51 protein-coding genes, 4 tRNA genes and 1 riboswitch (2 of these 56 only partly in view) are annotated in these 57472 nt (G+C 67.5%); of the genes, 36 read left to right on the top strand and 19 right to left on the bottom strand.

What is annotated here, in order from left to right:
• The 10 genes from ACFFIO_RS00515 to ACFFIO_RS00470 form a co-directional block, all read right to left on the bottom strand.
• A protein-coding gene (locus ACFFIO_RS00515) for a flavin reductase family protein (RefSeq protein ID WP_378039774.1) crosses the window boundary here: on the bottom strand, positions 1 to 512 show its 5' portion. It extends 160 nt beyond the left edge of the window; only the first 512 of its 672 coding nucleotides appear in the window; it begins with the start codon at positions 510 to 512; the stop codon falls past the left edge of the window.
• Between the two features lie 9 nt (positions 513 to 521).
• Positions 522 to 1697, bottom strand: coding sequence for an acyl-CoA dehydrogenase family protein (locus tag ACFFIO_RS00510; RefSeq protein WP_378039772.1), 1176 nt, complete (start codon positions 1695 to 1697; stop codon positions 522 to 524).
• Positions 1698 to 1893: 196 nt separating this feature from the next.
• Positions 1894 to 3021, bottom strand: coding sequence for an LLM class flavin-dependent oxidoreductase (locus tag ACFFIO_RS00505; RefSeq protein WP_378039771.1), 1128 nt, complete (start codon positions 3019 to 3021; stop codon positions 1894 to 1896).
• A 124-nt stretch (positions 3022 to 3145) separates the two neighbouring features.
• Positions 3146 to 4978, bottom strand: a complete 1833-nt coding sequence (locus ACFFIO_RS00500) for an FAD-dependent oxidoreductase (protein ID WP_378039770.1) — start codon at positions 4976 to 4978, stop codon at positions 3146 to 3148.
• Positions 4979 to 4981: 3 nt separating this feature from the next.
• Positions 4982 to 5830 (bottom strand): fumarylacetoacetate hydrolase family protein, encoded by an 849-nt coding sequence (locus ACFFIO_RS00495; RefSeq protein ID WP_378039769.1) that lies wholly within the window; start codon positions 5828 to 5830, stop codon positions 4982 to 4984.
• A gap of 2 nt (positions 5831 to 5832) precedes the next feature.
• Positions 5833 to 6720 carry a VOC family protein gene (locus ACFFIO_RS00490; RefSeq protein ID WP_378039768.1) on the bottom strand — a complete coding sequence of 296 codons (888 nt, stop codon included), beginning with the start codon at positions 6718 to 6720 and terminating at the stop codon, positions 5833 to 5835.
• A gap of 20 nt (positions 6721 to 6740) precedes the next feature.
• On the bottom strand, positions 6741 to 8411 hold the full coding sequence (locus ACFFIO_RS00485; protein WP_378039767.1) for an FAD-dependent monooxygenase: 1671 nt from the start codon (positions 8409 to 8411) through the stop codon (positions 6741 to 6743).
• A 14-nt stretch (positions 8412 to 8425) separates the two neighbouring features.
• The gene (locus ACFFIO_RS00480; RefSeq protein ID WP_378039766.1) at positions 8426 to 9307 is read right to left on the bottom strand and encodes an alpha/beta fold hydrolase; all 882 of its coding nucleotides are present in this window, start codon (positions 9305 to 9307) and stop codon (positions 8426 to 8428) included.
• Positions 9304 to 11250 (bottom strand): flavin-containing monooxygenase, encoded by a 1947-nt coding sequence (locus ACFFIO_RS00475; RefSeq protein ID WP_378039765.1) that lies wholly within the window; start codon positions 11248 to 11250, stop codon positions 9304 to 9306. Before ACFFIO_RS00475 ends, ACFFIO_RS00480 begins: the two co-directional genes overlap by 4 nt.
• Before the next feature lie 44 nt (positions 11251 to 11294).
• Positions 11295 to 12293 carry an ABC transporter substrate-binding protein gene (locus ACFFIO_RS00470; protein WP_378039764.1) on the bottom strand — a complete coding sequence of 333 codons (999 nt, stop codon included), beginning with the start codon at positions 12291 to 12293 and terminating at the stop codon, positions 11295 to 11297.
• Between the two features lie 144 nt (positions 12294 to 12437).
• Here ACFFIO_RS00470 and ACFFIO_RS00465 point away from each other — a divergent pair, with 144 nt between their 5' ends.
• The 6 genes from ACFFIO_RS00465 (at position 12438) to ACFFIO_RS00440 (ending at position 19407) form a co-directional block, all read left to right on the top strand.
• On the top strand, positions 12438 to 13133 hold the full coding sequence (locus ACFFIO_RS00465; protein WP_378039763.1) for a GntR family transcriptional regulator: 696 nt from the start codon (positions 12438 to 12440) through the stop codon (positions 13131 to 13133).
• A 201-nt stretch (positions 13134 to 13334) separates the two neighbouring features.
• Positions 13335 to 13505, top strand: a complete 171-nt coding sequence (locus ACFFIO_RS00460; RefSeq protein WP_378039762.1) for a hypothetical protein — start codon at positions 13335 to 13337, stop codon at positions 13503 to 13505.
• Positions 13506 to 13566: 61 nt separating this feature from the next.
• A complete protein-coding gene (locus tag ACFFIO_RS00455; RefSeq protein ID WP_378039761.1) occupies positions 13567 to 14394 on the top strand; it encodes an SOS response-associated peptidase in 828 nt (275 codons plus the stop codon).
• A gap of 362 nt (positions 14395 to 14756) precedes the next feature.
• On the top strand, positions 14757 to 15086 hold the full coding sequence (locus tag ACFFIO_RS00450) for a DUF6504 family protein (RefSeq protein WP_159550812.1): 330 nt from the start codon (positions 14757 to 14759) through the stop codon (positions 15084 to 15086).
• Positions 15086 to 18889, top strand: coding sequence for a DNA polymerase III subunit alpha (locus tag ACFFIO_RS00445; RefSeq protein ID WP_378039760.1), 3804 nt, complete (start codon positions 15086 to 15088; stop codon positions 18887 to 18889). Before ACFFIO_RS00450 ends, ACFFIO_RS00445 begins: the two co-directional genes overlap by 1 nt.
• Complete coding sequence (locus ACFFIO_RS00440) at positions 18886 to 19407, top strand: SRPBCC family protein (protein ID WP_378039759.1); 522 nt, start codon at positions 18886 to 18888, stop codon at positions 19405 to 19407. The genes ACFFIO_RS00445 and ACFFIO_RS00440 overlap by 4 nt, the downstream gene beginning before the upstream one ends.
• Here the strand turns inward: ACFFIO_RS00440 and ACFFIO_RS00435 are convergent.
• Positions 19389 to 20078 (bottom strand): dihydrofolate reductase family protein, encoded by a 690-nt coding sequence (locus tag ACFFIO_RS00435; RefSeq protein ID WP_378039758.1) that lies wholly within the window; start codon positions 20076 to 20078, stop codon positions 19389 to 19391. The two genes, ACFFIO_RS00440 and ACFFIO_RS00435, sit on opposite strands and share 19 nt — an antisense overlap.
• 244 nt (positions 20079 to 20322) lie before the next feature.
• Between ACFFIO_RS00435 and ACFFIO_RS00430 the strand changes: the two genes are divergently transcribed.
• The 5 genes from ACFFIO_RS00430 (at position 20323) to ACFFIO_RS00410 (ending at position 26382) form a co-directional block, all read left to right on the top strand.
• Positions 20323 to 22104, top strand: a complete 1782-nt coding sequence (locus ACFFIO_RS00430) for an HNH endonuclease signature motif containing protein (protein ID WP_378039757.1) — start codon at positions 20323 to 20325, stop codon at positions 22102 to 22104.
• Between the two features lie 207 nt (positions 22105 to 22311).
• Positions 22312 to 24336 (top strand): threonine--tRNA ligase, encoded by a 2025-nt coding sequence (gene thrS / locus ACFFIO_RS00425; protein WP_378039756.1) that lies wholly within the window; start codon positions 22312 to 22314, stop codon positions 24334 to 24336.
• Entirely contained in the window at positions 24333 to 24953 is a 621-nt protein-coding gene (locus ACFFIO_RS00420) for an HIT family protein (protein ID WP_378039755.1), read from the top strand. The genes thrS and ACFFIO_RS00420 overlap by 4 nt, the downstream gene beginning before the upstream one ends.
• Positions 24953 to 25582: a phosphatidylinositol phosphate synthase gene (gene pgsA, locus ACFFIO_RS00415; RefSeq protein WP_378039754.1), complete on the top strand. Its 630-nt coding sequence runs from the start codon at positions 24953 to 24955 to the stop codon at positions 25580 to 25582. The genes ACFFIO_RS00420 and pgsA overlap by 1 nt, the downstream gene beginning before the upstream one ends.
• Positions 25583 to 25626: 44 nt before the next feature.
• On the top strand, positions 25627 to 26382 hold the full coding sequence (locus ACFFIO_RS00410) for a GOLPH3/VPS74 family protein (RefSeq protein WP_378039753.1): 756 nt from the start codon (positions 25627 to 25629) through the stop codon (positions 26380 to 26382).
• A gap of 36 nt (positions 26383 to 26418) precedes the next feature.
• Here ACFFIO_RS00410 and ybaK read toward each other — a convergent pair whose 3' ends face one another.
• The 3 genes from ybaK to ACFFIO_RS00395 all read right to left on the bottom strand — a co-directional run bounded on the left by ybaK (position 26419) and on the right by ACFFIO_RS00395 (position 28579).
• The gene (gene ybaK, locus ACFFIO_RS00405) at positions 26419 to 26922 is read right to left on the bottom strand and encodes a Cys-tRNA(Pro) deacylase (RefSeq protein ID WP_378039752.1); all 504 of its coding nucleotides are present in this window, start codon (positions 26920 to 26922) and stop codon (positions 26419 to 26421) included.
• Between the two features lie 52 nt (positions 26923 to 26974).
• Positions 26975 to 27442 carry a SufE family protein gene (locus tag ACFFIO_RS00400; RefSeq protein WP_378039751.1) on the bottom strand — a complete coding sequence of 156 codons (468 nt, stop codon included), beginning with the start codon at positions 27440 to 27442 and terminating at the stop codon, positions 26975 to 26977.
• 189 nt (positions 27443 to 27631) lie between these two features.
• Positions 27632 to 28579, bottom strand: coding sequence for a sulfurtransferase (locus ACFFIO_RS00395; protein ID WP_378039750.1), 948 nt, complete (start codon positions 28577 to 28579; stop codon positions 27632 to 27634).
• A gap of 163 nt (positions 28580 to 28742) precedes the next feature.
• On the opposite strand from ACFFIO_RS00395, the gene zapE reads away from it, so the two are divergent.
• Complete coding sequence (gene zapE / locus ACFFIO_RS00390; protein ID WP_378039749.1) at positions 28743 to 29834, top strand: cell division protein ZapE; 1092 nt, start codon at positions 28743 to 28745, stop codon at positions 29832 to 29834.
• Positions 29835 to 29952: 118 nt separating this feature from the next.
• On the opposite strand, the gene ACFFIO_RS00385 is transcribed toward zapE, so the two are convergent.
• The 4 genes from ACFFIO_RS00385 to ACFFIO_RS00370 form a co-directional block, all read right to left on the bottom strand.
• Positions 29953 to 30029: transfer RNA gene (locus tag ACFFIO_RS00385), tRNA-Gly, on the bottom strand.
• A 35-nt stretch (positions 30030 to 30064) separates the two neighbouring features.
• A tRNA-Val gene (locus tag ACFFIO_RS00380) sits at positions 30065 to 30136 on the bottom strand.
• Positions 30137 to 30204: 68 nt separating this feature from the next.
• Positions 30205 to 30275 (bottom strand) — tRNA-Cys (locus ACFFIO_RS00375).
• An 18-nt stretch (positions 30276 to 30293) separates the two neighbouring features.
• Positions 30294 to 30367: transfer RNA gene (locus ACFFIO_RS00370), tRNA-Gly, on the bottom strand.
• A 198-nt stretch (positions 30368 to 30565) separates the two neighbouring features.
• On the opposite strand from ACFFIO_RS00370, the gene ACFFIO_RS00365 reads away from it, so the two are divergent.
• The 14 genes from ACFFIO_RS00365 (at position 30566) to ACFFIO_RS00300 (ending at position 43538) form a co-directional block, all read left to right on the top strand.
• A complete protein-coding gene (locus ACFFIO_RS00365; RefSeq protein WP_378039748.1) occupies positions 30566 to 31471 on the top strand; it encodes a PD-(D/E)XK nuclease family protein in 906 nt (301 codons plus the stop codon).
• 5 nt (positions 31472 to 31476) lie between these two features.
• Positions 31477 to 32034, top strand: a complete 558-nt coding sequence (gene def, locus ACFFIO_RS00360) for a peptide deformylase (protein WP_378039747.1) — start codon at positions 31477 to 31479, stop codon at positions 32032 to 32034.
• Positions 32031 to 33086, top strand: a complete 1056-nt coding sequence (locus ACFFIO_RS00355; protein WP_378039746.1) for a methionyl-tRNA formyltransferase — start codon at positions 32031 to 32033, stop codon at positions 33084 to 33086. The genes def and ACFFIO_RS00355 overlap by 4 nt, the downstream gene beginning before the upstream one ends.
• Positions 33083 to 34825, top strand: a complete 1743-nt coding sequence (locus ACFFIO_RS00350; protein ID WP_378039745.1) for an RsmB/NOP family class I SAM-dependent RNA methyltransferase — start codon at positions 33083 to 33085, stop codon at positions 34823 to 34825. Before ACFFIO_RS00355 ends, ACFFIO_RS00350 begins: the two co-directional genes overlap by 4 nt.
• Before the next feature lie 8 nt (positions 34826 to 34833).
• A complete protein-coding gene (rpe, locus tag ACFFIO_RS00345) occupies positions 34834 to 35511 on the top strand; it encodes a ribulose-phosphate 3-epimerase (protein ID WP_378039780.1) in 678 nt (225 codons plus the stop codon).
• Between the two features lie 36 nt (positions 35512 to 35547).
• Positions 35548 to 35692: riboswitch (FMN riboswitch) on the top strand.
• 124 nt (positions 35693 to 35816) lie between these two features.
• On the top strand, positions 35817 to 36524 hold the full coding sequence (pnuC, locus tag ACFFIO_RS00340) for a nicotinamide riboside transporter PnuC (protein ID WP_378039744.1): 708 nt from the start codon (positions 35817 to 35819) through the stop codon (positions 36522 to 36524).
• The gene (ribD, locus tag ACFFIO_RS00335; protein WP_378039743.1) at positions 36521 to 37753 is read left to right on the top strand and encodes a bifunctional diaminohydroxyphosphoribosylaminopyrimidine deaminase/5-amino-6-(5-phosphoribosylamino)uracil reductase RibD; all 1233 of its coding nucleotides are present in this window, start codon (positions 36521 to 36523) and stop codon (positions 37751 to 37753) included. Before pnuC ends, ribD begins: the two co-directional genes overlap by 4 nt.
• Positions 37754 to 37814: 61 nt before the next feature.
• Positions 37815 to 38543, top strand: a complete 729-nt coding sequence (locus tag ACFFIO_RS00330; RefSeq protein WP_378039742.1) for a riboflavin synthase — start codon at positions 37815 to 37817, stop codon at positions 38541 to 38543.
• A 74-nt stretch (positions 38544 to 38617) separates the two neighbouring features.
• Positions 38618 to 40012, top strand: coding sequence for a 3,4-dihydroxy-2-butanone-4-phosphate synthase (gene ribB / locus ACFFIO_RS00325; RefSeq protein WP_378039779.1), 1395 nt, complete (start codon positions 38618 to 38620; stop codon positions 40010 to 40012).
• The gene (ribH, locus tag ACFFIO_RS00320) at positions 40009 to 40551 is read left to right on the top strand and encodes a 6,7-dimethyl-8-ribityllumazine synthase (protein WP_378039741.1); all 543 of its coding nucleotides are present in this window, start codon (positions 40009 to 40011) and stop codon (positions 40549 to 40551) included. The genes ribB and ribH overlap by 4 nt, the downstream gene beginning before the upstream one ends.
• Before the next feature lie 70 nt (positions 40552 to 40621).
• Complete coding sequence (locus ACFFIO_RS00315; RefSeq protein ID WP_159550850.1) at positions 40622 to 40885, top strand: phosphoribosyl-ATP diphosphatase; 264 nt, start codon at positions 40622 to 40624, stop codon at positions 40883 to 40885.
• 71 nt (positions 40886 to 40956) lie between these two features.
• Complete coding sequence (gene hisG, locus ACFFIO_RS00310) at positions 40957 to 41808, top strand: ATP phosphoribosyltransferase (RefSeq protein ID WP_378039740.1); 852 nt, start codon at positions 40957 to 40959, stop codon at positions 41806 to 41808.
• 25 nt (positions 41809 to 41833) lie between these two features.
• Entirely contained in the window at positions 41834 to 42604 is a 771-nt protein-coding gene (gene hisF / locus ACFFIO_RS00305) for an imidazole glycerol phosphate synthase subunit HisF (protein WP_378039739.1), read from the top strand.
• Between the two features lie 43 nt (positions 42605 to 42647).
• Positions 42648 to 43538, top strand: a complete 891-nt coding sequence (locus ACFFIO_RS00300; RefSeq protein ID WP_378039738.1) for a GNAT family N-acetyltransferase — start codon at positions 42648 to 42650, stop codon at positions 43536 to 43538.
• 52 nt (positions 43539 to 43590) lie between these two features.
• Here the strand turns inward: ACFFIO_RS00300 and ACFFIO_RS00295 are convergent, their stop codons facing one another.
• Positions 43591 to 44286 (bottom strand): TIGR03085 family metal-binding protein, encoded by a 696-nt coding sequence (locus tag ACFFIO_RS00295; protein WP_378039737.1) that lies wholly within the window; start codon positions 44284 to 44286, stop codon positions 43591 to 43593.
• Between the two features lie 39 nt (positions 44287 to 44325).
• On the opposite strand from ACFFIO_RS00295, the gene hisI reads away from it, so the two are divergent.
• From hisI to ACFFIO_RS00245, 10 genes are all read left to right on the top strand, one after another.
• The gene (hisI, locus tag ACFFIO_RS00290; RefSeq protein WP_378039736.1) at positions 44326 to 44769 is read left to right on the top strand and encodes a phosphoribosyl-AMP cyclohydrolase; all 444 of its coding nucleotides are present in this window, start codon (positions 44326 to 44328) and stop codon (positions 44767 to 44769) included.
• Positions 44762 to 46402 carry a chorismate-binding protein gene (locus ACFFIO_RS00285; protein WP_378039735.1) on the top strand — a complete coding sequence of 547 codons (1641 nt, stop codon included), beginning with the start codon at positions 44762 to 44764 and terminating at the stop codon, positions 46400 to 46402. The genes hisI and ACFFIO_RS00285 overlap by 8 nt, the downstream gene beginning before the upstream one ends.
• The gene (locus ACFFIO_RS00280; RefSeq protein ID WP_378039734.1) at positions 46399 to 47022 is read left to right on the top strand and encodes a Trp biosynthesis-associated membrane protein; all 624 of its coding nucleotides are present in this window, start codon (positions 46399 to 46401) and stop codon (positions 47020 to 47022) included. Before ACFFIO_RS00285 ends, ACFFIO_RS00280 begins: the two co-directional genes overlap by 4 nt.
• 143 nt (positions 47023 to 47165) lie before the next feature.
• Positions 47166 to 47438, top strand: a complete 273-nt coding sequence (locus tag ACFFIO_RS00275; protein WP_378039733.1) for an HGxxPAAW family protein — start codon at positions 47166 to 47168, stop codon at positions 47436 to 47438.
• A complete protein-coding gene (trpC, locus tag ACFFIO_RS00270; protein WP_378039732.1) occupies positions 47438 to 48259 on the top strand; it encodes an indole-3-glycerol phosphate synthase TrpC in 822 nt (273 codons plus the stop codon). Before ACFFIO_RS00275 ends, trpC begins: the two co-directional genes overlap by 1 nt.
• A gap of 102 nt (positions 48260 to 48361) precedes the next feature.
• A complete protein-coding gene (trpB, locus tag ACFFIO_RS00265; RefSeq protein ID WP_378039731.1) occupies positions 48362 to 49672 on the top strand; it encodes a tryptophan synthase subunit beta in 1311 nt (436 codons plus the stop codon).
• The gene (gene trpA / locus ACFFIO_RS00260) at positions 49672 to 50502 is read left to right on the top strand and encodes a tryptophan synthase subunit alpha (RefSeq protein WP_378039730.1); all 831 of its coding nucleotides are present in this window, start codon (positions 49672 to 49674) and stop codon (positions 50500 to 50502) included. The genes trpB and trpA overlap by 1 nt, the downstream gene beginning before the upstream one ends.
• Positions 50502 to 51584 carry a prolipoprotein diacylglyceryl transferase gene (gene lgt / locus ACFFIO_RS00255; RefSeq protein ID WP_378039729.1) on the top strand — a complete coding sequence of 361 codons (1083 nt, stop codon included), beginning with the start codon at positions 50502 to 50504 and terminating at the stop codon, positions 51582 to 51584. Before trpA ends, lgt begins: the two co-directional genes overlap by 1 nt.
• A 252-nt stretch (positions 51585 to 51836) precedes the next feature.
• Complete coding sequence (gltB, locus tag ACFFIO_RS00250; RefSeq protein WP_378039778.1) at positions 51837 to 56501, top strand: glutamate synthase large subunit; 4665 nt, start codon at positions 51837 to 51839, stop codon at positions 56499 to 56501.
• Positions 56494 to 57472, top strand: the 5' portion of a protein-coding gene (locus ACFFIO_RS00245) for a glutamate synthase subunit beta (RefSeq protein WP_378039728.1). 512 nt of this gene lie beyond the right edge of the window; 979 of the gene's 1491 nt are visible here — the first part of the coding sequence; the start codon lies at positions 56494 to 56496; the stop codon falls past the right edge of the window. Before gltB ends, ACFFIO_RS00245 begins: the two co-directional genes overlap by 8 nt.

The raw sequence follows: 57472 nt of genomic DNA, 5'->3' as shown, positions 1-57472 counted from the left end.
CGCCACGGTTCACACGAGAAGTGCGCCAGGCTGTCCTTGATGCGCGGCGAGCCATGGGAGAAGTTCCACGGGATCTCATGGCCAGCCTGGGGCTTCCCCGCGAACTGCAGAGCGGTCGTCTTCTGGTCGCCGGCCAGCACGTTGATGGTGAACGGCCTCGTCATGAGCCGCTCTGCTGCCTTGGCCGTGCGCATGAATGACACCAGCAGCAACGGTGGGTCGATGGAGACGGACGTGAAGGAATTAACCGTCGCCCCGTAATACTCGCCTTCGAATTCGTAGGTGACCACCGTCACGCCCGTCGCGAACTGGCCAAAGGTCTGGCGCAGCGCACGGGGGTCGAAGGACGGTCCTTCCTGGGCTTCGACGGATTCGACGGCGCTTTCAACGATGGCCTCACCGTCGGTCTTCTCGGTCAGAGAATCCCCGCGCTCGAATCGCTCCGTTGGAGATTCGAGAACCGTCTGTTGAGATTTGAGCGACTCGGTGCTTTCCTGCAACTTGTTCATCATGGTGTCCTTTCAGACCATCATCAGGTCGGTTTCGGTGGCGCCCATCATGAGTTCGCCATAGCCGACGTAGAGGCGGTCCCAAGAGAGGTGGTTGTGGTGGGAGGCGGCGATACCGTCGCGGTATGCCTGCTCGAGGGGGTCGCCGCGGAACAGCGACCGGGCCCCGGCGATCTCGTAGATGCTGCTCAGCGCGGCTGCCGCCAGCTGACCGGCCCAAGCGCTGTTCCGACGCCCGCGGACTCTCATCTCCAGCGTGAGGCCCTCGTCGGATTCCAAGGCGGCCTCCATTTCTCTCAGCGTGGCGCGCACAACGGTCGCGGCAGCGTCGATGTCAGAGGCGGCCTTGCCGAGCACGAGGTGTACCTCCGGTCGGCTCGACCGTTTGACCCCGGAGAGGCCGCCGATCGTATCCGCGGTCTTTCCGGTGAAGGCGTCAATGGCGCCGAGGCTGGACCCGATAACGGTGGCGATCACGCCGGTGCCGAAGACCTGGGACAGAGGCAGGCGCAGCGTCGTCGTCCCGTATTCTGCGGCCCCGGCCGAGTTGCCGTCACCGCTGTCGCCCATGTTGAGCAGTCGGTGCTGCGGGACGAAAATGTGATCGATGTGGACGTCATGGCTTCCGGTCCCGCGCAGGCCGTTCGTGTTCCAGTTGTCCAGGATGGTGACCTCAGACGTCGGAACTAGGTGCGCAATAGCCCCCCGCTCGCCGATGGCCTGCACCACGATCCAGTCGGAATGGTTCACGCCGCTGCAGAAGTCCCAGTCTCCGCTCAGGTACGCACCCCCGTCGGCAGGCTCCGTGTTGCCCCGCCACGGGCTGAATCCCGTCGCGATCGTGGGCAATTTGTCCGAGAAGAGTTCTGCATGCGCTTCCACGGGAAACATGGCGCCAAGCGCTCCGTGCACCGCCCAGTTTCCAGCCACCCAGGCGGATGAGGCGCTACCACGCGCCAGCTCGACGCACGCGTCAAACACGGCGACCGAACCGAGGTCGGTGCCCCCCAACTGGGTCGGTACCATCGCGCCGAGGATCCCCAGGTCATGGATCTCCCCGACGGTGGTGTCCGGGAGACGGCGAAGTTGGTCCGTTTCGACCGCTCGCTGACGCAGGTCAGGAACCAGCTCCCGCGCCTGCCGAACCAACTGCTCTGTAGTGGCGATCTGGGTTGTCGTCTGTGTCATGAGAAAATCCCTTCGAAAGTCTCGGCGTTATTGCCGAGCGAAGCTTCTGTGGAGATTGCGTTGTAGATGACGGATACCAGCTCAATGGTCAGAGTTCGTCTGGCGCCGGTCCGCCCGTATCGGGCGGGCCGGCGGGCGCGCTCTGCTGGGGGTGGCCCCCGAAACCACTCGATGGCTGCAGGGGGCCACGAACGGGTCAGCTCTGCTGGCCAGCGCCTACAGGCATGACCTGTTCTTCTGGTGCTGCCGGGGTGGGGAGGTTCGGTCGAACCTCCTCGGCGAGCAGCCTCATCGATTCCTCTGACTGTCCGGCATCATCCCAGTCGTGGCCGGCGACGCTGAGCACGCCGAAGCCACCGGTGTACTCGTAGAGATCTTTCACCTTCTGCGTCACCGTTTCAGGGCTTCCGACGAGCCAGATGTTGTCGATGAAGTAGTCGATGTCAATGAGGTCATCGGGCATATCCGGGTCGATCTTCACATTGATCATCTCGCCCAGCCGGCGAAACAGCGGGATGAGGTAGGTCATCCAGTCGCGCGCCAGCGCGCCCGACTTGGCCAGTTCGCGAGCCTCTGCGTCGGTGCGTGCCACGACGACCTCCCGGTTGACGCGCCACAGGCGACGATCCGGCACGATGCCGTTCTCGACTGCGGCGGCCTCATACACTTCCCACTGCTTCTTTACGGTCCAGGGGATCACGAAATTCACGCTCATGGGGATCCAGCCGTTCGCACCTGCGTACCCAAGCATGTCCGACTTCGGGCCCGATCCTGCGGCCGCGATCGGCGGATGCGGCTGGGTATACGGCTTCATGTGGTACCGAGTTCCGGTGACGTCGTCTGGTTCCGGAACGGTGAACTTGAAGAACTCCGTCTCGTAGACGCCTGGTTCGGGGTTGTTCCACAGGTTGAGGACGGCATCGAGCACGGCACGGGAACCTGCGCGCTGTTCCCTCTTGGAGAAGTCGACGTCGAACATCGCGCCGTCGGTCGGGAGCGCGCCGTTGCCGATGCCCCACATGAATCGGCCCTTGGCCAAGTGGTCGAGAAGCGCAATGCGGCTGGCGAGCTGCACCGGCTGGTGATAGCTCAACGAGGTAACACCGGTACCCAGACGGATATTCTCCGTCCGTGCTAGGGCGTTGGCGATGAACAGGTCCGGCGAGGTGAGACTTTCCCATTCGTTGGTGTAGTGCTCACCGAACCACGCTTCGTCGAAGCCCAGTCGGTCGAGGGCAACGATCTGCTGGAGGTCGCCGTCGAGCCACTTTGTGACGGGAGTGCCTGGGGGATGCATCGGCATGAGAAAGTATCCGAGGTCCATGTTTTTCTCCTTAGAACTGCGGTGTGTTGAGTATTCGGGTGATGCTGTGGGTGATGTCGGTCGGCACCTAGCCGAGGCCCAGCGAGCGTTTGCTTGGTCTGACCGGATGTGTCGGCGTCAGAATTCACCTCCTGGTGATTGTGCTCGTCGAACGGATTCTTTCCCGGGCCGATGGAGTGTCGATGTCTTCCAAGGTGTTCGGTATTGGCGTGAGCCAATCTGATCCACGACCGAGGACCTGTCCGAGTGCGGCTCGCAGTTGCCGTTCCGCATCCTCGGGATCCCTGACGGCGCACTTTTGGCGCCAAGCTACGTATCCATCCGGGCGAATCAGGAGTGCTCCGGCCTCGTCGCCGTCCCGCAGCCTTTGCCAGGTCCTGTAAAGATCCGCCTTTCCGGGAGAATCGATGACCGCCGTGCGCAGGAAGGCCAGGCCGAGCCGCCCGACTGCGGTTTCCCAGGCGGTCCCCGACAACCCGGTGACCAGGGTCATGGCACCCCCGCCGGCAAGGTCCAGGGTGGAGATCCGTCGTCCGTCTGCCCCCACCAACCAAGCATGGGGGAACTTGGCCCCCGACCGGGAGGCGGGCTGAGCAACCAGTTCTGGGTCTTCGGGCCACCCTTCGGGGTCTCCCGTTTCGGCGACGATAGCCCGCGAGGTGTACCGCTGGTTGTGCTCCACCCCGTGGGCGTTGAACTCATAGTTTTTGAGCTTCAACGCGGGTGCCAGCGCATCCCGGACCACTGCGCCTTTGGCGCTGGTGTCCTGCAGACGCGCCAGCACCTCGTTGAGGTCGCCGACGGTACTGCCGTAGATCGCTGAGCGCAACGGACCGAAATCGATCCGCGATTGGTTCGCACGTCGCACGACCTGTCGGCCAACGGGAACCCGCTCTTCGGAATAGCTCTCCAATAGTCCCGGTGCGGCCCAGCCCTTGAGGACGTACACGAGCTTCCAAGCAAGGTTGTAGGCGTCCTGCACGGAGGTGTTCGAGCCCAGGCCGCCAGACGGCGGATGCCGGTGGACCGCATCCCCTCCGCAGAACACCCTCCCGGACTGGTATTCAATGGCGTAGGAGTCGTTCACTTGCCACGTGGACGTGTGCAGGATTTCCGGTTCGAGTGACTCGTCGCCCACGACCGTGCGGATCCGCTCAACGAGCGAGGCCTCGGAGAAGTCCGGTTGCCCCAGGCTAGGGTCGACGCCCCACCCGATGATCCACTCGTCCCAGGGGTGGACGGCCCTCAGCAGGCCCATGCCGATTTCTCCATGGCCGGCGGTCTTGGTCAGGATCCAGTACAGGATGCTGGGCCGGTGCTCGACGTGGGTGCGGAGGTCGGCTCGGAACTGCACATAAGCGGTCGTCGCCCGTCCGGATGCTCCCTCATAGGCCAATCCGATGTCCTCGGCGATCTGCGATCGGGCTCCGTCCGCACCGATCAGGTACCGACACCGAACCTCGCTCTCGACCCCGGTGACCCGGTCGAGCACCCGGACCGTCACACCGTCGCTGTCCTGCTCGTGGCCCAGGTACTCGGTACTGAAGCGCACGTGGGCGCCCCGTCCGGCTGCATGGCGAAGCAGAACGGCCTCAAGTTGCGGTTGCGGAACGTCAGCCATCGGACACGGACTGGCCTTGACGTAGTTGCCGTGCTCGTCTTCACCGGTTCCCCACGCCCGGATCCGGGCGATCTCCGGCCCCGCAAGGCTCGTCGTGAACAGGGTGTCCCCCATCAGATGCCAGTCTGATCCGTGGCGCAGGATATCCTGCTCCACTCCGAGATCTCGAAAGACCTCCATGGCCCGCTGGTTGGTGATGTGCGCTCTCGGTGTGTTGGACAGCCACGGATACCGCGTGATCACCTGCGTCTCCACCCCGTAGGTCGCCAGTGCCAGCGCCGCGGTTAGACCGGTGGGGCCGGTTCCGACGATGAAGACGTCAGTGTCGTATTGCATCGTTCAGCCCTGCACCACGGTATTGCTCAGCACACCGATGTCCGAGACGGCCACCTCGACTAGATCCCCTGCGGAGAGCAGACTCTGCGGATCCCTGTAGAACCCGACCCCGCCCGGGGTGCCGGTGACGATCACGTCGCCGGGCGACAGCGGAGTGAAGGTACTGACGTGGGCGATGATCTCCGGGATGGTGAACGTCAAATCGGCGATGCTCGCCGATTGGCGGACCTCGCCGTTGACGGAAGTTTCGAGCCGCAGCAATGCAATGTCACCCAGGTCGCCCGGCGGGACTAGATAGGGGCCGAAGGCACCGGTCGACGGGAAATTCTTCCCCGGCGTCCACTGCGAGGTGGCCCGTTGCCAGTCCCGGACGCTGAAGTCGTTGTAGACGGAGTAACCGGCGATGAAGTCAAAAGCGTCTGCCTGGTCTACCCGGTACGCCGGCTTGGAGATGACTAAGGCGAGTTCGCCTTCGTAGTCGAACAGCGAGTTAGCCAGGGGCCGCACTGCCGGTTGCAGGTGCCCCATCTGTGAATCGGCGAACCGCGTGAACACCGTGGGCGCCGGAACCCGGTCCCGTCCCGTTTCGGCTTGGTGGGAGGTGTAGTTCATGCCGATGCACAGGATCTTGCCGGGGTCGGGGATCGGTGGCAGAAAGGTGACATCAGAGGCAGACACACGTGGCGCGTCCTGCCACGCCAATTCCGGATTGGCATAAGTGCTGTTGACGATGGCGCCCCGGAGGCTCTGGGCCAGGTTGAGTCCGCTGGGACCGAGATCGAACAGTTCATCGTCTTGGGCGACTCCCCAGGTCGGGCCGGTACCGGCAACTTCAAAACTTGAGTACTTCATCCTTAGATTCCCCTCGTCTTATTCGTCATGTTGAATCGGTCCAGTGGTGCGGGGAAGAGTCCGTGCGTGCGGAAGTCCTCTCCCCGGTAAACACCCCAGCGGTTGAACCAGGTACGGTCGTCGGAGTCCCATTCGATCGGAGGACGCAGATCGTCGTAGATCTGTTCCATGTCCGTGTAGAGCTCGACCACTGCACCAGAGGGCTCGACGTAGTATGCGGCCATGTTGTGGCCGGCCCCGTGACGCACTGGCCCCCAGATGAGGCGACGGCCAACGTTGAAGAGGCGGTCGCCGAGCTTGCCGAGGTCGGCAATACTCTCGGTCTGCCAGGCATGGTGATGCAGCGTTCCTCGGCCGGCGATCAAGGCGATGCCGTGGTGGTCGGGATTGCACCTCAGGAAGTACGCGTAGTCGTCCCCGATGACATCGGACAGTTTGAAGTCCAACACCTCCATCAGGAAGGTCTTCATGGCGGTGGCGTCTTGCGGGTGGAGATTGATGTGCCCATAGCGGTCCGGACCGAAGGCCGGCGCTTGCACATCGGTGGGGCGTTCCATCGTCCGGTAGATCGCGAAGACGAAGTTCTCCGGCCCGACGAACGCAAAGCCGTCGGACGCACCGTCGACCAGCGGCTCGTCACTGACGATCCGATACCCTGCCGCGTCTACCCGATCGCGAAGTTCCGACAGGGCGTCAGCGTCACGTGCAACCAAGCCGAAGTGGTCGACCGCGTCGATGTCAGAGGCGGTGTAGACCATTTCGTGATGGGTTCCGGAAGCGGAAAGGTACGCCCGCGATGCATCGTGGGAGATCACTCCCAGCCCGAGCATGCTGGTCGCCACCTCGACGGACTCGTCCAGTTTCGTCGTCAGGAGCGCGATGTAGCCCATCTCTCGGATCAGACCCGCGCTCACAGCGTGGCCTCCGTCAGAGCCAGGGCCTTAGCCGTCGCATTGAAGACTGCTCCGCGAAGGGTGTCGATGGTGCGGCCCGGATCCCGGGGCTCGCTCGATCCGCTCCACGCGATGTACCCGTCGGGCCGTACGAGCACGAGTGGTACGTCGTAATATGGGCCCGCCTGCTTTTCGCTGAGATCCACGACCTCAAGGGGCATCCCAGAAGCAGCCGCCGCAGAGATGATTCCCTCGGCGTTCGGGGCATCTCCGATCCGCAGCAACACGTGGGACCGACCGAACAAGTCGAGCGTGGAGCGCCCCTCCTCGATCCACCAGTGGGGGGCGCGGAAGCCCGCGCTGGTTGTCGGAGTGTAGTCCTGGGGGTCGAAGGTGGGGTAGACACCGGGCTCATTGCAGACGATGGACGACCAGGGGTATCCGTAGCCGATGTGGATACCCAGCGGCCGCCACGCCTTGAGACTGTCCTGCACCAGGCGCTCACCGATCATCCGACGTTGCTCGGCTCCCTCAGGGGAATCGGTACGGATCGCGGTGCTGGCCGTGTCGTCCACCAACCGGTGGTAGTCCCGAACAGATTCGGCGAGGGTCAACTGGGCGATCGGACGTCGCTCGGACGAATAAGTTTCCAGCAGTTGGGGCCCGGCCCAGCCTTGCAGGCTGGCCTCGAGCTTCCAGCTCAGGTTTATCACGTCGGCGATACCGGTGTTCATCCCGAAGCCGCCGTTCGGCGGGCTGCAATGTGCGGAATCCCCGGCAAGGAAGACCCGGCCTCCACCAAAACTCGCGGCCATCGCCGCGCGGCGCTTCCACCGCCCCTGGCGAATGATCTCATATTCGAGGTCGTGTCCAATGGCACGGCGAATGGCCGCATGCGGGTCAAGATGGTCCGCCTGGTCGCGGTCCACGGCATAAACGGACAAGCGCCAGCGCCGCGTGCCGTCCACCGCGACAATGGTTCCCCACGTGCCGCCTTCGTCAACCAATGTATAGCGCACGGCCGGTCCCTTGTCGTGCTCGGCGAAAAGATCGTGGGCGAGGAACTCCAGATCTACCGAGTAGTCGACGGTGCGCTCCTCCACGGGGATTCCGAGGGCCACCTGAACGGAGCCGCCGAAGCCCTCGCAGCCGATGAGATAGTCGGCGTCTACCGTGATTTCGCGGCCCGTCTCGAGGTCGGTGACGTTCGCACGTACCCCGTCCGCAGAGACATCGAAGGCACCAAACTCGTGCCTGCGGAGCACGGTCACGCTATCGAAAGACCGGGCGCGGTCCTCGATGATCGGTTCGAGCCAGGGCTGGGGGCAGTGTGTCTGGAACTCGGGGCTGAACTCCGTGAAACCAGGTGATCCGGGCTGCCCCATGGGTGCCCCCGGCGCCCGGCCTAGCTCGTAACCGTCCAGGCTGGTCAGGAACACGTTGTCCAGTGGATAGTCGAGCGGGAAACCCCAATTCCACATGCTCTCCGCCATGCCCAGTTGTCGGGCAAATTCGAGGGTGCGCACGCTGATCTGCATCACCTTCGCTTGGTCACTTCCCTTGGCACTGCGCTCGACCACTAGGGTGGGAATATTACGTCGCCCCAGGTCGGCAGCGAGAAACATGCCCACTGGGCCACCTCCTGCGATGAGCACTCGCGGCGAGGGTACGGAAATCGAATCGGTCATGGTGTGTCCTTCTGTCACAGGAATCGGTTGGTCGTCCAAAAGGCGCGGATGATCTCCGTCGTCTCGTCCGGCAGATCGACATTTGGTGAATGGCGGTGGTCGATCTCCACCACCTGAGCATGGGGGTGGGCCTCGGCCACATGAGTGGCCCACTCCTTCTCCAGGAGTTCGTCACGGGTACATCGGACTAGCAGTGTTGGTGTCAGGCATCCTTGGAGCTGTTCGGGCCAGGGGTCGTCGACGCGGACCCGGAGACGGTCCGGAACGAGCCCGGTCGGCGCCCGCACCGCTCGGACATGGCCCGGCTGAGATGCCCAGTGCAACCGCGAGTCGAGCATCTCCTCGAAGTGGGGCGTCCGATCGATCAGCAGCCCTGTTACGCGTGCCAGGTCCTCCCGTGTCCCGTCCCACTCGGAGAGTTCACGTATCGCCGTCTCGGTTCGCCACGGCCCACCCGATCCGGCGATGCTGACGGCGGAGCGGATGGGAAACGCACCCGGAGCGACCAATGCGCGCAGAGCCACTGCACCGCCGAAGGAGTTGCCGACCACGTCGATGGGGTCCGTCAGACCAAGCGTGGTCAGAAGTGCCGTGAGGTGCTTGATACGGAACGAGTGTGACGACCTGTCTAGGAAGACGGCCTTGTCCGCATCGCCGTATCCGAGCATGTCGGGAGCGACGACGTACCGGTCTTGGGCCAGGAGCGGGATCATCCGGGACCACGTGACGTCCGCGCTGGCCCCCCAGGCTCCGTCATGCAGCAGAAGGACGGCAGGTGCATTGCGGTCCCCGGCTTCCAGCACCCGCGTCTGGAAGCCGCTGGCTTCGACGGTCCGCTCCGTGATGGCCGCCCCCGCACGGGCTGGTGTCTCAGGTAGTGGTGGGTAGCTGGTCACGGCGCATCCGTCCATTCAAGAGCGTCGGCGTGAGACGCGTGCGTTCCCACCCAGTACTCGAGGGTTGTCAGCGGCCAGTTCTGTGAATTTCGACCGAAGGCGTTCTTGTACCAGCTGTTCACGTCGGAGGCTCCGACGGCCAGCTGCTTGCTTGCGGCATCGATCATGGCGTTGTACTCCCAGTAGTGCTCTTCATTCACTTCAACGAACAGCTTGTCTGTTCGTAGCAGGGTCTCGATGCGGTTCATCGCGAACTCCACGGCCCCCTCGGCGAACAGCACAGTGCTCCCATTCACGTTCAGGTTGGTGTTCGGGCCGTAGAGGCAGAACAGGTTGGGAAAATCTGGAACCATCGAGCCGTAGTACGCCCGCGCGTCCCCTTGCCAGACGTCCTGCAGCGTCGTTCCATCTCGTACGGACAGGGACATGGTGGACAGGAAATCCGAGGCCCGGAAGCCGGTTCCATACACGATGACGTCAACCTCATGGTCCACGCCGTCGGCGGTGGTGATTCCCGTGGCCCCGAGGCGGGAAATGGGCGACGAGGTGAGGTTGACGTTCTTGCGCTTCAGTGCGGAAGTCCAGGTGCCGTCGTCGCGGACCGTTCGCTTGGCGTACGGCGGGTACTGGGGGATGAGTTGCTCGAGAAGATCGGGCCGATCGGCGAAGGACTCCTCGAGAAACTCCGTCAGGCCCCGGCGCATCCCCTCATTCGCTTCGGATACCGAGATCGGATGATCCCATGCCGGATCAACTTGTGCCAGATGGCGGATGCCGTCGACGTTCACCCACGACTCGTTGAACCTGTACCAGCGGTAGTAGTGCGGCAGGGTCCGGAAGAGCAGATGCTGCCCCTCGGTGATGGGCGCGTTGTAGTCCGGTGTAGGGATGACCCAAGCAGGTGTTCGCTGGAATACGGTGAGGTGGCTTGCTACCTCCGCAACCTGGGGGATCACCTGAAAGGCACTGGCGCCTGTGCCGACGACGGCGACGCGTTTACCGCGAATATCGACATCATGGTTCCATTGCGCCGTGTGCCAGGCGTCCCCGTCGAAGGACTCAACACCCGGGAGTATCGGCACGTTGGGTTCGTTGAGCTGGCCGACTGCACTGATCAGTACATTGCAGGTTTCGACCCATTCCCTACCGGACCGTGAACGCAGTCGCAGTGACCACAGACCCGACGCACGATCGAATTCCCCAGCGACGACAGTTGTGCCGAAGGAAATGTTCTGCGGCAGGTCGAACTCATGGGCGACATCGCGGAAGTAGCCCAGGATCTCCTCTTGGCTGGAATACCGGTCGGCCCACAAGCCGTGCTGGGCGAAGGAATAGCTGTAGGTAAAGTTGCTCGTATCCAGTTTGGCTCCTGGATAGTTGTTGTCGAGCCAGACGCCCCCTACATCATCGTTCCGCTCGATGACAGTGAACGGGATGCCTGCTTGCTGCAGCCGGCGGGCGGCGGCCAGTCCGGACATGCCGGCTCCGACGACAATGACCGAGAAGTCCCGCTTCGGGGCGAGCTCTGCTTTGCTCCAAGCTGGGGCTCCGGTGTCAACCGGAAGACCGAGCTCGTGCAATAGCAGCGGCACGTAGTCGTCTTCGACAGGGCCCGTGGTGAACTCCATGATGCGCTTGAGTTCGTCCGTCGTTCGGCTCGGCAATTCATCACCGAAACGGCCCCGGTATTCCACGATGGTCTTAGTCGCCAGCTGTCGAGCCTCCGCCGCGGCCTCGGGAGTAAGGCCCCCCGACCGGTCCAGGACCAATGTCAGAGAATGCGAGCTTGGAGCCAGCTCCGGACGAAGCAACCCCATGTCCCCGGTGAGGTAGGCGAGTGTCGTGAGCAGCGAGGGAAGGTGGGCGTCGGCGACCGCTGACTCGATCCTCTCGACGCTCATCTCGGAGAGGTCGACCGTTGCCGGTGGTGAAGTGTTCTTCACGATGTTGGCTCCTGTTGTCTGATTTCCACGGTTGGTTGTGGTTTCTACTGATCAGTGAGTTCGTCGAGATTCGGCAACTCGTCAACAACCCCGTACTGGACCATCAGGTCGGCGTATGCCTGTAGCCCGTCCATGCTCAACTCGGCCGAGACGCCTTCGAGGGGGAGGTCGGCGGCAAGCTCGGGGTCCATGCCAATGAAGTCGGGGATCTCGGCCCGCACCAGGTCGGGATTCTCCTGCGCATAGTCGAGGGCTTCCGACCATGCTGCACGGAAGCTGTCCACGAGTTCCGGGTTCTCCTCGACAAACGCGTCGCTGGAGAAGGTGACGAGGATCGTATCTCCAGTGCCTGACTCCTTCTGGCTCTCCAGGACCACCTCTCCACCGTTCTCCAGCACGGCACCCATAAAGGGCTGGCCGACGCAGATGGCGTCAACGGTGCCGCTCTCCAGCTGGCCGGGCATATCCGGGAACGCCAGCTCAATGAAGTTGACGCCGTTGGGATCCCCACCGTCGAGACGAACCGACTCGCGAATGCCCAGTTCCAGCGCTCCCTGGAGGCTATTGACCGCGACCGTCTTGCCGACGAGGTCCTTCGCTGATTGGATTCCCTCATCAGGCATCGCGACCACCGCCGAGGTGTCGTTGTTCGCCGGACCGTCTTTGCCGTAGCCGGCGATGATGGTGACGTCGAGTCCCTTGGAAAATGCTTGCATCACTGAAACGGGGTTTCCGACCGCCACGTCGATGGAGCGGGTCATGACCGCCGGGAGTAGCTCTGCACCGCCCTGGCTCATCGATGTCTGGACATCAAGACCGTGCTTTTCAAAGATTCCCTCATCCTTCGCGACCTCGAGGCCCGCGAAGGTCGCCCCTGGAAAGATGCCGAGGGTGATCGATGCAAGACCGGCCTGTCCTTGCTGCGACTCGCCCTCTCCAGAGGTGCCGCTGCCGGTTGAGGGCTCGGAACCACTGGCACAACCGGCCAAAAGACCGACCAGGACGAGACCGGAAGTAGCGAATGCACGAGTTCGGCGTCGCATGGTGCTCCTCTTCATCGCGGGGTAGGTCTTACTTGACCCAGAGACGGTTCGTAGTCCCAAGATCCACAATAGTGACCAGACTCACTTAGTCAACCCATAATTTATTTTGACCCGTGAAATGCATTCGCGTGGTTTAATGGCGCTATGACCTCAACAAAGATCCGCATGAATGGCGGCAAGACGCACGAGGTGATCCGGGCAGAGATCATCAGCGGCCAGTGGGTACCGGGTGAGCGCATACAGCCAGCCGTGTTGGCTGAGCGCTATGGCGTGAGCACGACGAGGATTCGTGAGGCGCTGACGCGTCTTGCGGGCGAGGGCTTCGCCACGATGGAGCCGAACAAAGGCTTCTTTGCTCCGGTACTTTCGTTGGAAGAGCTCAGGGACCAAACGGAACTTCGGTGCAGGGCAGAGGAACTCGGCATCGAACTCGCGTTGGCCCGGGGTGACCTTGCCTGGGAGTCACAGTTGACAGCTATCCACCATCAGTTGTCGCGGACTCCCCGTCGTGGACCCCATGACCCTTTGCACGTGGCCGACGACTGGGAGGGCGTTCACCAGGAGTTTCACCGGACGCTTCTCGAACCCTGCAAGGTGCCCGCCCTCCTCGAGCTGTCACGTCGCCTCAGCGATTCGACCCAGCTCTACCGACGATGGGCGGCCCCGACGACGGCCGCCAGCGAGCGGAATGTGGAAGCCGAGCACCAGGCGATACTCGACGCGGCACTTGCTCGCGACGCCAAGCTGGCCGCTGACCTCCTTCGAAGTCACTATGAGAGGACCATGGACGTCGTCCTTCGCTCGGGTCTGGCGGAGACGGCCACCCTGCCGCAAGTTTGACCTGGCCTCAGGAGCCTGAACACTGTTCCGATCGAGAATGCCACCACCGTAGTCCTGTGGTTTTGTGACAGTTGCTGCGATTTTCGACCGCAATTGATCCGACTGGATTGCTGACGGTGCAACCAGGTGTGGTGAGCGTTCGTCCTTGCCTGGCCGCCGGAATAGACGATGCCGTGGCGCAGCAGCAGCTTGCTCCCGTTGTTGGCGGACGTTGTTGACACGGTCGCTGACCACGCGTGGTATCAGATGCGGTTCGGGCATGGAGTCCAGCAGTGCGCGGACATCTGGCGGTCCAAGTCCAAGAACGTCGCCGAGGACTGCCACGAGAACCCTGAGGGCTGGGCCTGCGGCAACCCCTTCGTTGAAGAATGACCATCGAAAACTGATCCCCGGCGGTTGACCACCCGACGAGGTACTGCGGCAGACTGAAGCCATGTGTGGACGGTATGTGATGGCCAGGGCCGTCGGTGACCTGGTGGCGGACTCGGGTGCGGACCTCGACGAGGAACTGGTGCTGCCGCCGAGCTGGAATGTGGCGCCCACCGATGATGTGGCCGTGGTGCTGGAACGTGCCGTGCCGACGTCGGGCTCCGAGGCCGGAACGCGCCGGGAGATCCACGTGGCCCGGTGGGGTTTGGTCCCGCCGTGGGCCACGGACCTGTCCGTCGGTTCGAGGGCGTTCAACGCGCGGTCTGAGACCGTCACGGAGAAGCCGACGTTCCGCTCCGCGGTGAAGGCCCGCCGCTGTGCGGTCCCCGTGGACGGTTACTACGAATGGCTCAAACCGGACACGGGCGCTCCTAGGTCTGCGAAGAAGCGTCCCTTCTACGTCCACTCCGCAGACGGCTCGCCGACCTACTTCGCGGGACTCTATGAGTGGTGGAAGGACGAATCCGTGCCGGAGGGTGACCCGGGGCGGTGGCTGCTGAGCTGCACCATCCTCACGGGGCCCTCGCCCGATGCCGCTGACCTCGAATCTGCCCGGTGGGACGGTGTGAACCAGGTGGGGCTCGACACGCTCGAGCAGCTGGGTGGACTGCACGACCGGCTCCCGCTGCCCCTGGACCGGGACACCCTGGACGCCTGGTTGGATCCCGTGAAGCTCCCGTCCGCGGAGGCGGCCGAGGCTCTGGTGGCTCAGGTGCGGGAACAGGCCTATCGGACCGCGTCCGCCTGGACTCTGGATGAGGTGGGCACTGCTGTCGGCAACGTCCGCAACAACGGTCCGGAGCTCATCGAACCCCTGGAGTCCCTCCTCTGACGGCTGGGGTTTCCCAGCTCTAGCCAGCCTCCGTTCCACATCCATGGGGCCACGTCAGCCCCGGATTCGTGCACCGATCCTGCCCCGGGTCCCTATCGTGTCCAGGCCCTGCCCTAGCCTCATTCTTGGTGTTAGAACACGTGTTCGAATACCATGGTGGGGTGCGGCCGGGACTTCCCGTCGGCCGTTTCACTTCCCACCGCCCCACCGGACAGCCCCGGCTTCGGGCCCGCCGTTCCTTCCCAGACGGCAGGGCACGACGCCGGCCCGGGCTGCTCCCGGACGAACCCGCCGGCCACGTGCCGGAGGGCGGAAAAACGGCATGAGAAGTCACGACGAGAACAGGGCAGGAATCACGTCCCATGGGAATCTTCACTCAATCGGTCGCCGTTGGATGCACCACGGCAGGGGCCCCGGAACGCCTGGAGTGGAACGGCCGGATCTACGTACTGGCGGCCCAGCCGGTGCGCTGGTACGAGCGGCGCAAGTGGTGGACCGAGGAGCGCCGGGCCGAGCGAGGCCGCGGTGCCGGTCTGGTGGACCACGAGGTCTGGCGGGTCCAGGTGCGCCTGGAGAAGGCACGCAACGCACCATTGCTGACCTTGGACCTCTCCCACCATGTCGACTCCGGCCGCTGGCGGCTGGTCCGCATCCATGACGGCGCCGCCGTGCGCCTCAGGGAGAGCGCTTGATGGGCGCCGCCCCGGGCTTTCCGCATCTGCACGTGGCCAGTGCCTTCAGTTCCCATTACGGGGTGTCCTGGCCCGCTGAGCTGGCCGCAGCCGCCGCCGCGGACGGTGCGGAGGTACTGGCCTGTACTGACCGGGATGGGCTCTACGGCACGGCCAAGCATGTCAGCGCCTGCCTGGAGCAGGGACTGGACCCGGTGCTCGGGGTGGACCTGGCGGTGCGCTGGGGGAACCAGGGCGGTACGCCCCCGTCCGGCACGCCGCACCCCGGCACGGTGCACGGCGCCTCCGCCGGCCGCGTGGTGGTGCTGGCCCGAGGAGGCACGCAGGGCACCGGCTACCGGGCCCTCGTCCGGCTCATCTCGGCCGCGCACGCCCACACCGCGGGTGGCTCTGCCGGGGGAACGCCGTACGTCACGATGGCCGAACTGGCCGATTGGTCCGCCGGCAGGCACCACGGTGCCCCGCCGGAACTGTTCGTGCTGCTGGGGCCGGGATCCGACGTCGGGAGGCTGATGGCCGCGCGCAAGTACACGGCCGGCCGGGCGCTGCTGCGCCAGTGGAAGGCCACACTGCCCGCCGGATCCCTGCGGGTGGAGGTGGTCTGCCATCTCTCTGCGCCGGGGGCGAAGCTGTCAGCCGCCCACGCCGTGAAGATGCTGCGCGCCGCACGGGAGACCAAGGTGCCGGCGGTGCTGACCAACGCGGTGCGCTATGCGACGCCGGACGGGGCCGCCACTGCGGACGTCCTCGACGCCGCCCGGGCCCTGAGCTCCCTCGAGGCCCTCACCGACCTGCAGCCCAACGGGCAGGGCTGGCTGAAGCCCGCGGGATCCATGCACCAGATCGCCCTGGAGATCTGTCAGGCGGCGGGGTCCGGGACGGAGGGGCGGGCCGGCGGCAGTGCCGAGGGGGTCACGGCCCTGTTGGATGACACCCATGCCCTCGCCGATGCCTGCCGCATGGACCCCGGTCCGGACCTGGGCTGGCGGCAGCCCACCGTGCCGGAGGCCTCGGTCATCGGGATCACCGGGGACCCGGTCAGAGCGCTGCGGGACCGCACTCTTGGCAGGGTTGCCGACCGCTTCCCGGGCCTCTATACCGGGACCCGCTTTGCGTCGTCGACCGCCGGTCAGGACCTGGAGAAGCGGTTGGAGCAGGAGCTGGGCATCATCAACCGGCTCGGCTTCGCCAGCTACTTCCTGACCGTGGCCGAGGTGGTGGAGATGATCGAGAAGATGGGGGTGCGGGTCTCGGCACGCGGATCCGGGGCCTCGTCGCTGGTCAACTATCTGTTGCGGATCTCGAACGTGGACCCCATGCGGCACGAGCTGATCTTCGAACGCTTCCTCTCCAACGACCGCTCGACCCTGCCGGACATCGACATCGACGTGGAATCGGCCCGCCGTCACGACGTCTACCATGCGATGTTCGAGCGTTTCGGTGCTGAACGCACCACGCTCATGAGCATGCAGAACGGCTACCGAGCCCGAGGAGCGGTGCGTGACGCCGGGATGGCGCTCGGCATGGAACCGGGGCAGGTGGATACGATCGCCAAGCAACTGTGGCGGTTCTCGGCGTCGAGCTTCCGTGAGGCCATGGACCGGATGCCGGAGTTGCGCGGTTTCGCGGAGCAGGTCGAAACCGGCCGGGCCGCCGGACAGGAGCAATTGGACCTGCTGGTGGACCTCACCGAGCGACTGGACCGGCTGCCGCGGCACATCGCCATGCACCCGTGTGGGGTGATCCTCGGAGACGCCACCCTGCTGGACCGGACGCCGCTGCAGCCCTCCGGGATCGACCTGCCGATGAGTCAGTTCGACAAGCACGACATGGATCCCATGGGCATGCTCAAGCTCGACGTGCTTGGCGTGAGGATGCAGTCGACCATCGCCTACACCCTGGCCGAGATTGAGCGGACCACGGGGAGGACGGTGGACCTCGAGCAGGTGCCCTTCGATGACGAGCCGACCTTCGAACTGATCCGGACCACGCACACCTTGGGCATCTTCCAGATCGAGTCACCGGGCCAACGTGAGCTGATCGGGAAGATGGCGCCCGTGGAATTCAATGACCTGACCATCGATATCTCGTTGTTCCGGCCCGGGCCCATGCAGTCGGACATGGTGCGGCCCTTCCTCGAACAGCGCCACGGTTTCTCCCAGGCACGGTATCCCCACCCGGACCTGGAACCCGTGTTGGCCGAGACACACGGGGTGACGGTGTTCCATGAGCAGGTGCTGCGGACCTTCAACGTGATGACCGGCTGCGGGTTGGCCCAGGCGGATGAGTTCCGCCGTCAGATCGGCGGCCCCCAAGAAGGGGTGGTGGAGGAGTTCTTCCGGTCGGCGGCACTGGCGAAGGGCTACCCGCCGAAGGTCGTCGACGAGGTCTGGGGGACGCTGCACGCCTTCGGCTCCTTCGGCTTCTGCAAGGCCCACGGTGCCGCGTTCGCCGTTCCCACCTACCACTCGGCGTGGCTCAAGACCCACCACCCCGAGGCGTTCCTGGCCGGGATCTTCGAGCACGATCCCGGCATGTACCCCCGCCGACTGATGATCGCCGAGGCCCGCCGCATGGGCATCCCGGTGCTGCCCGTGGACATCAACGCCTCCACCGATCGGTTCAGGCTCGAGTGGGTGCCCGGCCATCCTGAGATTCCCGACGCCGGCGCCGCGTCCTTCTCGGAGAACGCGCCGGCCGCTGGGAGCCGGCCGGACGGCGTCGGGCCGGGGAATGCTGCAGGGCGCTGGGGGATCCGGCTCGCACTGAACGCGCTGTCTGGGCTGAGCGAGACGGAGATCAAGAGGATCGTGGCGGGGCAACCCTATGCCTCGCTGGCCGATGTGCGGGACCGGGCCCGACCGACCCGGAGGAACCTCGAGCGGCTGGCTCAGCTCGGTGCGCTGGACTGCCTCCTTCCGCCGGGCGGGGCCTCGCGCACGGACCTGGTGCACCATCTGGAACTGCAGCACGGCGGGCAGGCGGAAGGGCTGTCGGGGCGGAGGAAGCGGTCCGGGGGGCGCCAGGTCGACGGTCAGCTCTCCCTGGAGTTGCCTGATACCGAGGCAGCGGCGATCGTGCCGATGTTCCCGGAGCCCAGTCGGGACCAACGGGTGCGGACCGAGCTCGATCTGACCGCCATGGACACGACCGCCCACTTGATGGAGTCGCACCGGCCGTACCTGGAGGCGCTCGGGGTGACGGCGGCGGAGGACCTGCTCGGGTTGCGGTCACAGTCGCGGGTGCTGGTGGCCGGGGTGCGGGTGGCGACGCAGACCCCGCCCATGCGCAGCGGCAAACGCGTGGTGTTCATCTCCGTGGACGACGGAACGGGTTGCGTGGACGCCTCATTCTTCACGGAGGCCCAGCATGAGACCGGTGAGATGCTGTTCTCGGCCCGGCTGATGCTGATCGAGGGCACGACGCGACGGACCGGTCCCAAGGCCATCAGCCTGCAGGCCATTCGTGCCTGGGACCTGCACCGGCCCGAGTCCCTGCCTGATCCGGACCATCTGGAGGGCACGCGGGACGAATGGCGGGCCTGGCTGCGCCGGGACCGGACCCGGGCGGGTGCGCCACCTGCTCCGGTGCCGTGGGGTCCTGCTGCCTCATCAGCCGCCCAACAGCAGGAGACCGGTGGCTCGCGTCAGGTGGCGGGGGCCACCGCGCGGCGTCCCGACATCCCTCACCATGACACCGGGTCCTGGCCGGTCAAGGTGCGCGGCCCGGTGGGAGTTCCGGAGGGTGCCTCGGCGACGGGCGGAAACCGGTCTGCCCCAGAACGTGCGACGATCGGACCATGACGAGCACATTCACGGTGGTGACCCCGTCGTCGCACGCAGCCGAGCGGCTCTTCGAGCTCTCCCTGAGCATTGACGAGCATCTCGGATCGATGGCCGCCTCCGACGAACAGGCCATCGACGGCGTGACCTCGGGGCAGATCGGTCTCGGCGAGACCGTCACCTGGCGGGCCCGGCACTTCGGGATCTGGTTCACCATGACCTCCCAGATCACCGAACATGACCGTCCCCGTCGGTTCGTCGACGAGCAGATCACCGGCCCCTTCCGCTCCTTCCGCCACGTCCACGACTTCTCGAGTGAGGTCCACGGATCCGCGGGAGCCGGACTCGCAACGGCCGGGGGAACCGCTCAGAGGGCGAGCACCATGACGGATACGATCACCGTGACGTCGCCTCTCTTCGGACGCCTGGCCGAAGGGCTGATCCTGGTGCCCTACCTCCGCCGGCTGATCCGGCAGCGCAACCGGCATCTGTTAGCCGTTCTTGACGCCGAAGCCACGGCTCAACGCCAGAAGAAGTGATGCTCCATCCCACTGGGGCTCAGGACACTCTCATGATGGAAGCGGTCCTCGAAGTCCGTCGGACTGGTCCACAGTCGCAGTCCTGAACCGATGTCATGGGGTGCGACGGCGATGTGCAGGTCCTCCACGAGGCCTGCTTCGAGGAACTCCAGCACCGTCGTGACACCACCACCGAGGCGGACGTCCTTGCCCTGCGCGGCGTCCATGGCGATCCTCAGTGCCTCGGACGGGCTGGCATCGAGGAAATGGAACGTCGTGTCGCTGAGCGAGAAGGACGGGCGCAGGTGGTGCGTCAGCACGAACACCGGGGTGCGGAACGGCGGATCATCACCCCACCAGCCCTTCCAGTCCTCGCTCGTCCAAGGGCCCCGGAACGGACTGAATTTGTGGCTGCCCATGATCTCGGCCCCGATGTTGTGGGTGAAGTCGCGGACGATGTGGTCGTCCACACCCCGGGAGCCGCCGGGATCCGTCCGATTGGGCCAGCTGTCCGTTGCCCCCGCCCACTGAGTCAGGGGGCCCGGGTCCACATGACCGAAGGGGCGTTCCAGGGTCTGGTCTTCCCCTGCGGCGACGCCGTCTTGCGAGACAAAGAAGTTCTGGACTTTGAGTCGTTGAGGCCTGCGCCGGTGAAGCGGCTCGCCGGTGGGGGAATCTGTCGTGGAAGGCATAGGTACATCCCGGTTCTGGGCTGCATTGTCAGCAGTCGGACGCTGGTGGTTGCCCCGAGTGTAGAAACGCACGACGTCGGATGGCCAGATACGTGGTGCGTGCACCTCCTGCACAGGCGACCGAATGCAGGAAGATGTCCACCTTCTGCGGTGGGGGCGCTTATCGTGTCCCGGCATCATGATCGAATATATGTACTAGGCGGACAACTTGGTGAGGTCGCAACTACACGGGGGAGGAGCACCGGTGATCGAGAAGGGCGAGTTGGCAGGGCTGGACCTGCCCAAGTTGCTGGCAGCCTCCCGCCTCCTCCTGGAGGAGCTGGCGGCACGGGTCTCGGATCCCCGGCTGCCGGATGCCGTCGACCGCATCCCGGATGGGCCGGCCCATGATCGTTCCTCGGAGTGGGGGCTGTATGCCCATGCGGACAGGGTGCTCGACGAGAGGGGCGGCGCGGACCCGGATGAGTTGCTGGGCGAAGAATCTCGGAACGGCGAGTCTCCGAACGGCGAGACCCTGGGTGTCACCGCGGAAGCTGTGCCGGAGGGATGTCTGCCGGTCGTGCTGTCCCGGGTCGAGGAGCTCGGCCGATGGGTGGATGTGGCTCGAACGGGGTTGGCGGGACATGTGGGCCACGTCTTCGAAGGGCATGCGACCCGTCGCGGCGTGTTGGGGATACCGGAGGGCAAGTGTGCCTACCGCAATGGGGCGGACTACCTCCAACAGGTCCTGCGCATCCCCCGTCATGAGGCGAAGAAGCGTGTCCGCCGCGCTGCCCGTGTCATGCCGCAGTTGTCACAGGACCGCGCCCAGGTGATTCCACCCGAGATGACTGCACTGGCCGGCACTGTGGCCTCTGCCCAGGCCGACCTCGCCGCGGTGGACACGGTGTCGGATGCCCTTACGTCTGCTCGTGCCGATGCGGCCCGGGCCGGAGCACCGAAGGACCACATCGACCTCTTGATCGCTGAGGGGGAGCGGGTATTGGTTGCCCAGGCGCAGGAGATGGACCCGGACGCCGTACGGAAGGTGTGCGCGTACTGGCGCCAACGCTTCGACGCTGTGGTGAATCCCGATGGTCTCGAGCCCACCGAGGCGCAGATGAACGCGGCCCAGGGGCTCTTCTATCACGGCAAGGGCACCGCGAACCTGCACCGCTGGTCCCTGCTGGCGACCGACGGCCAGCATGAGACGCTGAAGACCCTCGTGTCCGCGTCCTCCAACCCTCGCAGGTCTGCTGACGAGCAGCCGGGTGCCGAGGTGTGGGGGGAGCATCTGGATGTTGCGGACTCGCTGGATTCCCGGAGCCGGGCCCAACGGGAACTGGATGGACTCATCAGTGCTTTGACCGGTGCACTGGCCTTGACGAACCAAACGACTCCCACCGCCGAAGAGGGCGGATCTGACCTGCCCGATGCCGGGGGTGGCGGTGTCAGGCCCCAGGTGCTGGTGACGATCGACTACGAGTCCCTGGCGGGTCACTACACCAGCGTGAAGGGCAGCGCCGGCACCGGTCACATGGTCTCCCAGGCGGCCTATGCGGGTGCAGTCGATCCACAGACCATCCGGCAGAAGGCCTGTGATGCGGACCTGATCCCCATCGTGCTCGGCGGGTCAGGAGAAGTGCTCGATGTGGGTCGATCCCAGAGGCTGTTCACCCGAAAGCTCAGACGGGCCATCGTCGCCCGGGATGGCGGATGCGCGGCGCCCGCCTGTTCCATACCCGCTCCCTGGTGCGAAGCCCACCACATCCGCTTCTGGGAGCATGGCGGGCCCACCAGTGTCGAGAACGGAGTCCTGCTCTGCTCACATCACCACCACGCAGTCCATGCCGGCGCATGGGAGATCGAGGTCAAAGACGGTGTGCCCTGGTTCATCCCTGCCCGCTATCACGACCCCGAACAACGGCCCCGCCGCAACCACTATTGGCGCCCCCGAGATCCAGGTGGTCCTGGCAGTCCGGGGCCCGAGACACCAAGGGGACCAGGGGGACCAGGTCGCCGCGACAATCTCGATGACGCGGCGTGAACCGGATGAACCAACTGAACCAGCTGAATCAACCACCGCCACGCTTCTGACATGCGGCCGTCCGATTCGCACGCCGCCACCAGCGGCACCACGGCATGCACGCCATCAGACGGCGAACCACCCACGACTGCCCTAGAATGGCCGGTGGCTGGCGGTGGCCACCGTATGCCACCGGCCCTGAAGCCCTACCCGAGGAGGAACCGGACCGTGTCCGAGGCGTCGCAACACGAACAGATCACCATCACCGTCAACGCGGAATCGCGGGAGGTGACCTCGGGAACCACCGGCACAGAGCTCTTCGCCGATCAGAAGACCACCGTCGTGATGCGTGTGGACGGCCAACTGCAGGACCTCAGCCGCCAGATTCCGGCCGGCGCCGACGTCGTGGGCGTGGACATCTCGGACGAGGACGGACTCAACGTCCTGCGCCACTCCACCGCCCATGTCATGGCCCAGGCGGTCCAGCAATTGCGTCCGGGCGCCAAGCTGGGCATCGGCCCCTACATCACGGACGGTTTCTACTTCGACTTCGACGTCGAGGAGCCCTTCACTCCGGAGGACCTCAAGACCCTTGAGAAGATGATGCAGAAGATCATCAACTCGAACCAGACCTTCGCCCGCCGCGTCGTCACCGAGGGCGAGGCCCGCCAGGCGATGGCCGATGAGCCCTACAAGCTGGAACTGCTGGGCAAGCAGGAGGATGCGGACGCCGTGGGCGAGGGGGCGAACATCGAGGTCGGCGCCGGCGAGATCACCATCTACGACAACGTGGACCGCAAGTCCGGTGACAGCGTCTGGTGCGACCTCTGCCGCGGCCCGCACCTGCCGAACACCAAGCTCATCTCCAACGCCTTCGCGCTGACCCGTTCAGCTGCGGCCTACTGGCTGGGCAACGAGAAGAACAAGCAGCTGCAGCGCATCTACGGCACCGCCTGGCCCACCAAGGACGATCTGAAGGCATACCAGGAGCGACTGGCCGAGGCCGAGCGCCGCGACCACCGCAAGCTGGGTGCCGAGATGGACCTGTTCTCCTTCCCGGACGAGCTGGGCTCCGGCCTGCCCGTGTTCCACCCCCGCGGCGGCATCATCCGCAAGGAGATGGAGGACTACTCGCGTCAGCGCCACACCGAGGCCGGCTACGAGTTCGTCTACACCCCGCACATCACCAAGCAGCACCTCTACGAGATCTCCGGACACCTCGACTGGTATGCGGACGGCATGTTCCCGCCCATGCAGATCGACGAGCAGCGTGATCCCGTCACTGACGAGATCACCAAGCAGGGCCAGAACTACTACCTCAAGCCCATGAACTGCCCCATGCACAACCTGATCTTCGCGTCGCGGGGCCGCTCCTACCGTGAGCTGCCCTTGAGGTTGTTCGAGTTCGGTCAGGTGTACCGCTATGAGAAGTCCGGTGTGGTGCACGGCCTGACCCGCGTGCGCGGGATGACGCAGGACGACGCCCACATCTACTGCACCAAGGACCAGATGAAGGAGGAGTTGACCACCACGCTCACCTTCGTCCTGGACCTCCTCAAGGACTACGGCCTCAACGACTTCTATCTCGAACTGTCCACCAAGGACCCCGAGAAGTACGTCGGCGAGGACGCCGTCTGGGAGGAGGCCACCCGCACCCTCGAGGAGGTCGCCACCGCCTCCGGCCTGGACCTCGTCCCGGATCCGGGCGGCGCCGCCTTCTACGGCCCCAAGATCTCCGTCCAGGCGAAGGACGCCATCGGCCGCACCTGGCAGATGTCCACCATCCAGTTGGACTTCAACCTGCCGGAACGCTTCGACCTCGAGTACCAGGCCGCGGACGGCACCCGCCAGCGCCCCGTGATGATCCACCGCGCCCTCTTCGGGTCCATCGAACGCTTCCTCGGTGTGCTGACCGAGCACTACGCCGGCTCCTTCCCGGCCTGGCTGGCCCCGGAGCAGGTCGTGGCGATCCCGGTCGCGGAGGCCTTCAACGACTACCTGGCCGAGGTGGTCACCCAGCTCAAGGCCCAGGGCATCCGTGCCCGCCTTGACGACGGATCCGACCGCTTCCCGAAGAAGATCCGCACCGCCTCGAAGGAGAAGGTGCCGTTCGTGCTCATCGCCGGTGGCGAGGACGCCGAAGCAGGAGCGGTCTCCTTCCGGTTCCGGGACGGCAGCCAGGACAACGGCGTGCCCGTCAGTGAAGCCGTCGAACGCATCGTGAACGCCGTGAGGAACCGGGAGACCCAGTGACCCCGGAGCCGAGCCCGAGCGGCAGCCCCCCGGCCACCGACGACTTCGAACTCGCCGGAACACCGGACGGTTTCCAACGACTGTGGAACCCGCACCGGATGGCCTATGTCCGTGGGGGACAGGACCAGGTCAGCGGGGAATCCACGTGCCCTTTCTGCGCCGCTCCGGGTCGATCTGACGAGCAGTCACTGATCGTCGCACGGGGCAGGACGGCCTTCGTGCTGTGCAACCTCTACCCCTACAACGCGGGGCACCTGTTGGTGTGTCCCTACCGCCATGTTCCCGACTACACGGACCTCACCGTGGACGAGACCCTGGAGATCGCCCGGCTGTCCCAGATCGGCATGACGGCACTGCGTGCCACGGCGAAGGCCACCGGCTTCAACCTCGGCATGAACCAGGGCAAGACCGGCGGCGCCGGCATCGCCGCCCACCTGCACCAGCACATCGTTCCGCGGTGGGGCGGAGACGGCAACTTCCTCCCGATCATCGCCGAGACCAAGAACATCACGGTGACCCTGGATACGGTCCGCGCGGCCGTGGCCGAAGCCTGGGCAGAAGCGGAAGCCGCTTTCGACACCCACCAGGCGACCACCGCCACGGAACAGCGCGGCTGATGCTCAACCGCTACGCCCGGGCCCTGTTCACCCGGATCTTCACGCCGGCGGCCAGGTTCCTCCTGGCTCGCGGCGTCTCGGCGGATGCCGTGACCATCGTCGGGACACTCGGCGTGGCACTGGGGGCACTGATCCTGTTCCCGTTGGGTGAACTGTTCTGGGGCACCATGGTCATCACCCTCTTCGTCTTCTCGGACGTGCTGGACGGGGTCATGGCCAGGATCGCCGGAACGACGGGCAGGTGGGGAAGCTTCCTCGACTCCACCCTGGACCGGGTCCAGGACGCCGCCGTCTTCCTGGGACTGATGCTCTGGTTCTTCGGGGCAGGAGACTTCTGGATCGCCGGCGTGGCTGCCGCCGCCAGCATGGCACTCGGCATGCTGGTGTCCTATGTCCGCGCCAAGGCCGAATCATTGGGCTTCGACGCCAATACCGGCATCGCCGAACGGGCGGAGCGGCTCGTGGTGACACTGGTGTTCGCCGGCCTGACCGGCCTCGGCCTGAACCCGTGGGCCCTGGCCGTGGTCCTCCTGCTGCTGGCGGCGGCGTCCGCCATCACGGTGGGCCAGCGCATGGTCACGGTGTACCGGCAGTCCCGGAGGGTCCGCGAGACCGACGGCGGACAGTAGACCCGCCCCTGCGCAATCGGAGTCTTCTGCGCCACAATGGATGGATGAGCGAGCCCTTCACGGACAGCACTGAGGCTGTCACCGACCGACCGCTGAACCTCCCCGAGTACTTCCTGCTGCTCTGCCTGGATGACGAGAAGGGCAAGCTCCTGCTCGACGGGCCGACCGCCGGGATGGGGATCGCCGGGGCCGCACTGGTGGAATTGGCGCGCCGGGGCCGGCTCGAGGTCACGCGGAGCACGGTGCGCTCGATCGAGCATCCGCAGCAGGTCTTCGCCGCTGATCCGAATCCTCCGGCCTGGGCGCACAGCACTGGGCTCGAGTGGCCGCTGGAGCAGGTCTGGGACATCATCCGCGCCTTCACCCGCCATCGCGACGCCGAGCAGTGGATCAACCGATTCTCACGTCAGACGCTGCGGGACGCCGTGGCGGCCTCACTGGTGAAGCGGGGCATCGTGGAGGAGGACGAGAGCACGGTGCTGTGGATCTTCCACCGGACGCGCTACCGGGAGCGTGACGAGCACTTCGAGCACGAGCTGCGGGACAGGATCCGTGGTGTGCTCATGGACGGTCAACCGGCCGACGACGTCACGTGGCCGCTCATCTCTCTGATGCGCACCACCCGCCTGCTCCACCGGCTGTTCCCGGACGTGGACAAGGCGCACATCCGCGCGGCCGCCGTCACCCCGGTGGGCAGCCCCGCCACGGAGCTGTCCATGTCCGAGGCGCTCCTGGCAACGGAGAACGCCGTGGCTGAGGCCCTGACGGCGACGACGGGCGGAGCCTCAGCGCTCGACTGATCCCTGGACCTGATCCCTGGATCTCGTCGGATTCCTCTACGGAGCCGCGATCGGTGCGACGCGAGCCTGCGTCACCGTCACCAGATCTTGCGGCGCCAGTCTCACGTCGAGTCCTCGGCGACCTCCCGACACCAGGACATGGTCCAGAGCCAGGGCCGAGGAGTCGATGACCACAGCGGCTTGGTGCCGCTGGCCCATCGGCGAGATCCCACCCAGCACATACCCCGTGCGTCTCTGCGCCAGGGCCGGCTCGGCCATGGCGACCTTCTTGACCCCGAGCGCGGAGGCCAGGGCCCGCAGATCGAGGGTTCCGGCGACGGGTACCACGCCGGCGGCCAGGGAGTCGTCCGGCAGGGTCACCATCAGGGTCTTGAACACCACGGTGGCGTCCAGCCCGAGCTTCTCGGCGGCCTCCTCGCCGAAGCCCCGGCCGGATCGCTCGTCGTGCTCGTACTCCAACACCTCATGCTCGACGCCGGCCCGTTCCAGCGCGCGCAGGGCGGGCGTCGACGCGGTGGGCGCGGGCTTCTTGCGGGTCATGGGGTGTCCGGCCCGTCCGGCACGGCCGGCGGAAACTCGGCCTGCTACCGGTTCAGCCCGCCAGCTGGTCTGAGATGTTGCGCTTGATGCGACCGAGCATGGCGGACATGCCCCGCAGCCGCAGGGGAGTCAGGGCCTTCTGGAGGCCCAAGCGGGTCGAGAGGTCCTCGGGGACGGCCAGGACCTCGGCGGCCGGCAGGCCGTTCAGGCTCTGCGACAGCACCGAGGCGAAGCCGCGAGAGGTGGGAGCCTCGGGCGGGGCGGAGACGAACAGGCGGACGATCGACTCGGCGGTGGGGCCGGCGTCGGGCGCGGTGTTCTCCAGCTCCACGGCGAGGAACAACGGCGTCTGGCACTCGATGACCTGCTCCATCTGGTCCTGATGACCGGCATAGCGCTCGGGCAGGGTCGGCAGCTCCTCGGAGAACTCCAGCAGCAGTTCCAGCCGTTCCGGGTCCGGGACGGCCCGGAAGTCCTCGACGATCTCGTGGAGCTTCTCAGGGAGTTCGGTGGTGGTCATCGTGGAGTGGGTTTCCTTCCAGAGTGATCGGTGAAGGCCGGTGAAGGCCGGTGATCACCGGTGACGGGCGATTCTGTCCCTTAAACACCGCTGGGGTGCGATCTATGCCGCACCCCAGCCTAGTCCCGGCCGGCCTCGCAGCCCACCGGTGGCCCACCGGTTGCCCACCGGCAGTCTGCCGGAGCCCGGTCACTGACCGGCCGGTGCCTCGCCGCGCTCTTCGCCCACGGCGATGGGCAGGCGCACGGAGTTGCCCCACTCGGTCCAGGAACCGTCGTAGTTGCGGACCTTCTCATAACCGAGGAGGTGGCGCAGCACGAACCAGGTGTGCGATGACCGCTCGCCGATCCGGCAGTAGGCGACCACGTCGTCGGAGGTGCCGAGGCCGGCGTCGTTCCGGTAGATCTCCTCCAGTTCCTCGCGGGACTTGAAGGTGCCGTCCTCGTTGGCTGCCTTCGCCCACGGTACGGAGGCGGCGGTGGGGATATGCCCGCCGCGCAGGGTGCCCTCCTGCGGGTAGCCGGCCATGTGGGTGGTCTCACCGGTGTACTCGAGCGGCGAGCGGACGTCCACCAGGGGCTTGCCGAAATGGGCCAGCACGTCCTCGCGGGAGGCACGCTCTGTGGAGTCGTCGCGGTCGATCACGGGGTAGTCGACCGGTGTCACCGACGGGACCTCCCGGGTCGTCTCGCGGCCCTCGGCGATCCACTTGTCACGGCCGCCGTCCATCAGGCGGGTGTCGGCGTGGCCGTAGAGCGTGAAGACCCACAGCGCATAGGCGGCCCACCAGTTGGACTTGTCGCCGTAGAACACCACGGTCGTGTCCCGGCTGATGCCCTTGGAACCGAGGACGCGGGCGAACTCCTCCGGACCGACGAAGTCCCGGGAGACGGGATCGTTCAGCTCGGTGTGCCAGTCGATCTTGAGGGCGCCGGGAATATGGCCGGTGGAGTAGAGGAGGGTGTCCTCGTTGGACTCAAGAATGACAAGGTTCTGGTGGTTCTCACCCTGAACATGGTCGGCGACCCACTGTGTGGACACGAGCTTCTCCGGATGCGCATAACCGGAGAAATCGGGGGAGGGATCAGCGGTGAGGTGAACGGACGCGTCAGGCGAACTGGAGGATTCAGTGGTCATTCTCTTACATTACGCCACGGGCCCCGGTGGTAATTGGTGAGGGTTGCCTTCATTGAAATCAGTGGACATCGGCATGCGGCGACCGCCGGTAGAGTTACCGTCGTCATGGCCGGGTCGCACCGCCTGACCCAATCCGTCACACCCCATCAGGATGGAGCCGCCCGTGGCTGAGACCGTTCACCTCGCAGACCGCACCCCCCAGGTGTCCGCCGAGGACCTGCTCGCCGGCTTCCACCCCTCCTACCGGTTCGGTGAGGTCTCCTTCGACACCTACATCCCGGACCCGGCCCACCCCTCGCAGGCCGAGGCCGTGAGCCGCCTGCGCGACTTCGCCGCCTCCATCAAGGGCGGCTCGAAGGGTGGCGCCAAGGGCAACGGCGGGGGCCTGTTCGGATTCCTCAAGGGCGGCAAGTCCGGCTCGGTCGGAAGATCCAAGGGAACGACGTCGGCCGCCGGCATCTACCTCGACGGCGGCTTCGGCGTGGGCAAGACCCACCTGCTGGCCTCCACCTGGCATGCCGCGCCGGGCCCCAAGGCGTTCGGCACCTTCGTCGAGTACACCAACCTCGTCGGCGCGCTGTCCTTCCGCAAGGCCGTGGACGTGCTCAAGGAGTACACCCTCGTCTGCATCGACGAGTTCGAACTGGACGATCCCGGTGACACCGTGTTGATGTCACGGTTGATGCGTGAGCTCTCGGACGCCGGGGTGAAGCTCGTGGCCACGTCCAACACCCTGCCCGGATCGCTCGGCGACGGGCGCTTCGCGGCCCAGGACTTCAAGCGGGAGATCCAGGTATTGGCCGATCAGTTCGACGTGATCCGGGTGGACGGCGAGGACTACCGCCACCGTGGCCTGACCGCGGCGCCGGATCCGATGGAAGACGACCAGCTGCTGACGGTGCTGGCCGATCGCTTCCCGGACGCCGCCGTCGTGTCCGAGGACTCCTTCGAGGATCTGACCGCCAACCTGTCGCGGGTGCACCCGAGCCGCTACCGCAAGCTCGTGGAGGACGTCGACGTGATGGTGCTGCACCACGTGGAGACCATCTCCGAGCAGGCCATGGCCCTGCGCTTCGTGGTCCTGGCGGACCGGCTCTATGACAAGGACGTGCCGGTCATCGCCTCGGGCGTGCCGTTCGACCGGCTGTTCACCGAGGAGATGATGAGCGGTGGGTACATGAAGAAGTACTTCCGCACCGTGTCCCGCATGACCGCCCTGGTCCGGGAGGGCCAGATGGGGGAGACGGGGCTGTAGCCCGGCTGATCGGCTCCCGGCTGGGTGGGGGCTGCTGGGTGGGGAGCCACTTCCCCGTGAACGAAAAAATCCCCCGACGACGGTGACCGTCGTCGGGGGATCCTCTGTTCATCTTCAGTGGAGCGGATGACGAGATTCGAACTCGCGACCTCCACCTTGGCAAGGTGGCGCTCTAGCCAACTGAGCTACATCCGCAGGACCAGGATATCCTCGACAGGAGGATCAGTCCGTGCGCGATACTGGGATCGAACCAGTGACCTCTTCCGTGTCAGGGAAGCGCGCTACCGCTGCGCTAATCGCGCCCATGGGCTCCGGCGAACCGGAACTTCTGAGTTGCAGGTCCCCATCCTAGCGGACGGAAACCGATGCGAGGTGGGGACGGGATTCGAACCCGCGTACACGGCTTTGCAGGCCGTTGCCTCGCCTCTCGGCCACCCCACCAGGGATTGGAGACTTGCGAGCGGATGACGAGATTCGAACTCGCGACCTCCACCTTGGCAAGGTGGCGCTCTAGCCAACTGAGCTACATCCGCACAGAAAACTGGTGACCGGAAAAACCAGTCACCGTGATTTCCAACGAGAGATGACTCTAGTGCACGTCAGGTGGGAACGTCCAATCGGGATCTTTCCCGGCGTGTTCTGGCCTGTTCGATCTGTTCCGGCGCGTTCCCACCAGAATCCCCTCCCGGACGGACGCTAACGTGTCCGTCGCAGTGGGAGAATGGATCATCATGACCCAACCCCAACTCGCCCACCAGACCGAACACGGACGCATGTATGCGCGGAGTCTGTCCGGCGTGCCCGAGGTTCCGTCCATCACCACGGTCATCTCGCAGCAGAACACGGACCTCAGCGGCTGGGTCGGTCATATGGCGGCGACCGCCGTCATCGAGGACCCTCGGCTGTCCCAGGCGGTCGGCTCCAAGCCGCAACTGAAGACCGTGGCCAGGCAGGCCTCGAATGCGGCCGAGCGCTACCGGGATGAGGCGGCCGCCCGCGGGGACCGTGTCCACAACTACGCCGAGCAGGTCGGGCTGCACGCCCTCGGCAAGCCGCACCAGATGGCCCAGATGCGTGCGCTGCTCGCCGAGCATGGGGAGGGCGCCTACGCCGACCGGTTCGATGAATGGTGGGACCTCTACGACGTCCGACCCCTCGCCACCGAGATCACCGTCTGGAACGGCACCGTCGGGTACGCCGGGACCTTGGACCTGGTGGCCTCCATCGGCGGCCGCACGTGCATCATCGACTACAAGACCAAGGGCACCACGCGGGACGGGCACGTCAAACCCCTCGACGCGAAGGTCGTCATGCAACTCGTGGCCGGGCTGAAGGCGGAGGAGTCTCTCGTGGACCCCGTGGCCGGGACCTGGGAGCCGTGGAAGTACGGCGATGCGCCGCTGTTGCTGGGGGTGGCCGTCGGACAGACCGAGGTCGTCGCCCACCAGGCCAACCCCCAGGTGTTGCCGGACCACTGGCGCAAGTTCTGGTCGCTCCGCCAGGTCTGGGGCTACTCCCAGGCCGCTGACGGCGCCGGTCCGGCACTGCGACCCATCGGCCCCCCGCCCGCATCCACCGTGCCAGCAGCGTCCTCGGTGCCAGCAGCGTCCCCGGCCCCCGGGGCGCAGATACAGTAGTCGCCGTGACTGTCCTGCCCATCCGCACCGTTCCCGATCCCGTACTGCGCACCCTCGCCGACCCCGTGCCGGTCGGCCGTCGAAACCTGCACCAGCTGGTGCAGGACATGTTCGAGACCATGGACGACGTCGGCGGTGTGGGTCTCGCTGCCCCGCAGGTCGGCGTGGGGTTGAGGATCTTCACCTTCGATGTGGAGGGCCAGCGCGGGCACGTGGTCAACCCGGTCCTGGAGACCTCGGGTCAGAAGCTGACCGAACCGGGGGAGGGCTGCCTGTCCGTGCCGGGACTGCGCTACCACCCCGAACGCTTCGCCGAGGCCACCGTCACGGGCGTCGACCAGGACGGGAAACCGGTGAGCTTTCGGGGCGAAGGTCTGACCGCACGCTGCTTCCAGCACGAGGTCGACCACCTCGAGGGCATGCTCTACATCGACCGGCTCACCGGTGAGGACCGCAAGGATTCACGCCGCAAACTCCGCGACCCCGGCTACGGCCGCATCACCGGCTCCACCCGGGCCGACCGCGCGGCCACGATCAGCTCCAGTTTCGGAGGTTCTCTGTGAGCGCTGCACCGAACACTGCACCGAGCGAGAACTCCACCTACCGGATCCTGTTCGCCGGAACCCCGGACACCGCCGTCCCGTCGCTGGACGCCCTGGTGGACGCCGGCTTCACGATCGCCGCCGTGTTGACCCGTCCGGATGCGCCGGTGGGTCGCAAGCGCGTCCTGACCCCCTCACCGGTGGCCGCCCGTGCCGCGGAGCTGTGCCTGCCGATCCTCTATGCCTCCCGCCTGACTGGCGACGCCGGCCTGGAAATCCTCGACCGGATCGCCGCGCTGGACCTGGACGCGGCCGCCGTCGTGGCCTATGGGGCACTGGTGCCCACAGCCGGCCTGGACCTGCCGCACCACGGCTGGGTGAACCTGCACTTCTCGCTGCTGCCCGCCTATCGGGGCGCCGCACCGGTGCAGCATGCCGTGATCGACCAAGCACCTCAGACCGGTGCGTGTGTCTTCCAGTTGGAGGAGGGACTCGACACGGGGCCCGTGTTCTCGCGCCTGGTCCGTGACCTACACCCCGGAGAGACGTCCGGGGCGGTGCTCGCTGACCTGGCCGTCTCGGGCGCGGAGCTGCTCGCGAGCACGATGGCCGCCATCCTGGCCGGCACCGCGTCGGCCGAACCGCAGAGCGGAGAGCCCTGCCTCGCCCCGAAACTGGACCAGGCTGACGGGTTCGTGGACGCCGCACGGCCGGCGGTCGCTGTCGCCGCCCGGATCAACGGCACCACGCCGGAGCCCGGCGCCTGGGCCCTGCTGGAGGAGAAATCGGAGGCACTGGATTCACCGTCACAGCAGCGGGTCAAGCTCCTCGGTGCCGTTCCGGAGGAACTTCCCGAGGGCGCCGCTGACCTTCCTGCTCCACCACCCGGCCACCTGCACCGCGGCCGCAAGACGGTGCATCTGCAATGCGCGGACGGGACGGTGCGATTGGTGCAGGTCCAGCCCGCCGGCAAGAAACCGATGTCCGCAGCCGATTGGGCGAGGGGACTGCCGGAGGGCACCCGATTCCAGACCGGATCCACGGCAGAGACAGCGACTGAAGGAACACGATGAGCGAGCAGGGCAAGGGCCGCTGGCCAGGACAGCCAGGGAAATCAGGCCGGCCAGGCCAGCCAGGTCGGCCGGAACGCCGCAATGAGCAGCGCAGCCAGGGCCAGGGCCGCAACGAACGCCGCGACGAGCAGGGCCGCAACGAACGCCGCGACGAGCAGGGCCGCACCCGCAACCGCGGCACCTCCGGCGGACCCCGGCAGTACTCGGCGTCGGCACCCTCGCAGCGTCGCCGGTCGGCGGACCCGTCCCGGCTGGCGGCCTTCGAGACGCTGACCGCGGTCAGCAGGGACGACGCCTACGCGAACCTCGTGCTGCCGGGGCGGATCGCCGCCCACCGGCTGGACAAGCGCGATGCCGGCTTCGCGACCGAGCTGACCTACGGAGCCCTGCGCCAACAGGGCTTCTACGACGCCGTGTTGGCCACCTGCGTGGACCGCCCCCTGGACCAGCTCGACCGTCCTGTCCTGGATGCCCTGCGGCTCGGTGCCCACCAGTTGCTCGGCATGCGGGTGCCGTCCCATGCGGCCCTGGACTCGACGGTGTCCCTGGTGCGCGACCAGATCGGTGCCGGCCCCTCCGGCCTCGTCAACGCCGTGCTCCGCAAGGTCACCGCCCAGGAGCGCGAGGCGTGGCTGGACCAACTGGCTCCCGTGGACGAGCAGACCGGTGCCGCCTCGGACGCCGCCCTGGCTATCCGGCACTCCCACCCGCAGTGGATCATCCGCGCCCTGCGTCAGTCGCTGGCCAACCACGGGCGCCCGGCCGAGGGGCGGACGGCAGAACTCGAAGCCCTGCTGGAGGCGGACAACGCCGCCCCGGTGGTCAACCTGGTGGCCCTGCCCGGATTGGGCGACCTGCAGCCTGTGCTCGCGGCCGGCGCGGAACCCGGCCCATTGGTGCCGGGCTCGGCCCTCTACCGCGACGGCGACGCCGGCCGGTTGCCCGGCGTGAAGGAGGGCACCATCCGCGTGCAGGACGTGGGCTCCCAGCTCACGGCCCGTGCCCTGGCGGTGGTCCCCGTGGGGAGTGCCGCGCCGGGTGCACCGGGGGCATCAGGGGATTCGCACGCGCCGGAACGCTGGCTCGATCTCTGCGCCGGCCCCGGCGGCAAGGCGGCCCTGCTGGCCGCGTTGGCCCGCGAACAGGGGGCGACCCTGCTGGCCAACGAGCCGGCCGAGCACCGGGCCAGGCTCGTGGAGAACGCACTGGCCGCCGTGCCGGGCGGAGCGAGTGCGGCTGATGCGGCTGGTGCGGCTGATGCAGGCAAGACCTGGTCCATCCGCTGCGGAGACGGCCGGGACCTGGGGACGGAGCAGCCCGAGGCCTTCGACCGGATCCTGGTGGATGCGCCGTGCACCGGGCTAGGAGCCCTGCGACGCCGGCCGGAGTCCCGGTGGCGGCGTCAGCCCTCGGACTTGGGCCCCCTGACCGAATTGCAGCGCCAGTTGCTGGACTCAGCGGTGGAGGCGCTGAAGCCCGGCGGTGTCCTGGGGTACGTGACCTGCTCGCCCCATCCTGCCGAGACGGTGTTCCAGGTCCAGGATGTGCTCAAGCGCCATCCCGGGCTGGAGCTGTTGGACACCACCGGCTACCTGACGGAGGTGGCACCGGCTCTGAAGGATGCTGGCAGTGAGCCGACTGCGCGCTCTGCCGATTCCGGTAACACCAGCCAGCTGTGGCCCCACCTGCACGCCACCGACGCCATGTTCATGGCTCTCTTCCGGAAGGTGGAGTCGTGAGACACGCCATGCCCCACCACGCGGAGCACTCCCGCGGCATTCACATCCACCCGTCCATCCTGTCGGCCGACTTCGCCCGGCTGGCCGAGGAACTCGCGCGGATCCGGAACGCCGACGCCGTGCACGTGGACGTCATGGACAACCACTTCGTGCCGAACCTGACGCTCGGTCTGCCCGTGGTCCAGGCCATCCGCCGGGCCACCGACCTGCCCCTGGACGTGCACCTGATGATCCAGGACGCCGATCGCTGGGCGCCCGCCTACGCGGAGGCTGGTGCCGAGTCCGTGACCTTCCATGCGGAGGCGGCCGGGGCGCCCCTCCGGCTGGCCCGGGAACTGCGCTCCCACGGAGCCAAGGCGGGCATGGCGCTCAAGCCCGCGACCGCCGTCGAGCCCTATCTGGACCTGCTCGAAGAGCTGGACCTGCTGTTGCTCATGACCGTGGAGCCCGGCTTCGGCGGCCAGCCGTTCCTCGACGTGGTCCTGCCGAAGATCCGGCGCGCCAGGGAGGCGCTGGACGGCTCCGGTGTGCCGGTCGCCCTGCAGGTGGACGGGGGCGTCACCCGGGACACCATCATGCGCGCCGCCGAGGCCGGTGCGGACGTGTTCGTGGCGGGCTCGGCCGTCTACGGAGCCGAGGACCCCGAGGCCGCAATTGACGAATTGAGAAGCGCCCCGCTCCGCTGAGGGCGGACAGACCGTGTGTTGTGGCACAATCGAGTCAACGTGCTCCGGGGTCGGTGTAAATCCGAACCGGCGGTCAAAGTCCGCGACCCGCGCGTCGACCCACACCCGTGGCCATCGACCAGCGGTTGAACCGGTGGAATTCCGGTACCGACAGTTAAAGTCTGGATGGGAGAAGCACGTGCAGCACCGCCGTTCCGGTGGGTGTGGTTTCGCGGTAGCCGATTCGGGCTACCCGGGACCGCCCGACGGGAGGGGCGAATCCGCAGCATGATCCCCCGGAGCCGCCGCGTTCCGAAGGAGGATTCATGGATTTTATGCGGTGGCTCGTCGAACTCTTCAATTGGTACATCCCGGTCGCCGGCGGCGGCCTGTTGATGCGAGAAGTGGTCGGCAACATCTTCGGTCTGGCCTCGGCCCTGGGCGGCATGCGCCGCAAGGTCTGGGCCTGGCCCATCGGCATCATCGGCAACGTCATCCTGCTCACGGTGTTCCTGTCCAGCCTGTTCGGCGGGGCGGACGCCGCGAACCTGCTGGGCCAGGCCGGTCGCCAGATCATGTTCATCACCGTCTCGGTCTACGGCTGGGTGCAATGGCGCCGCGCCAAGGCCGAACGCGCCGGTGACGCAACGGCGATCTCCCCGCAGTGGGCCGGGCTGAAGGCCCGCATCGGGATCGTGGCGACCATGGTGATCGGTACCCTCGCCCTCACGCCGCTGTTCACGGCGCTGGGGTCCTACGAACCCGTCTGGGCGGATGCGTGGACCTTTGTCGGCTCGCTCATCGCCACCTACGGCATGGCCCGCGGCTGGGTCGAGTTCTGGCTGGTGTGGGTGGCGGTCGACGTCGTCGGGGTGCCGCTGCTCTTCAGCGCCGGCTACTACGCCAGTGCGTTCATGTACATGTTCTACGGGGCCTTCACCCTCGTCGGCTTCTTCGTCTGGGTGCATGCCAAGGCGAATGAGAAGCCCGAGGTCGAGACGGTCATGCCGGACCCGACGGTGCGTGTCCCATGAGCGCGTCTGACAGCGTCATTGCTGGCGGCCAGATCGCCGGCCCCCAGGTTGCCGGCCCCCAGGTTGCCGGCACCCAGGTTGCCGGCACCACAGTTGCCGGTCCCGAGGAGGCCCTGACCCTGGCCGTGGCGCAGGCCCTGCGCGGGCCCCGAGGTGCCAATCCGCTCGTGGGAGCGATCATCACCGCCTCGGACGGCAGGGTGCTCGCCTCCGGATACCACCGGGGCCGGGGAACCGCCCACGCCGAGGTCGAGGCCCTGGCCGGCTTCAGCGGATTCGGTAGCTTCAGTGGCTTCAACGAGTCCAGCTCGACCTCGAGGCTCGGCCCCGCAGACGCCACGCTCTGGATCACCCTGGAGCCCTGCGACCACACCGGCACCACCGGCCCCTGCACCGAAGCCATCCTGGCCTCGGGGATCCGCACGGTGCGGTACGCGGTGGCGGACCCCACCGGGCCCGACGGCGGCGGCGCGGCCCGGCTGCGCAGCGCCGGCCTCGACGTGGAACAGGTCGACGCGGATCAGGTGCGGCGTGCCGGGGCGGCCGACCTCAACCGACGGTGGATGCTGGCGCGTGACAGCGGACGCCCCTTCGTCACGGCACATCTCGCCCAGTCCCTGGACGGCCGCGTGGCCGCCGCCGACGGCACCAGCCAGTGGATCACCGGTCCTGAATCCCGGCGGCATGCCCACCGGGTGCGCTCCCGGGTGAACGCGATCATCGTCGGGACCGGAACCGTGCTCGCGGACGATCCGCGGCTGACGGCCCGGGATGAGGACGGCCGTGACCTGCCCCGCCAGCCGGTCCCCGTGGTCCAGGGCCGTAGGGCCGTTCCCGCCGGGGCGGCTCTCAGGGGTGGCGCCTCCTGGGTCCATGTCGAGAGCCATGACCCTCAGGTGGTCCTCGATCAGCTGACCGCCGGAGACGTCGCCGAAGGCAACACCGAACGCCACTCCGTCTCCACCTCGTGGCCCCACGGAGGTACCAGTCCGGGCCATGTCCTGATCGAGGGCGGCCCCACCGTGCTCTCGGCCTGGATGGGGGCCGGCCTCGTCGATGAAGTGTTCCTCTACCAGGCCCCCCTGGTCCTCGGCTCCGGCCCTGCCGGACTCGACCTGCCACAGCACACCACCCTGTCCCACGCCCTGCGCCTGACGCTGGACGCAGCCGAGAACGGCGCCCTCAGCCGGCTCGGGGACGACGTCCTGCTCCACTATGCGGCCCCCTAGGGGCAGAGCCGCGAGCTGCACAGACCCCATGACCCATCACGGACCTCCCGGAGGGAACCCCATGTTTACCGGAATCATCACTGAACTCGGCACCATCACCGAGCTCGAACACCGCCCGGACCAGGACTCGGCGCGGCTCACCATCCACGCCCCGGCCTCGAGTGTCGATCTTCCCCTCGGGGGATCCCTCGCCGTCAACGGCACCTGCCTCACCGCCACGGCGGTGTCCGTGGCCGATGGCGCCAGCACGGAGGACCTGAAGCCCGGCTCGGTCATCGTCGACGTCATCGGTGAGACGTTGCGCCGGACCGCCGTCGGAGACCTGCAAGCGGGGGACCGGGTCAACCTGGAACGCTGCATGCCGGCCTCGGGCCGCTTCGACGGCCATATCGTGCAGGGCCATGTCGACGGCACCGGGACCATCGCCAAGATCGAGGTCCACGGATCGTGGCGCCAGGTCCGCATCGCCCTGCCCTCCGGGCTGGGCCGCTATGTCGCCGAGAAGGGGTCCATCGCCGTTGACGGCGTCTCCCTGACCGTCACGGCCGTCAATGACGTGAACCGAGCTTCGGAGTCAGAAACCCTGTCCGGGGCACCGTCCGGAGCAGCCAACGACTGGTTCGAGATCGGCCTCATCCCCGCCACCCTGGCCGAGACCACTCTCGGCACCCGCAGCGTGGGGGACCGGGTCAACCTCGAGGTCGATGTGGTGGCCAAGTACGCCGCCCGGCTGACGGACCATGACCGCGCCAGTGCCAGTGCCACCGCAGGGCAGGAGGTGGCGGGATGAGGTCCCCAGCACAGCCAACTGAGGCACAGCCGAATCAGGCAGCACCGAACCAGGCAGCACCGAACCACCCGACGATCCAGCACCCGATCCAGCTGGACTCGATCGAGAAGGCGATCGCGGCCATCTCGGCCGGCCGGGCCGTCGTCGTGGTGGATGACGCAGACCGCGAGAATGAGGGCGACATCGTCTTCGCCGCGGACGCCGCCACCCCGGAGATCGTGGCCCTGACCGTGCGCTACACGTCCGGGGTGCTGTGCGCTCCGATGCCGGCCGACGTCGCCGAACGCCTGGACCTTCCGCCCATGGCCGCGCGCAACGAGGACCCCAAGGGAACCGCGTACACCGTGTCCTGTGATGCGATCGCCGGCACCACCACGGGCATCTCCGCCGCGGACCGCGCGACCACGCTCAAGGTGCTGGCCGATCCGTCGGCGACCGCCGACCTGGTCAGCCGCCCCGGGCATGTCTTCCCGCTGGTGGCAGCGGCCGGCGGCGTGGCCGAGCGGCGCGGACACACCGAGGCGGCCGTGGAACTGAGCCGACTCGCCGGGCGGGCCCCGGTGGGGGCCATCGCCGAACTCGTCAATGACGACGGCTCCATGATGCGCCTGCCCGGCCTGCGCCGCTTCGCCGATCGGCACCGGCTGCCACTGGTCTCGATCGAGGACCTCGTCGCGTATCTGGCCGCCGAGGGAGACGAGCACCGTGTGGTTCAGGGTGTGGAGCACGCTGTAGAGCCAGCGGACGAACCCGACACCAGCACGCCGACGGTGAACCTGCCCACCCGATACGGCACGTTCCAGGTGTCCGTCCATCCCGACCAGGAGACCGGCGCCGAGCATGTGGTGCTCCAGGCGCCGGAAGCCGGGGCCACCGGGCTGGACGTCGGGGCTCCGCTCGTCCGGCTGCATTCCGAGTGCCTGACGGGGGACGTCTTCGGTTCGGAACGCTGCGACTGCGGCGCCCAACTCGACCATGCCCTGCGGCAGGCGATGGCCGAGGGTGGAACGGTGATCTATCTCCGCGGCCACGAGGGGCGGGGGATCGGCCTGGCCAACAAGATCCTGGCCTACGCACTGCAGGACTCCGGACTCGACACCGTCGCCGCGAACGAGCATCTCGGCCTGCCCGCCGACGCCCGCAGTTACCGGTCCGCGGCCGCGATCCTGCGCCGGCTCGGACTGGACCGCATCCGTCTGGTGACCAACAACCCGGACAAGTCAGAGCAGCTGGAACGGGAGGGGATTGAGGTGGCGGAGATCGTCCCGAGCCCCGCCCCCGTCACCGAGTACAACCGCGGCTACCTGACCACCAAGCGGGACCGCATGGCGCACCGGCTCTCCGGTGACCTCGTGCTGCGGCAGGCGAGCACGATGCCCGGGTCACCAGCCACGTCACCGGCAGCAACATCACCAGTAACCACACCACCAGTAACCACACCACCCGAAACCACAGGAGACACAGCATGAGCGGTCACGGAGCACCCCAGGGACTGGGCGCAGCCCTCGGAGAGAAACTGGCGGGGAAACGCACGACGGCGGCCGGCACCACGGACTCGAACGGCCCCTTGCGCGTCGCCGTGGTCGCGGCCCAGTGGCATGATCAGGTCATGGAGGGGCTGCTGGCCGGCACCCGTCGGGCGGCCGCCGACGTGGTGGCTGCAGCGCAGCCCGTGGCTGGGGCCGGGATCGAGGTCGAGGAGTTCCGCGTCCCCGGGACCTTCGAACTGCCCGTGGCGGCGGCCAGGCTGGCACCCCGTTTCGACGCGATCGTGGCCCTCGGCGTCGTGATCCGAGGCGGAACCCCGCACTTCGAGTATGTCTGCTCCGGTGCGACTCAGGGGCTCGTGGACGTCTCCGTGCGCACCGGGACCCCCGTCGGCTTCGGGGTCCTGACCTGTGATACCGAGGAGCAGGCCCTGGACCGGGCCGGGCTCGAGGGGTCCAGTGAGGACAAGGGGTACGAGGCGTTCCAGGCGGCCGTCCTGACGGAACTGTCGCTGCGCTGAGCGGTGGCTTCTGCGTCACATTGGACGGGCGCGGTCAGAGGTACTGCCCGGCGGTGGCTACGCTGGGAGGGTGAAAACCTTCGATGAACTCTTTGCTGAGCTGAGCCGGAAGGCCGAGACCCGGCCGGAAGGGTCCGGGACCGTTGCCGAACTCGACTCCGGAGTCCATGGGATCGGCAAGAAGGTCGTGGAGGAGGCCGCCGAGGTGTGGATGGCCGCCGAATACGAGTCGAAGGACGAGGCGGCCGAGGAGATCTCCCAGTTGCTCTACCACCTGCAGGTCATGATGATCGCCAAGGGCCTGACCCTTGAGGACGTCTACCGCCACCTCTGAGGAGTCCCGGCCGCACGCCGACCACCTCACCATCCGCCGCACCACCCACCACACCAGGAGAACCAGCACCTATGCTGCGCATCGCCGTTCCCAACAAGGGCGCCCTGTCCGAGGCCGCCCGAGACATGCTCCAGGAAGCCGGATACCTCCAGCGGAGGGACACCAAGGAACTGGTGATGATGGACCCAGAGAACCAGGTGGAGTTCTTCTACCTGCGGCCCCGTGACATCGCCGTCTACGTGGGACAGGGCACCCTGGACATCGGTCTGACTGGGCGCGACCTCTTCCAGGATGCCCAGGTCGGCGGGTCCGCGGAGGAGATCATGGCCCTGGGCTTCGGCAAGTCCACCTTCCGCTTCGCCGCCCCGGTCGGACGGTTCTCCTCGCAGACCGAGCTCGAGGGCAAGCGCATTGCCACCAGCTATGACGGGCTGCTCGAGGACTACCTCGCCACCCAGTCGTTGAAGCCGGAGATGATCGTGCACCTTGACGGTGCCGTGGAGTCCTCGGTCAACCTGGGCGTGGCGGACGCCATCGCGGACGTGGTGGAGACCGGCAGCACGCTCAAGGCAGCCGGCATGGAGACCTTCGGGGAACCGATCATGCAGTCCGAGGCCATCATCATCGGTCAGACCGGGCGCCGCCCCGAGGGCCTGGATGTGTTGCTGCGGCGCCTGCAGGGTGTCCTGGTGGCCCGCCGCTACGTCATGATCGACTATGACGTGAGCCGCGCGAACCTGGACCGGGCCTCGGCCGTGACCCCCGGACTGGAATCGCCGACCATCTCCCCGTTGCAGGACGAGAACTGGGTCGCGGTCCGTTCCATGGTCAAGAAGGGGGACACCAACAAGGTGATGGATGAGCTCTATGACCTCGGCGCCCGCGCCATCCTGGTCTCCGCCATCCACGCCATCCGCATCTGATCCCGAACCACCCGAGGAAGTGCCCATGCCCGTTGCCGTACGCGTGATCCCCTGCCTGGATGTCGATGCCGGTCGGGTCGTCAAGGGCGTCAACTTCGCGGCCCTGCGGGACGCCGGCGATCCGGTCGAGCTGGCCCGACGTTACAACGAGGCCGGCGCCGACGAGCTCACGTTCCTGGATGTCACCGCCTCCACCGCCGACCGTGCGACCACCTACGAGGTGGTCTCCCAGACCGCCGAGGAGGTGTTCATCCCGCTGACCGTCGGCGGCGGCGTGCGTACCGTGGACGACGTGGCCCGGCTGCTGAGGTCCGGCGCGGACAAGGCGTCCATCAACACCGCGGCCGTGGCTCGGCCGGAGGTCATCAACGAGATCACCCAGCGCTTCGGATCCCAGGTCCTCACCCTCTCTCTCGACGCCCGCCGCACGGATGATCCGGCGGTGGGCTCCGGCTACGAGGTCACCACCCACGGCGGACGTCAGGGCACCGGGATCGACGCCGTCGAGTGGTGCCGGGAGGCCTCCGCGCGTGGTGTGGGGGAGATCCTGTTGAACTCCATCGACGCCGACGGCACCAAGGAGGGCTTCGACCTGGACATGATCCGCGCCGTGCGCGCCGTGACCACCGTTCCCCTCATCGCCTCCGGGGGTGCCGGCGCACCGGAGCACTTCCCGCCGGCCATCGAAGCCGGGGCGGACGCCGTGCTGGCCGCCTCGATCTTCCACTTCGGACCGGTGGACATGATCTCCCGGGTCAAGGCCGCCATCAGGGAGGCCGGCTATCCCGTCCGCTAACCGCCCTACCCCTCCGCCTCCCTCCCCAGTCGAGCTGCAGCGCTTGACCCTCCTGGGCTGGCCGGCCATCGAGTCACAAGAGGTCAACGGCTGGTCCGTGCGCTTCTCGTCCGGCATCACGCGGCGCGCCAATTCCGTGGTGTCCGCGACGATGCCGGCCTCCGTGGCGGAGATCGAGGCTGCCGCGGACGAAGTCGAGCGGCGAAGCGCCGAGCGCTGGCTGGCTCCGACCTTCCAGCAATGGCTGCCGGCGTCGGGATCCTGGCTGGAAGGCTCTGCGGAAATTTCTTCGGAGACCTCTTCGGAGGGATCCTCGGGGATTCCTTCAGCGGGCGTCACCATCGCGGCAGACCACGTGGAGTCTGAAGCGTTCTTCGAGGGCCAGCAGCGCCTGGGCCAGCTGTTGGAACGCCGCGGCTACGAGGCCGTCGCCCCCACCGGCGTGCTGTGGATGGATCGGGAGGCTCTCCCGGCGGACGCCGAGTGGGACCGGCGCATCCTCGTCAGCGACACCCTCAGCGACGAATGGCTGGAGGCCTACATGGGCCGGGACGCGGGCAGCGGGCCGTCGGGGGACGACTCCGCGAGCCGGATGGTCCACCGCCGCCTGCTCGGGGGCGGTCGCAGCCGGTTCTACAGCTGCCTGGACGAGGACGGCAACATCGCCGGCGGGGCGAAGGTCTCCCTCGTGACCCCGGAGGGCTCCTCGTCGAACAACTACGCGGGAATCTATGCGCTGTGGGTCCGTGAGGACCGGCGCGGGCGGGGACTGTCGGCTCTGCTGTTGGATGCCATCTTCAACCACCTCGTCCGGCTGGACGTCTCCGGGTGCTGGCTGCAGGTGGAGGAGCGGTCCACGCGGGCGAGCGCCGTCTACCAGGCGGCCGGCTTCTCGACGGTGGCGCGGTACCGGTACCTCACCCGCGCCCACTGACACTGTCCACCAGGATCAGCAGAATCGGGTCAGGCGAATCGGATCACCAGGATCAGTCCAGCAGCACCAGGGCATGGTCGCGGCGGCCGAACGCATGCAGCACGAGTTCCCCGGCCGGACCGGAGACGGTCCGGGTCTCCTCGTCCTTGCCGGTGGGGCGCGCCACCAGGCGTTGGCCCGTACTGCGGGCCAGGACAACCCCGGTCGGCTCGGAGCGGTACATCATGCGCACCCGGCGGCCGAACTCGGTGAACAGGGCGTTGGCGTAGTCATCGGCGAGGTGGCGCGGGGCCCAGCGGTCCTGGGCGCGCCGGACGTCCTCGGTGTGGACGAAGAACTCAAGCAGGTTCGTGGCCTGGGCGGCACGCCGGGCTGCTGTGGACCCCTGGATGGTCTTGGTGAGTCTCGAGGCCTGCGGGTTCTGGCGCAGTCGCGCCGGTGGCTGCGGTCCGGAGGCCACCCGGTCCACCAGCTGCTGGTAGGCGGGCGGCGAGGACGAGGCGGCGCCGAGTTCCATGGTCTTCCGCTCCAGGGTGCGGGCCAGGGGGCGGAGCACCAGGCCGGCCACGAGCGGCGAACTCTCCCGCAGGACGATATGGGCTGCGAGGTGCTCTGTCTGCCATCCCTCGCACAGGGTCGGTCGGCCGGGACCGGCGGACAGCAACGACTCGACGAGTGCATCCCGAGAGGCCGCGGTGAAGTCGCGTCCAGGTGTCTGGCCGGTGGTCCGGTCGGCGTGGTTCCCCATAACAGGGACAACGCTACACGGAGCCTAGACTGGATCACCATGGACAACACCGCCTCCGCCGATGTGGCACTCGACCCGGCGATCGCACAGCGGCTCAAGAAGACGCCCGACGGCCTCGTCGCCGCCATCGCCCAGCAGCACGACACCGGCGAGGTGCTGATGCTGGGCTGGATGGACGAGGAGGCCCTGCGGCGCACTCTGGACTCCGGCCGGGCCACCTACTATTCGCGCTCACGGCGGGAGTACTGGCGCAAGGGGGACACCTCCGGCCACATCCAGGAGGTCCGCTCCGTGGCCCTGGACTGCGACGGCGACGCGTTGCTCGTGCAGGTCGACCAGACCGGCGCCGCCTGCCACACGGGCACCCGCACGTGCTTCGACGGACGCCAGCTGCCGCTCTCCGGCCCTGACCGTCCAGATCGTCCTGCCCTTGCTGACGTGCCTGCAAGCCCCACAGCGAAGGAGACCACCACGGATGCGTGAGCTCGGCACCATCACCCCCTCCGCGGAGGATTTCGAGGACCTCGCCGGACAGCACCGGGTCATCCCCGTCACCCTGACGGTGCTGGCGGACGGCCTGACTCCGGTCGGCATCTACCGCCGCCTGGCCGCGGACGAGCCCGGCACCTTCCTGATGGAGTCAGCGGCGCAGGGTGGCGTCTGGTCCCGCTACTCGTTCATCGGGGCGGGAAGCGCTGCAACACTGACCACGCGCCGGCAGGGAGGGGACGCCGTGGCCCACTGGCTGGGGGAGCCCCCAGCCGGAGTGCCCACCGAAGGCGACCCCATCGAGGTGCTCCGGGCGACCCTGGACCTGTTGTCCACCGACGTACGCGAGGGGTTGGGCAAGGACCTGCCCAACCTGGTCTCCGGGATGGCTGGTTTCCTCGGCTGGCCCACGGTGCGCCGCTGGGAGAAGCTGCCGAGCCCGCCGCCCGACGACCTCGGGCTGCCGGAGATGGCCATGAACCTCATCACGGACCTCGCCGTGCATGACACCGTGGACGGCACCGTCACCCTCGTGGCCAACGCGATCAACCACAACGGCCTGGCCTCCGGCGCCCGCGAGGCGTGGACGGACGCCGTGGAGCGACTGCGCTCGATGGCCGTCCGGCTCACCGGTCCGGCCCTGCCCGGCGCACCGACGTCCGCAGGGGGCAGGCCAGAAGGCGGCGTGCCGGCCAGTGGTGACCCGGTGTCCGTCGCCCCGAGGGACTGGCTGAACCTCGACGTCTCGGCCCACGTCCACGATTCGTGGACGCACGAGGGCTTCCTGGACGCCGTCGCCAAGGCCCAGCAGGCCATCGTGGACGGTGAGGTCTTCCAGATCGTCGTCTCGCGCCGTTTCTCCGCGGACACCACGGCCAGCGGCCTGGACATCTACCGCGTCCTGCGCGCCATGAACCCCAGCCCGTACATGTACCTGTTCTCCTTCGAGAAGCCCGGGCCCGACGGCGGCCGGTACCAGATCGTCGGCTCCTCGCCGGAGGCGCTGGTCACCGTCAACGACGGCTCGGTGATCACCCACCCGATCGCCGGATCGCAGCCCCGCGGAGCCACCGTGGAGGATGACCACCTGCACGAGAAGCTGCTGGTCAACGACCAGAAGGAGCGGGCGGAACACCTGATGCTCGTGGACCTCTCCCGGAACGACCTGTCCAAGGTCTGCGTGCCCGGCAGCGTGTCCGTCACCCAGTTCATGGAGGTGGAGCGGTTCAGCCACATCATGCACCTGGTCTCCCACGTGGAGGGCCGGCTGGAGCCGGGGCAGAAGGCCCTGGACGTCCTGGCCGCGGCCTTCCCCGCCGGCACCCTGTCCGGGGCGCCGAAGCCGCGGGCGCTGCAACTGCTGGATGAGTGGGAACCCCAGGAGCGAGGCCCCTACGGGGGCGTGGTCGGCTACTTCGACCTGGCCGGCAACATGGACATGGCCATCAACATCCGCGCCGCGACGCTCGTGGACGGGACCGCCTACGTGCAGGCCGGCGCCGGGATCGTGGCCGATTCAGTCCCGGAGACGGAGGCCGCCGAGACGGTGACCAAGTCCAGCGCCCCGATGCGGGCCGTCCTCGCGGCTGGCCTGCTGAGCACCCTGGACCCGGAGGTGACGCCATGATGCTGAAGAGGCGCACCGCGGTCCTGTGGGCCATCGCTGCTGGTGCCATCATCCTCGGCACCGGGGCCCAGACCTGGATCGAGTCGACCCAGATCTCTGGGCTGCCGGGCGACTCGGTGACCACCACCGGGAACCAGGCTGCCGCCGTCGTGCCCGCCATGGCCCTGGTCGGGATGGCCGCCGGCATCGCACTGTCCATGGCCCGCCGGATCGGCCGGTGGATCACGGCGCTGCTCCTGCTCCTCGCGGGGGCGGCGACCGCCTGGTCCTCCCTCCAGGCCGCCCTGGACCCGGCAGCTGCAGCCCGCGCCCAGGTCTCCGAGGCCAGCGGCACCACTGCGGACGCGGGAGCCTACGCCGTCACCGTGTGGCCATGGCTGACCCTCGTCGGCGGCGTCCTGCTGTTCCTCTGCGGTCTCGCCGTGCTCCTGTTCGGCCGACGGTGGACCGCCACCCGCCGCTATGAGGCGGCACCGGCCACTGGAACAGCCACAGGAGCTCCAGGAGCCACCGGAGCCACTGCAGCCACCGCGGCGGCGACCCCGGACGCGGGGGACACGGGAGACCTGGACGAGATCGACGCCTGGGACGAGCTCAGCCGCGGCCAGGATCCCACCTGATCGAGACGGGGCGAGACCTGCGGGTCCGGCACGGACTTCCGTGGCAGAATGAGGCACAGACCTGATCAGCTGCCGCACGCCTGGAACGCGGGCAGTGCTGGCCTGGATAGACCTGGATATACCTGGAACGAAAGGGACGGTCCATGACCACCTCGCACCGCACCACTGACGACGACCTCGTCCTGAATGACCCGACTCACGCCGAGCCCCTCGGCCACGGCAACTCGCCGGCCGCGTGGACGCTGGTGCTGCTGATCCTCGCCGGAACCCTGCTGGTCGGCGTCGGCATGCTGGCCGACCTGATCGTCCTGGTCATCGCCGGTGCCGTCGTCGCGGTGGCCGGACTCGTCGCCGGATTCATCATGGGCAAGGCCGGCAAGGGCACCAAGGGTCACGCCGAGCCCGCCCGGCACTGATGGCCACCGTTCTCGACGAGATCATCGTCGGGGTCCGCGCCGACCTCGCCGAGCGCCGCCGTACGGTCTCCCTGGACGCCGTCCGGATTCTCGCGGCCGAGGCCACGGACCGGGCTCCGGCCCGGGACGCCTACGCCGCCCTCGGCGGGGGACGCCTCGACCCGCAGGGCATCCGCATCCTGTCCGAGGTCAAGCGGTCCAGCCCCTCCAAGGGGGCCCTGGCGGACATCGCCTCCCCGGCTGACCTGGCCCGGAGGTATGAGGCCGGTGGGGCGTCCGCCATCTCCGTGTTGACAGAGCAGCACCGCTTCGGCGGCTCACTCGCTGACCTGGACGCCGTCCGGACGGCCGTGGACATCCCGGTGCTGCGCAAGGACTTCACGGTGGACGAGTACATGATCCACGAGGCCCGGGCCCACGGGGCGGACCTGGTCCTGCTCATCGTGGCCGCCCTGGACGACGCACAGCTGGCGGAGTACCTGGCCGTCACCCATGAACTGGGGATGAACGCCCTGGTCGAGGCCCACACGGTCGAGGAGATCGAGCGTGCCGTGGCCGTGGGCGCCAGGATCGTCGGTGTCAACGTCCGCAACCTCAAGACCCTGGACGTGGATCCGCGGAACTATGCCACCCTCGCCCCGCACCTGCCCGAGGACGTGGTCCGGATCGCCGAATCCGGCGTCCAGGGGCCGGAGCAGGTGGCCGACTACGCCCGGGACGGGGCCGACGCCGTCCTGGTCGGTGAGGCCCTCGTCAAGCACGGCGACCCGACGCAGGCCATCCGCGACTTCCGCACCGCCTCGCTGGCCGTCCGCGGCTGACGTGTCCGGATCCCGAGGCGCACGCGCCGCGCCTCCCTCCTGACGCATCCCTGACGTACCCCCGAATCTCCGGAAGTACCCGAATACAGACTGGAACGTACGATGATTGAGCACACCGGGAGCTACCAGAACCAGCCGGGGCCGTACTTCGGCCCCTACGGCGGGCGCTGGATGCCCGAATCCCTGATCGCCGCACTTGAGGAAGTGGACCGGACCTTCACCGAGGCCCGGAACGATCCGGAGTTCACGGCCGAGCTGCAGGACCTGTTCACGAATTACGTGAACCGGCCGTCCCTGCTGACCGAGGTGCCGCGTTTCGCCCAGGATTCCCCGGGTGTGCGGATCTTCCTCAAGCGTGAGGACCTCAACCACACCGGGTCCCACAAGATCAACAACGTGATCGGGCAGGCCCTGCTGGCCCGCCGGATGGGCAAGACCCGCCTCATCGCGGAGACCGGTGCCGGTCAGCACGGCGTGGCCACCGCCACGGCCGCGGCCCTGTTCGGCCTGGAGTGCACCGTCTACATGGGCGAGGTGGATACCCAGCGCCAGGCGCTCAACGTCGCCCGCATGGAGATGCTCGGTGCCACCGTCATCCCCGTGACCACCGGCGCCCGCACGCTCAAGGACGCCATCAACGAGGCCCTGCGCGATTGGGTCGCCTCCGTGGACACCACCCACTACCTGCTGGGCACCGTCACCGGGCCGGCCCCGTTTCCGGCCATGGTCCGCTACTTCCACTCGGTCATCGGCGAGGAGGCCCGCGAGCAGATCCTCGCGCAGGCCGGTCGGCTGCCGGACGCCGTGTGTGCCTGCGTCGGCGGGGGCTCGAACGCCATGGGTCTCTTCCACGCCTTCCTGGACGACTCCGGTGTGGAGCTCTACGGCCTGGAGGCCGGTGGCAAGGGGATCAGCACGGGCGAGCACGCCGCGTCGATCAACCTGGGCCGCACCGGTGTGCTCCACGGCGCCCGCACCTACCTGATGCAGGACGAGGACGGCCAGACCATCGATTCACACTCGATCTCGGCCGGCCTCGACTACCCGGCCGTCGGCCCCGAGCACGCCTGGCTCAATGACACCGGCCGGGCCACCTACGAGCCCGTGGACGATGCCGAGTGCATGGACGCCTTCCAGCGGCTGTGCCGCACCGAGGGCATCGTGCCGGCCATCGAGTCCGCCCACGCCCTGGCCGGTGCCCTGCGCCTGGCGCAGCGCTGGGCGGACGAGGGCGTCGTCAGTGCAGGCACCGCCGTTGGTGAGGAAAAGATCATCGTCGTCAGCCTGTCCGGACGTGGTGACAAGGACGTGGCGACGGCGGCGAAGTACTTCGGCATGCTGCCGGTCGCCCCGACCCCCGAGGGCGGCGACGCGGAGGCCGTGGCCGCCCGCCCCGAAGGAGCGCAGAACTGATGACCGAGCAGAACACCGGACAGCAGATCCGATCGCTGACCACCGAGAGCATCGAGGCCGCGCGCGACGCCGGCCGCACCGCCTTCATCGGCTACCTCCCCGCCGGCTTCCCGACCGTCGAGGACTCGATCGAGGCGGCCGTCGCCTTGGGCAACAACGGTGCCGACGTTATCGAGATCGGCATCCCCTACTCGGACCCGGTGATGGACGGGCCGGTCATCCAGGCCGCCACGAGCCAGGTGCTGGCCGATGGCTTCCGGATCGATGCGGTCTTCGACATCATCCGCGCCGTCACGCAACGCACTGACGCCGCGGTGGTGGTCATGACCTACTGGAACATCGTCGACCGGATGGGCGTGGAGACCTTCGCCCGCCGGCTGGCCGAAGCCGGGGGTGCCGGCATCGTCACGCCGGACCTGGTGCCGGAGGAGGCCGGAGCGTGGTTCGAGGCCTCCGACCGCTACGGACTGGACCGGATCTTCCTGACCGCGCCGAGTTCCACGGACGAGCGCGTGAAGCTGATCACCGAGTCCTCGCGGGGCTTCGTCTACGGCGTCTCCGTCATGGGCGTCACCGGAGCCCGCTCCGAGGTCTCCACGGCCGCCGAGAACGTCGTCGCCCGGGCGCACGCCGCCGGGGCACCTCGGGTCGCGGTCGGCCTGGGCATCTCGAAAGCCGAGCACATCCGTGAGATCGGTGCGTATGCCGACGGTGCGATCGTGGGCACCGCACTGGTGGTGGCCCTGCGGGACGGTGGCCCGGCCGCCGTCGGGACCCTGGCGGCCGAACTGGCCACGGGCGCCGTGAAGAACTCCCGAGGAGACGCCTGATGTACGGTGCGCTGACCACAGCTGCCATCCCCGCCCCGGTCTGGGACGGCTTCGATATCGGTCCCGTCACAATCCACGCCTATGCGCTGTGCATCGTGGCCGGGATGATCGTGGGCCTCTGGCTGGCCTCGCGGCGCTGGAAGGCCCGTGGCGGCCCAGAGGGCAGCATCATCGACATCTCGATCTGGGCCATCGTCTTCGGCCTGGTCGGCGCTCGGCTCTACCACGTGGTCTCGTCCCCGGATGCCTATTTCGGCCCCAACTTCGACGGCACAGGTGACCTGACCAAGATCTGGCGGGTCTGGGAGGGCGGCCTCGGGATCTGGGGCGCCGTCGCCCTGGGCGCCGTGGGCGCATGGATCGCCTGCCGCCGCTACGGTTTCAAGATCTCGGCCTATGCCGACGTGGTGGCGCCCGGCGTGCTGCTCGCCCAGGCCATCGGCCGGCTCGGCAATTACTTCAACCAGGAACTCTTCGGCGGCCCCACCACGGCGCCCTGGGGCCTGCAGGTGGCCGCCGACCACCCGAACTTTCCCGCCGGTGCCCTCGAGGGCACCCTCTTCCACCCCACGTTCGCCTACGAGATGCTGTGGAACCTGCTGGGGGTGGCCCTGCTGCTGCTGATCGACCGCAGGCTGCAGCTGCGCCGCGGCATGATGGTCTGGTCCTACGTCGCCTGGTACACGGCCGGCCGCACCTGGATCGAGATGCTCCGGATCGACGATGCGGAGATGATCACGCTCTTCGGCACCACCCAGCGCCTGAACGTGTGGACCTCGCTGCTGATGTTGCTGATTGCCATCGGCTTCCTCATCTACCTGGGTCTCACCCGGCCGAAGACCGCCGAGGCGAAGGCCGAGGCCGATTCGGTGTGGCGTGCGGGCCGTGAGCCGATCGAGGAGACCGAGACTGAGCCTGCGACCGAGACCGGGACTGAGACTGCGACCGAGACCGGCTCCACGGCTGAGTCCGCGACGGCCGCAGGGGCGGCGGATCCAGCCGAGCCAGTCGAGCCAGCCGTCGACGGGACGAAAGTTAACGCAGCCGAAACAAAAAAAGTGGCCGATCCGACCGAAAAATGAGATGGACGGCCTCGCGCCTCGGTAGTATCGACTCCACTGCATTGACGTGAGGTGAAGCGGGCGAAACCGTCTGTTCATCTCTCGTCATAGGGGCCGATGATGTCCCCTTCCACCGCAGCAGAACCCCTGCGCAACGGAAGGAATCTCATGACATTGCGCCGCGACGACCAGTACGTCCGCCCTCCTCAGGGCCAGCCCGCCGAGGCTGGGGACCCTGTGGAGTCCGCCGCGCCGGCGCAAGCCGTCCGCCCGATGCCGGACGACTCGGCTCAGGACGCCTTGGCCCGGGACCCGAAGAACCCCTTCAACCGGTTCTCCGCGATCCCCGCCGAGCAGGGCCTGTACCGACCCGACACGGAGACCGACAACTGCGGCCTGGCAGTCATCTCGACCCTGCGGGGCACCCCCGGGCACGACATCGTGCAGCACGCCCTCGTGGCGCTGCGCAATCTCGAACACCGCGGCGGCGTCGGCGGGGATGACGGAACCGGAGACGGGGCCGGACTGCTGCTGCAGATCCCGGATGCGTTCTTCCGCGACGTCGTCGACTTCGATCTGCCGGCCGCCGGTGAGTACGCCGCCGGCACGGCGTTCCTGCCGCAGGACGCGGCCGAGCGCCGTGAGTGTGTGGATGGCATCCAGGAGCGCGCCGCCGAGGAGGGCCTCGTGGTCCTGGGCTGGCGCGACGTCCCGGTGGACACCGAAGTCCTCGGTACCTCGGCTCGAGCGGTGATGCCCCACTTCTCCCAGCTGTTCCTCGCCCTGGACCCCTCGGTGGGGACCACGGCCGGCGACTCGCTGGACGCCCGCGTCTTCCGGGTCCGCAAGCGCACCCAGAACAAGTTCGGGGTCTACTTCCCCTCCCTGTCCACACAGACGATCGTCTACAAGGGGATGCTGTCCACGGCCCAGCTCGAGCCGTTCTATCCCGATCTCTCGGACGAGCGCTTCGCCACCGCCCTGGCCGTGGTGCACTCCCGCTTCTCCACCAACACCTTCCCGTCCTGGCCGCTGGCCCAGCCGTTCCGGGCCATCGCCCACAACGGCGAGATCAACACGGTCAAGGGCAACCGGAACTGGATGCGCGCCCGCCAGTCCCAGCTGGCCTCCTCGGTGCTCGGCGAGGAACCGGAGAAGCTGTACCCGATCTGCACCCCGGGCGCCTCGGACTCCGCGAACTTCGACGAGGTCGCCGAGCTGCTGATGCTCGCCGGCCGGCCCCTGAGCCACGTGGTCATGATGATGATCCCGGAGGCGTGGGAGAACCACGAGTCCATGGACCCGGACCGCCGGGCGTTCTACGAGTACCACTCCATGCTCATGGAGCCGTGGGACGGCCCCGCCGCCGTGGCCTTCACCGACGGCCGCCAGGTCGGTGCCGTGCTGGACCGCAACGGTCTGCGCCCGGCGCGCTACTGGGTCACCGATGACGGGCTCGTGGTGCTGGCCTCCGAGGTCGGGGTGCTGCCGCTCGAGCCCTCACGGATCGTCCGCAAGGGCCGCGTGGCACCCGGCCGGATGTTCCTCGTGGACACCGCCGAGGGTCGCATAATCGAGGACAACGAGGTCAAGGCAGAGGTGGCCTCGGCCAACCCGTGGCGTGAGTGGGTCCGCGAGAACCTCATCGATCTCGCCGACCTACCTGAGCGCGAGCACGTCAACTACTCGTCCACCTCCGTGGCGCACCGCCAGCGCACCTTCGGCTACACCACCGAGGAGCTGCGGCTGCTCATCGGCCCCATGGCGGAGAAGGGTGCGGAGCCCCTGGGGGCCATGGGCACGGACACCCCCATCGCGGTGCTCTCGAAGCGGCCGCGGCTGCTGTTCGACTACTTCACCCAGTCCTTCGCGCAGGTCACGAACCCGCCGCTGGACTCCATCCGCGAGGAACTCGTCACCTCCATGCGGACCTCGATCGGCCCGGACGGAAACCTGCTGTCCTCCGACCGGGTGCGGACGAACCATGTGAACCTCGAGTTCCCGGTCATCGACAACGACCAGCTGGCCAAGATCGCCAACCTGCGGTCCGATGGCGGAGAACAGCCGGGAGATCAGCCCGGAACCAAGCCGGGCACCAAGGTGGCCCTGAAGGTCCGTGGCCTGTACCGGGTCGACGGCGGCTCGGCCGGCCTGCGTGACCGGCTCACCGAGATCTGCGAGCAGGTCTCGGCCGCGGTGAACCGCGGCGTGCAGTACATCGTGCTCTCCGACCGCGATTCGAATGCCCAGTGGGCTCCCATCCCGTCCCTGCTGTTGCTCTCCGCCGTGCACCACCACCTGTTGTCCTCGGCCAACCGCACCCGCGCCTCGCTGCTCGTCGAGGCCGGGGACGTGCGCGAGGTCCACCACGTGGCCGTGCTCATCGGCTATGGTGCCTCCGCGGTGAACCCGTACCTCGCCATGGAGTCCGCCGAGGACCTGGTCCGTACCGGGGCCATCACCGGCGTGACCCGCGCCGAGGCTGTCGCCAACCTCATCAAGGCGCTCGGCAAGGGCGTGCAGAAGATCATGTCCAAGATGGGCATCTCCACCGTGGCGTCCTACTGCGGGGCCCAGACGTTCGAGGCCATCGGCCTGTCACGGCCCCTCGTGGACCGGTACTTCGCCGGCACGCACACCCCCATGGGCGGGGTCGGGCTCGGCGTCATCGCCGCCGAGAACGAACAGCGCCACTGGGCGGCCTACCCACCGGACGGCAATGACATCGATCCGTACCGGGAGCTGGAGACCGGGGGCGAGTACCAGTGGCGCCGGGACGGGCCACCGCACCTGTTCAACCCGGAGACCGTGTTCCGGCTCCAGCACGCCACCCGGACCCGCCAGTACGGCATCTTCAAGGACTACACGCAGCGCGTGGACGAGCAGGCCCGGGACCTGATGACCCTGCGCGGGCTGCTGACCCTGAAGACCGGGGTGCGCCAGCCGGTGCCGCTGGACGAGGTCGAGCCCGTCTCGGAGATCGTCAAGCGCTTCTCCACGGGGGCCATGAGCTACGGCTCCATCTCCCGGGAGGCCCACGAGACCCTCGCGATCGCCATGAACCGGCTGGGCGGCAAGTCCAACACCGGTGAGGGCGGCGAGGACCCGGAGCGACTGCTGGATCCGGAACGCCGCTCGGCCATCAAGCAGATCGCCTCCGGCCGCTTCGGCGTGACCAGCCTCTACCTGGCCACCGCGGACGACCTGCAGATCAAGATGGCACAGGGGGCCAAGCCCGGCGAGGGCGGCCAGCTCATGGGCACCAAGGTGTACCCCTGGGTGGCCTCCACCCGGCACTCCACGCCCGGCGTCTCCCTGGTCTCGCCGCCACCGCACCATGACATCTACTCGATCGAGGACCTCGCCGAGCTGATCTATGACCTGAAGCGGTCCAACCCGGCGGCGCGCGTGCACGTCAAGCTCGTCTCGGAGTCCGGAGTGGGCACCGTGGCGGCGGGCGTGACCAAGGCCAAGGCCGACGTCGTGCTGATCTCCGGGCACGACGGCGGCACCGGCGCCTCCCCGCTGAACTCGCTCAAGCACGCGGGGGCCCCGTGGGAGCTGGGCCTCGCCGAGGCCCAGCAGACCCTGATGCTCAACGGCCTGCGGGACCGGGTGGTGGTCCAGGTGGACGGCCAGCTCAAGACCGGCCGGGACGTGGTCATCGCCGCGCTGCTCGGCGCCGAGGAGTTTGGCTTCGCCACCGCACCGCTGGTGGTCTCCGGCTGCATCATGATGCGCGTCTGCCACCTGGACACCTGCCCGGTGGGCGTGGCCACCCAGAACCCCGAGCTGCGGTCCCGGTTCACCGGCCAGCCCGAGTTCGTGGTCACCTTCTTCGAGTTCATCGCCCAGGAGGTCCGTGAGTACCTGGCCGAGCTCGGCTTCCGGTCCATCGAGGAGGCCATCGGCCACATCGACGTCCTGGACCGGGACGCGACCCGGAACCACTGGAAGACGGAGGACCTGGACCTCAGCGGCATCCTGGCCGGATACGATCCGGCCGATCCGGCCAAGGCCCGTCAGCTGTCCAACACCCACGGACAGAACCACGAGCTGGACCAGCACTTCGACAACGAGCTCATCACCCTGGCCGAGCCCGCCATCGCGAACGGCACCCCCGTCGAGGTCACCAAGCGGATCGTCAACACGGACCGGGCCGCCGGCACCATGCTCGGCTACCACGTCACCAAGGCCCGGTTGCTGGACGAACTGCCGGCGGACACCATCACCGTGAACCTCACGGGTGAGGCCGGTCAGTCGCTGGGTGCCTTCCTGCCGGCCGGGATCACACTCCGGCTGCAGGGTGACGCCAATGACTACGTGGCCAAGGGCCTGTCCGGCGGACGCATCATCGTGCGCCCGGACGCCTCGGCCGGGTTCGCGGCCGAGGACAACGTGGTGGCGGGCAATGTCATCGGCTATGGCGCCACCTCGGGCGAGGTCTTCCTGCGCGGACGCGTGGGGGAGCGGTTCCTGGTCCGCAACTCAGGGGCCACCGCCGTCGTCGAGGGGATCGGTGACCACGGCTGCGAGTACATGACCGGGGGACAGGCCCTGATCCTCGGCCGGACCGGCCGCAACTTCGGGGCCGGCATGTCCGGTGGCACCGCCTGGGTCCTGGACCTGGACGAGACCACGCTGAATCCACTGGCGGTGGAGCAGCACGATCTGTTGCTGCTCGAGCCGCGGGCCGAGGACCGCGAGGCCATCATCGGCCTGCTGGAGCTCCACCGTGCGGAGACCGGCTCGCCGGTGGCCGCTCACCTGCTCTCCGACCTGGAGGCAGACCCGGAGGCGGTGATGGCACGCTTCACCACCGTGCTGCCGGCCACCTACGACGCCGTGCTGAAGACGCGTGCGGCCGTCATCGACGAAGGACTAGACCCGGACGGCGACGCCGCCTGGGGTCGGATTGTGGAGGCTACCCGTGGCTGATCCCCGTGGATTCCTGAACACCCGTGAACGGCAGGACCGGCCGTCCCGGCCGGTACCCGTGCGCATCCTGGACTTCAAGGACGTCTATGTCCGCCAGGACGAGGCCGTCATCCGGACACAGGCCGGACGCTGCATGGACTGCGGCGTGCCGTTCTGTCACCAGGGCTGCCCCCTCGGGAACCTCATCCCCGAGTGGAACGACCTGGTCCGCCGGGGCCGGTGGGAGGAGGCTGCTGCCCGGCTGCACGCCACCAACAACTTCCCCGAGGTCACCGGCCGCATCTGCCCGGCACCCTGCGAGTCGTCCTGCGTGCTGGGCATCAACCAGCCCGCCGTGACGATCAAGCAGACCGAGGTGTCCATCGCGGACGCGGCCTTCGACAACGACTGGCTCGACCCCGTGGTCCCGCAGCGGCTCAACGGTCACACCGTGGCCGTCGTCGGCTCCGGCCCCACCGGGCTGGCCGCCGCCCAGCAGCTGACGCGGGCCGGCTTCACCGTGGCCGTCTACGAGCGGGACGGGAGGGTCGGCGGCCTGCTGCGGTACGGGATCCCGGACTTCAAGATGGAGAAGGACATCCTGGACCGCCGGATCGAGCAGATGGAGGCCGAGGGGACGCGTTTCCGCACCAACGTGGCCATCGGCACAGACATCACGTGGGCCGAGCTGCGGTCTCGCTACGACGCCGTGATCATGGCCACCGGGGCGCCCGTGCCGCGTGACCTGCCCGTAACGGGCCGGCAGCTGGATGGTGTGCACTTCGCCATGGACTACCTGGTGCAGTCCAACCGCGCCGTGAACGGAGAACTGGACGAGGCGGAGGCTGCTGCTCAGATCCGGGCCGACGGCAAGCACGTGGTGGTGCTCGGCGGCGGTGACACCGGCGCCGACTGCATCGGCACGGCTCACCGCCACGGGGCCGCGTCCGTGACCACCCTGGCCATCGGCAAGGAGCTGCCCGCGGAACGTC

The organism is Citricoccus parietis (assembly GCF_042433045.1).
In the GTDB taxonomy this organism is placed as follows: Bacteria; Actinomycetota; Actinomycetes; order Actinomycetales; family Micrococcaceae; genus Citricoccus; species Citricoccus parietis.
The sequence above is the reverse complement of the archived record's forward strand: the minus strand, read 5'-3'. Positions and strand labels throughout refer to the sequence as shown.

Bases quoted from the DNA above. Each gene is read 5' to 3' on its own strand.
- rpe (WP_378039780.1), top strand. From the start codon at position 34,834: ATGCCCCACCACGCGGAGCACTCCCGCGGCATTCACATCCACCCGTCC.
- ACFFIO_RS00510 (WP_378039772.1), bottom strand. From the start codon at position 1,697: ATGACACAGACGACAACCCAGATCGCCACTACAGAGCAGTTGGTTCGG.
- pgsA (WP_378039754.1), top strand. From the start codon at position 24,953: ATGCTCAACCGCTACGCCCGGGCCCTGTTCACCCGGATCTTCACGCCG.
- ACFFIO_RS00450 (WP_159550812.1), top strand. From the start codon at position 14,757: ATGGGAATCTTCACTCAATCGGTCGCCGTTGGATGCACCACGGCAGGG.
- ACFFIO_RS00350 (WP_378039745.1), top strand. From the start codon at position 33,083: ATGAGCGAGCAGGGCAAGGGCCGCTGGCCAGGACAGCCAGGGAAATCA.
- ACFFIO_RS00410 (WP_378039753.1), top strand. From the start codon at position 25,627: ATGAGCGAGCCCTTCACGGACAGCACTGAGGCTGTCACCGACCGACCG.
- ACFFIO_RS00500 (WP_378039770.1), bottom strand. From the start codon at position 4,978: ATGCAATACGACACTGACGTCTTCATCGTCGGAACCGGCCCCACCGGT.
- ybaK (WP_378039752.1), bottom strand. From the start codon at position 26,922: ATGACCCGCAAGAAGCCCGCGCCCACCGCGTCGACGCCCGCCCTGCGC.
- ACFFIO_RS00485 (WP_378039767.1), bottom strand. From the start codon at position 8,411: ATGACCGATTCGATTTCCGTACCCTCGCCGCGAGTGCTCATCGCAGGA.
- trpB (WP_378039731.1), top strand. From the start codon at position 48,362: ATGATTGAGCACACCGGGAGCTACCAGAACCAGCCGGGGCCGTACTTC.
- ACFFIO_RS00395 (WP_378039750.1), bottom strand. From the start codon at position 28,579: ATGACCACTGAATCCTCCAGTTCGCCTGACGCGTCCGTTCACCTCACC.
- ribD (WP_378039743.1), top strand. From the start codon at position 36,521: ATGAGCGCGTCTGACAGCGTCATTGCTGGCGGCCAGATCGCCGGCCCC.
- ACFFIO_RS00280 (WP_378039734.1), top strand. From the start codon at position 46,399: ATGATGCTGAAGAGGCGCACCGCGGTCCTGTGGGCCATCGCTGCTGGT.
- ribH (WP_378039741.1), top strand. From the start codon at position 40,009: ATGAGCGGTCACGGAGCACCCCAGGGACTGGGCGCAGCCCTCGGAGAG.
- ACFFIO_RS00440 (WP_378039759.1), top strand. From the start codon at position 18,886: ATGACGAGCACATTCACGGTGGTGACCCCGTCGTCGCACGCAGCCGAG.
- ACFFIO_RS00455 (WP_378039761.1), top strand. From the start codon at position 13,567: ATGTGTGGACGGTATGTGATGGCCAGGGCCGTCGGTGACCTGGTGGCG.
- ACFFIO_RS00330 (WP_378039742.1), top strand. From the start codon at position 37,815: ATGTTTACCGGAATCATCACTGAACTCGGCACCATCACCGAGCTCGAA.
- hisG (WP_378039740.1), top strand. From the start codon at position 40,957: ATGCTGCGCATCGCCGTTCCCAACAAGGGCGCCCTGTCCGAGGCCGCC.
- ACFFIO_RS00470 (WP_378039764.1), bottom strand. From the start codon at position 12,293: ATGCGACGCCGAACTCGTGCATTCGCTACTTCCGGTCTCGTCCTGGTC.
- ACFFIO_RS00400 (WP_378039751.1), bottom strand. From the start codon at position 27,442: ATGACCACCACCGAACTCCCTGAGAAGCTCCACGAGATCGTCGAGGAC.
- ACFFIO_RS00495 (WP_378039769.1), bottom strand. From the start codon at position 5,830: ATGAAGTACTCAAGTTTTGAAGTTGCCGGTACCGGCCCGACCTGGGGA.
- ACFFIO_RS00445 (WP_378039760.1), top strand. From the start codon at position 15,086: ATGGGCGCCGCCCCGGGCTTTCCGCATCTGCACGTGGCCAGTGCCTTC.
- ACFFIO_RS00285 (WP_378039735.1), top strand. From the start codon at position 44,762: ATGCGTGAGCTCGGCACCATCACCCCCTCCGCGGAGGATTTCGAGGAC.
- hisF (WP_378039739.1), top strand. From the start codon at position 41,834: ATGCCCGTTGCCGTACGCGTGATCCCCTGCCTGGATGTCGATGCCGGT.
- pnuC (WP_378039744.1), top strand. From the start codon at position 35,817: ATGGATTTTATGCGGTGGCTCGTCGAACTCTTCAATTGGTACATCCCG.
- ACFFIO_RS00295 (WP_378039737.1), bottom strand. From the start codon at position 44,286: ATGGGGAACCACGCCGACCGGACCACCGGCCAGACACCTGGACGCGAC.
- hisI (WP_378039736.1), top strand. From the start codon at position 44,326: ATGGACAACACCGCCTCCGCCGATGTGGCACTCGACCCGGCGATCGCA.
- ACFFIO_RS00435 (WP_378039758.1), bottom strand. From the start codon at position 20,078: ATGCCTTCCACGACAGATTCCCCCACCGGCGAGCCGCTTCACCGGCGC.
- ACFFIO_RS00275 (WP_378039733.1), top strand. From the start codon at position 47,166: ATGACCACCTCGCACCGCACCACTGACGACGACCTCGTCCTGAATGAC.
- ACFFIO_RS00365 (WP_378039748.1), top strand. From the start codon at position 30,566: ATGACCCAACCCCAACTCGCCCACCAGACCGAACACGGACGCATGTAT.
- lgt (WP_378039729.1), top strand. From the start codon at position 50,502: ATGTACGGTGCGCTGACCACAGCTGCCATCCCCGCCCCGGTCTGGGAC.
- ACFFIO_RS00505 (WP_378039771.1), bottom strand. From the start codon at position 3,021: ATGGACCTCGGATACTTTCTCATGCCGATGCATCCCCCAGGCACTCCC.
- ACFFIO_RS00490 (WP_378039768.1), bottom strand. From the start codon at position 6,720: ATGGGCTACATCGCGCTCCTGACGACGAAACTGGACGAGTCCGTCGAG.
- gltB (WP_378039778.1), top strand. From the start codon at position 51,837: ATGCCGGACGACTCGGCTCAGGACGCCTTGGCCCGGGACCCGAAGAAC.
- trpA (WP_378039730.1), top strand. From the start codon at position 49,672: ATGACCGAGCAGAACACCGGACAGCAGATCCGATCGCTGACCACCGAG.
- ACFFIO_RS00465 (WP_378039763.1), top strand. From the start codon at position 12,438: ATGACCTCAACAAAGATCCGCATGAATGGCGGCAAGACGCACGAGGTG.
- trpC (WP_378039732.1), top strand. From the start codon at position 47,438: ATGGCCACCGTTCTCGACGAGATCATCGTCGGGGTCCGCGCCGACCTC.